The organism is Rhodopseudomonas sp. (assembly GCF_013377015.1).
Taxonomy (GTDB): domain Bacteria; phylum Pseudomonadota; class Alphaproteobacteria; order Rhizobiales; family Xanthobacteraceae; genus JARJEH01.
This window is the reverse complement of sequence record NZ_JACABA010000002.1, coordinates 765112-822782: the sequence shown is the minus strand read 5'-3', so window position 1 is coordinate 822782 and position 57671 is coordinate 765112. Positions and strand designations below refer to the sequence as shown.

The 57671-nt window shown below is 65.1% G+C and carries 46 protein-coding genes; 26 read left to right on the top strand and 20 right to left on the bottom strand.

Features of this window, described 5'->3' with window-relative positions; genetic code table 11:
• Positions 1-11 precede the first annotated feature (11 nt).
• The 7 genes from HXX15_RS12320 to HXX15_RS12290 all read right to left on the bottom strand — a co-directional run bounded on the left by HXX15_RS12320 (position 12) and on the right by HXX15_RS12290 (position 9163).
• Entirely contained in the window at positions 12-806 is a 795-nt protein-coding gene (locus HXX15_RS12320) for an SDR family oxidoreductase (protein ID WP_296516342.1), read from the bottom strand.
• Between the two features lie 25 nt (positions 807-831).
• Positions 832-2829, bottom strand: a complete 1998-nt coding sequence (locus tag HXX15_RS12315) for a biotin carboxylase N-terminal domain-containing protein (RefSeq protein ID WP_296516341.1) — start codon at positions 2827-2829, stop codon at positions 832-834.
• A gap of 19 nt (positions 2830-2848) precedes the next feature.
• Positions 2849-4456: a carboxyl transferase domain-containing protein gene (locus tag HXX15_RS12310; RefSeq protein ID WP_296516340.1), complete on the bottom strand. Its 1608-nt coding sequence runs from the start codon at positions 4454-4456 to the stop codon at positions 2849-2851.
• Between the two features lie 8 nt (positions 4457-4464).
• On the bottom strand, positions 4465-5628 hold the full coding sequence (locus tag HXX15_RS12305) for an acyl-CoA dehydrogenase family protein (protein ID WP_296516339.1): 1164 nt from the start codon (positions 5626-5628) through the stop codon (positions 4465-4467).
• A 399-nt stretch (positions 5629-6027) separates the two neighbouring features.
• The gene (locus HXX15_RS12300) at positions 6028-6447 is read right to left on the bottom strand and encodes an OB-fold domain-containing protein (RefSeq protein WP_296516338.1); all 420 of its coding nucleotides are present in this window, start codon (positions 6445-6447) and stop codon (positions 6028-6030) included.
• Entirely contained in the window at positions 6444-7625 is a 1182-nt protein-coding gene (locus HXX15_RS12295; RefSeq protein WP_296516337.1) for a thiolase, read from the bottom strand. The genes HXX15_RS12300 and HXX15_RS12295 overlap by 4 nt, the downstream gene beginning before the upstream one ends.
• On the bottom strand, positions 7622-9163 hold the full coding sequence (locus tag HXX15_RS12290; protein WP_296516336.1) for an AMP-binding protein: 1542 nt from the start codon (positions 9161-9163) through the stop codon (positions 7622-7624). Before HXX15_RS12290 ends, HXX15_RS12295 begins: the two co-directional genes overlap by 4 nt.
• A 224-nt stretch (positions 9164-9387) precedes the next feature.
• Here HXX15_RS12290 and HXX15_RS12285 point away from each other — a divergent pair, with 224 nt between their 5' ends.
• A complete protein-coding gene (locus tag HXX15_RS12285) occupies positions 9388-10197 on the top strand; it encodes an enoyl-CoA hydratase/isomerase family protein (RefSeq protein ID WP_296516335.1) in 810 nt (269 codons plus the stop codon).
• Between the two features lie 192 nt (positions 10198-10389).
• On the opposite strand, the gene HXX15_RS12280 is transcribed toward HXX15_RS12285, so the two are convergent.
• Entirely contained in the window at positions 10390-12342 is a 1953-nt protein-coding gene (locus HXX15_RS12280) for an AMP-binding protein (RefSeq protein WP_296516334.1), read from the bottom strand.
• Positions 12343-12465: 123 nt separating this feature from the next.
• Here HXX15_RS12280 and HXX15_RS12275 point away from each other — a divergent pair, with 123 nt between their 5' ends.
• Positions 12466-13152, top strand: a complete 687-nt coding sequence (locus HXX15_RS12275; RefSeq protein ID WP_296516333.1) for a transglutaminase family protein — start codon at positions 12466-12468, stop codon at positions 13150-13152.
• 9 nt (positions 13153-13161) lie between these two features.
• On the opposite strand, the gene HXX15_RS12270 is transcribed toward HXX15_RS12275, so the two are convergent.
• A complete protein-coding gene (locus HXX15_RS12270) occupies positions 13162-14328 on the bottom strand; it encodes an acyl-CoA dehydrogenase family protein (protein WP_296516331.1) in 1167 nt (388 codons plus the stop codon).
• An 83-nt stretch (positions 14329-14411) separates the two neighbouring features.
• Here HXX15_RS12270 and HXX15_RS12265 point away from each other — a divergent pair, with 83 nt between their 5' ends.
• Complete coding sequence (locus tag HXX15_RS12265; RefSeq protein ID WP_296516330.1) at positions 14412-16472, top strand: NADPH-dependent 2,4-dienoyl-CoA reductase; 2061 nt, start codon at positions 14412-14414, stop codon at positions 16470-16472.
• Positions 16473-16517: 45 nt separating this feature from the next.
• On the opposite strand, the gene HXX15_RS12260 is transcribed toward HXX15_RS12265, so the two are convergent.
• Entirely contained in the window at positions 16518-17366 is an 849-nt protein-coding gene (locus HXX15_RS12260; protein WP_296516329.1) for an SDR family oxidoreductase, read from the bottom strand.
• Between the two features lie 85 nt (positions 17367-17451).
• Between HXX15_RS12260 and HXX15_RS12255 the strand changes: the two genes are divergently transcribed.
• Positions 17452-18237, top strand: a complete 786-nt coding sequence (locus tag HXX15_RS12255) for an enoyl-CoA hydratase/isomerase family protein (RefSeq protein ID WP_296516328.1) — start codon at positions 17452-17454, stop codon at positions 18235-18237.
• Positions 18238-18272: 35 nt separating this feature from the next.
• Here the strand turns inward: HXX15_RS12255 and HXX15_RS12250 are convergent, their stop codons facing one another.
• Positions 18273-19028, bottom strand: coding sequence for a TetR/AcrR family transcriptional regulator (locus tag HXX15_RS12250; protein ID WP_296516327.1), 756 nt, complete (start codon positions 19026-19028; stop codon positions 18273-18275).
• Between the two features lie 89 nt (positions 19029-19117).
• On the opposite strand from HXX15_RS12250, the gene HXX15_RS12245 reads away from it, so the two are divergent.
• Positions 19118-19915, top strand: coding sequence for an enoyl-CoA hydratase-related protein (locus HXX15_RS12245; protein WP_296516326.1), 798 nt, complete (start codon positions 19118-19120; stop codon positions 19913-19915).
• Between the two features lie 23 nt (positions 19916-19938).
• On the opposite strand, the gene HXX15_RS12240 is transcribed toward HXX15_RS12245, so the two are convergent.
• The 5 genes from HXX15_RS12240 to HXX15_RS12220 form a co-directional block, all read right to left on the bottom strand.
• Complete coding sequence (locus HXX15_RS12240; protein WP_296516325.1) at positions 19939-20730, bottom strand: IclR family transcriptional regulator; 792 nt, start codon at positions 20728-20730, stop codon at positions 19939-19941.
• Between the two features lie 27 nt (positions 20731-20757).
• On the bottom strand, positions 20758-21525 hold the full coding sequence (locus tag HXX15_RS12235) for a glucose 1-dehydrogenase (protein ID WP_296516324.1): 768 nt from the start codon (positions 21523-21525) through the stop codon (positions 20758-20760).
• Complete coding sequence (locus HXX15_RS12230) at positions 21522-23258, bottom strand: FAD-dependent oxidoreductase (RefSeq protein WP_296516323.1); 1737 nt, start codon at positions 23256-23258, stop codon at positions 21522-21524. The genes HXX15_RS12235 and HXX15_RS12230 overlap by 4 nt, the downstream gene beginning before the upstream one ends.
• Before the next feature lie 10 nt (positions 23259-23268).
• Positions 23269-24471, bottom strand: a complete 1203-nt coding sequence (locus HXX15_RS12225; RefSeq protein WP_296516322.1) for an ABC transporter substrate-binding protein — start codon at positions 24469-24471, stop codon at positions 23269-23271.
• A gap of 279 nt (positions 24472-24750) precedes the next feature.
• Positions 24751-26868: a hybrid sensor histidine kinase/response regulator gene (locus HXX15_RS12220; RefSeq protein ID WP_296516321.1), complete on the bottom strand. Its 2118-nt coding sequence runs from the start codon at positions 26866-26868 to the stop codon at positions 24751-24753.
• A gap of 215 nt (positions 26869-27083) precedes the next feature.
• Between HXX15_RS12220 and HXX15_RS12215 the strand changes: the two genes are divergently transcribed.
• The 11 genes from HXX15_RS12215 (at position 27084) to HXX15_RS12165 (ending at position 40547) form a co-directional block, all read left to right on the top strand.
• Positions 27084-27398, top strand: coding sequence for a c-type cytochrome (locus HXX15_RS12215; RefSeq protein WP_296516320.1), 315 nt, complete (start codon positions 27084-27086; stop codon positions 27396-27398).
• 91 nt (positions 27399-27489) lie between these two features.
• Positions 27490-28629 carry an acyl-CoA dehydrogenase family protein gene (locus tag HXX15_RS12210; protein WP_296516319.1) on the top strand — a complete coding sequence of 380 codons (1140 nt, stop codon included), beginning with the start codon at positions 27490-27492 and terminating at the stop codon, positions 28627-28629.
• Positions 28630-28780: 151 nt separating this feature from the next.
• A complete protein-coding gene (locus HXX15_RS12205; protein WP_296516318.1) occupies positions 28781-29941 on the top strand; it encodes an acyl-CoA dehydrogenase family protein in 1161 nt (386 codons plus the stop codon).
• 95 nt (positions 29942-30036) lie between these two features.
• Positions 30037-30687, top strand: coding sequence for a glutathione S-transferase family protein (locus tag HXX15_RS12200; protein ID WP_296516317.1), 651 nt, complete (start codon positions 30037-30039; stop codon positions 30685-30687).
• Between the two features lie 99 nt (positions 30688-30786).
• Complete coding sequence (locus HXX15_RS12195; RefSeq protein ID WP_296516316.1) at positions 30787-31611, top strand: AraC family transcriptional regulator; 825 nt, start codon at positions 30787-30789, stop codon at positions 31609-31611.
• Between the two features lie 117 nt (positions 31612-31728).
• On the top strand, positions 31729-32595 hold the full coding sequence (locus tag HXX15_RS12190; RefSeq protein WP_296516315.1) for a 3-keto-5-aminohexanoate cleavage protein: 867 nt from the start codon (positions 31729-31731) through the stop codon (positions 32593-32595).
• Positions 32596-32791: 196 nt separating this feature from the next.
• A complete protein-coding gene (locus HXX15_RS12185) occupies positions 32792-34402 on the top strand; it encodes an AMP-binding protein (RefSeq protein ID WP_296516314.1) in 1611 nt (536 codons plus the stop codon).
• Between the two features lie 154 nt (positions 34403-34556).
• Positions 34557-36179 (top strand): carboxyl transferase domain-containing protein, encoded by a 1623-nt coding sequence (locus tag HXX15_RS12180; RefSeq protein ID WP_296516313.1) that lies wholly within the window; start codon positions 34557-34559, stop codon positions 36177-36179.
• The gene (locus HXX15_RS12175) at positions 36176-38167 is read left to right on the top strand and encodes an acetyl-CoA carboxylase biotin carboxylase subunit (protein ID WP_296516312.1); all 1992 of its coding nucleotides are present in this window, start codon (positions 36176-36178) and stop codon (positions 38165-38167) included. The genes HXX15_RS12180 and HXX15_RS12175 overlap by 4 nt, the downstream gene beginning before the upstream one ends.
• 11 nt (positions 38168-38178) lie before the next feature.
• The gene (locus HXX15_RS12170) at positions 38179-38958 is read left to right on the top strand and encodes an enoyl-CoA hydratase/isomerase family protein (protein ID WP_296516311.1); all 780 of its coding nucleotides are present in this window, start codon (positions 38179-38181) and stop codon (positions 38956-38958) included.
• Positions 38959-39005: 47 nt separating this feature from the next.
• Positions 39006-40547 (top strand): AMP-binding protein, encoded by a 1542-nt coding sequence (locus tag HXX15_RS12165; RefSeq protein ID WP_296516310.1) that lies wholly within the window; start codon positions 39006-39008, stop codon positions 40545-40547.
• A 3-nt stretch (positions 40548-40550) separates the two neighbouring features.
• On the opposite strand, the gene HXX15_RS12160 is transcribed toward HXX15_RS12165, so the two are convergent.
• Positions 40551-41804, bottom strand: a complete 1254-nt coding sequence (locus HXX15_RS12160) for a serine hydrolase domain-containing protein (RefSeq protein WP_296516309.1) — start codon at positions 41802-41804, stop codon at positions 40551-40553.
• A 221-nt stretch (positions 41805-42025) separates the two neighbouring features.
• Between HXX15_RS12160 and HXX15_RS12155 the strand changes: the two genes are divergently transcribed.
• From HXX15_RS12155 to HXX15_RS12140, 4 genes are all read left to right on the top strand, one after another.
• Entirely contained in the window at positions 42026-42937 is a 912-nt protein-coding gene (locus HXX15_RS12155; protein WP_296516308.1) for an intradiol ring-cleavage dioxygenase, read from the top strand.
• A gap of 165 nt (positions 42938-43102) precedes the next feature.
• Positions 43103-44056 (top strand): DMT family transporter, encoded by a 954-nt coding sequence (locus HXX15_RS12150; RefSeq protein ID WP_296516307.1) that lies wholly within the window; start codon positions 43103-43105, stop codon positions 44054-44056.
• 391 nt (positions 44057-44447) lie between these two features.
• Entirely contained in the window at positions 44448-46337 is a 1890-nt protein-coding gene (locus HXX15_RS12145; protein ID WP_296516306.1) for a bifunctional diguanylate cyclase/phosphodiesterase, read from the top strand.
• 229 nt (positions 46338-46566) lie between these two features.
• A complete protein-coding gene (locus tag HXX15_RS12140) occupies positions 46567-47997 on the top strand; it encodes an aldehyde dehydrogenase family protein (RefSeq protein ID WP_296516305.1) in 1431 nt (476 codons plus the stop codon).
• Positions 47998-48372: 375 nt separating this feature from the next.
• Here HXX15_RS12140 and HXX15_RS12135 read toward each other — a convergent pair whose 3' ends face one another.
• Positions 48373-49335: an SMP-30/gluconolactonase/LRE family protein gene (locus HXX15_RS12135; RefSeq protein ID WP_296516304.1), complete on the bottom strand. Its 963-nt coding sequence runs from the start codon at positions 49333-49335 to the stop codon at positions 48373-48375.
• 91 nt (positions 49336-49426) lie between these two features.
• On the opposite strand from HXX15_RS12135, the gene HXX15_RS12130 reads away from it, so the two are divergent.
• From HXX15_RS12130 to HXX15_RS12120, 3 genes are all read left to right on the top strand, one after another.
• Positions 49427-50242, top strand: coding sequence for an NAD(P)-dependent oxidoreductase (locus HXX15_RS12130; protein ID WP_296516303.1), 816 nt, complete (start codon positions 49427-49429; stop codon positions 50240-50242).
• A 64-nt stretch (positions 50243-50306) separates the two neighbouring features.
• Positions 50307-52013 (top strand): IlvD/Edd family dehydratase, encoded by a 1707-nt coding sequence (locus HXX15_RS12125; RefSeq protein WP_296516302.1) that lies wholly within the window; start codon positions 50307-50309, stop codon positions 52011-52013.
• 303 nt (positions 52014-52316) lie between these two features.
• Entirely contained in the window at positions 52317-53435 is a 1119-nt protein-coding gene (locus HXX15_RS12120) for a DUF2778 domain-containing protein (RefSeq protein WP_296516301.1), read from the top strand.
• Here HXX15_RS12120 and HXX15_RS12115 read toward each other — a convergent pair whose 3' ends face one another.
• Positions 53436-54221: an SDR family oxidoreductase gene (locus tag HXX15_RS12115; protein ID WP_296516300.1), complete on the bottom strand. Its 786-nt coding sequence runs from the start codon at positions 54219-54221 to the stop codon at positions 53436-53438.
• Between the two features lie 164 nt (positions 54222-54385).
• Between HXX15_RS12115 and HXX15_RS12110 the strand changes: the two genes are divergently transcribed.
• Together HXX15_RS12110 and HXX15_RS12105 are read left to right on the top strand one after the other, a co-directional pair.
• Entirely contained in the window at positions 54386-55141 is a 756-nt protein-coding gene (locus tag HXX15_RS12110; RefSeq protein ID WP_296516299.1) for a histidine phosphatase family protein, read from the top strand.
• 50 nt (positions 55142-55191) lie between these two features.
• Complete coding sequence (locus HXX15_RS12105) at positions 55192-55959, top strand: SDR family NAD(P)-dependent oxidoreductase (protein ID WP_296516298.1); 768 nt, start codon at positions 55192-55194, stop codon at positions 55957-55959.
• 201 nt (positions 55960-56160) lie between these two features.
• Here HXX15_RS12105 and HXX15_RS12100 read toward each other — a convergent pair whose 3' ends face one another.
• Positions 56161-57384: a serine hydrolase domain-containing protein gene (locus HXX15_RS12100; RefSeq protein ID WP_296516297.1), complete on the bottom strand. Its 1224-nt coding sequence runs from the start codon at positions 57382-57384 to the stop codon at positions 56161-56163.
• 163 nt (positions 57385-57547) lie between these two features.
• On the opposite strand from HXX15_RS12100, the gene HXX15_RS12095 reads away from it, so the two are divergent.
• Positions 57548-57671 (top strand): GTP-binding protein (locus HXX15_RS12095; RefSeq protein ID WP_296516918.1); only part of this gene is annotated, 124 nt, incomplete at its 3' end.

The window sequence follows — 57671 nt, the reverse complement described above, 5'->3', positions numbered from 1 at the left end:
TGGTTGCCGCGTCAGCCGATCATGGTGTAGCCGCCGGAGACCGACAGCACCTGACCGGTGATGTGGCCGGCCGCGGACGACGCCAGGAACACCACCGCATTGGCGGTGTCCTCCGGGCGGCCGAGTTTGCGCAGCGGCAACGACTTGGCGATCTTTTCGAACTGCTCGGCGGAAAAGAAGCTGTCAGCCTTGGCCCACATGCTGGTGGAACCGACCTCGTCGGTGCTGGTCGGCACGGTGACGCCGGGGCAGACCACGTTGCAGCGGATGCCGTAGCGGCCGTTCTCTTTGGCGATGGTCTTCATGAAGGAATTGACCGCGGCCTTGACGCCGCCATAGACCGCCTCGCGCGGCTCGCCCGAACGGCTGGCGTCCGAACTGATCGCGACGATCGCGCCCTTGTTGTTCGGCACCATGATGTCGAGCGCGCATTTGGTGCAATTGAGCAGGCCGACATAGTTGATCTGAATGATCTTCTGCCACAGCTCGGGCGTCGTCTGGGTGAAGAACAGGAACTGGTCCCAGCCGACATTGTTGACCAGCACGTCGACGGTGCCGTGCTTGTCGGTCGCCGCCTTGAACATCGCCTTGACCTGCTCAAGATCGGTGACGTCGGTCTTGATCACCTGCACGCTGGCCGCGCCGCCGGCGCGGGCGAGCTCGGAGACCCTTTCAGCCTGGACCTCGTCGAGGTCGCCGACGGTGATGTGCGCGCCCTCGGTGGCGAAAGCCAGCACGATGCCGCGGCCGATGTTGGAGCCGCCGCCGGTGATGACGACCGACTTGCCCTTCAAACCAAGATCCATGCTCTCTCTCCGTCCTTATGAATTGCTATGTGAGCGATGCGGGTTCGACCACCACCACGATGGCGTTACGCTCGACGGTTTCGCCGGCCCGGCAATTCACCGCGGTGACGATGCCATCGGCTTCGCAGCTGATGCGCAACTCCATTTTCATCGATTCCAGAATGGCGGCAACGTCGCCGGCCCTGATGCGGTCGCCGACCGCGACGTTGACCTTCAGGATCATGCCCATCATCGGCGCCCGCAGCTCCCCGCTGGTCTCGGCGACTGCACTGATGAAAGCGAGATAGGGAATCGCGGTCAGCGCGTGGATGCCGCGCAGATCATGCACGAAGATGGTCTGGTCGTCCTGAGTGATCCGCACGGTCTCACTGCGCGTGCCGACAATCGCGGTGAATCTATCGTTGTGCAGCGGCACCAGCCGGACCCGAAGTTGCGCGTCATTGACGCCGACCAGCATCGAGCCGTCGGGCTGCAACGGTGCGAAGCGGATTTCGGCGCTGGCGCCGACACTCGCCAGATGCAGGATCGGGATCGGCGACAGGCCCTGGTCGCCGGTCGACATCTGCCATCCGGTCAGTGCGCGCGACTGCCAAGGATTCACGGCGGCAGGCGGGCGTTGCTGTAGCATCCAGAACGCGCCGCCGAGCGCCAGCGCCTCGGTGTCGAGCCCCGGTGTCTTGTCGACCAGCCGATCGATCTGCTCGTCGATGAGTCTGGTGTGGAACGTGGCGTTGCGGGTTTCCGGCAGCGCGGTCAGGCGCTTCAGGAACGCCTCATTGGTGGTGATGCCGAAGATCGAGGTTTCATCGAGCGCCCGACCGAGCCGGTCGAGCGCCTCGTCGCGGGTGGCCGCATGCACGATCAGCTTCGCCAGCATCGGGTCGTAGTACGGCGTGACACGCGAGCCGCTGTCGATGCCGGTTTCGACCCGCACCCCATCGGCCGGGAACTGCACATAGGAGATCTCGCCGGTGCAGGGCAGGAAGCCATTGGCCGGGTCTTCGGCGCAGATCCGCGCCTCGATGGCGTGGCCGCCGCAACTCACTTCGGTCTGCGCGCAGGGCAGGCCGTCGCTCGCGGCGATCCGTAGCATCAGCTCGACGATGTCGATGCCGGTCACCATCTCGGTCACCGGATGCTCGACCTGCAGCCGCGGATTGACCTCGAGAAAATAGCAGGCGTCGTCGCTGACGATGAATTCCACGGTGCCGACGCCGCGATAGTTCAGCCGCTGGCCGAGCCGCACCGCGTCGGCGAGCATTTTGTCGCGCAATGCAGTGCTGAGATTGGCGGCGGGGGCCTCCTCGATCAGCTTCTGATGCCGCCGCTGCAACGTGCATTCGCGCTCGAACAGGTGGATGACGTTGCCGGCTCCGTCGCCGGCGATCTGCACCTCGATGTGGCGGCCGCGCGCGATCAGGCGTTCGACGATCAGTCCGGCATGGCCGAACGAGTTTTTGGCTTCGCGCATCGCCGATTCGATTTCGTCGCCGATGCCGTCGAAGCTGTTGACGATCCGCATGCCTTTGCCGCCGCCGCCGGCCGCGGCCTTTAGCATCACCGGCAGGCCGATCTCGCGCACCAGCGCTTCGATCGCGGCCTTGTCCTCGCTGGGCGTCTTGCTGCCCGGCACGGTGGCGACACCGGCCGCCTCGGCCTCGTGCTTGGCGGAGGCCTTGTCGCCGAGCCGTTCGATCACCTCGGGGGTGGGTCCGATGAACACCAGGCCGGCGGCCTCGACAGCGCGGGCGAAGCCGGCGTTCTCGGCGAGGAAGCCAAAACCCGGATGAATCGCTTCGGCGCCGGTGGCTTTCGCCGCCGCGATCACTGCGTCGATCTTGAGGTAACTGTCGGACGCCGCGGGCCCGCCGATCTCGATCGACTCGCCGATGATGCGGACATGCAGCGCGTCGGCGTCGGCTGACGAATGCACGCCGGCGACCGCGATCCCCATCCGCTGACAAGTGCGGGCGATCCGGCAGGCGATTTCACCGCGATTGGCGATCAGGATTTTCTTGAACAACGCAGGCGTTCCTTTGCCATCACATCCGGAGCACGCCGACATCGGTGCGCTGCCGCGGCAAGCGGCCGGCGAGATCGAGCAGCATCGCCATCACCTGGCGGGTTTCCAACGGATCGATCACCATGTCGCACCAGGTGTTGCGGGCGAAATTGTAGGCGTTGGCGAAATCCTCGAATTCCTTGCGCACCGGCGCGCGGTAGGCCTCGCGCTCCTCGTCGTTCCAGCTGGTGCCCTCGCGCTTGTGGATTTCATCCCTGACCATCGCCAGCGTGTTGGCGGCCTGGTCCGGTCCCATGATCGCGGAGCGGCCGTTCGGCCACATCATCATCGCGTTCGGCTTGAAGGCGCGGCCGCACATCGACATGTAGCCGGCGCCGTAGGAATTGCCGATGATCAGCGTGTATTTCGGTACGTTGGCGCTGGCCATCGCGGTGATCATCTTGGCGCCGTGCTTGGAGATGCCGCCTTCTTCGGCCTGCCGCCCGACCATAAAGCCGGTGACGTCGGCCATGAACAAGAGCGGAATGTTGCGCTTGCAGCACAGGTCGATGAAGTGCGTCGCCTTCAACGCCGATTCCGAAAACAGCACGCCGTTGTTGCACAGGATGCCGATCTCGAATCCCATGATGCGGCCGAAGCCGGTGATCAGGGTCTCGCCGTACAGCGGCTTGAATTCGTGGAACTCGCTGTTGTCCACGATCCGCGCCACGATCTCGTGGTTGTTGGTAGGTACCCGCGGGTCGGCGCTGATCAGCCCGTAGATATCGTTGGGATCGAACCGCGGCTCGCGCGGTGGCGCGACGTCCCAAAGCTGCGGCGCGATGCCGCCAAGATTGGCGACGATGTCGCGGGTGATGGCGATGGCGTGGCCGTCGCTTTCGGCCAGATGGTCGGTGACGCCGCTGATCCGGCTATGCATCTCGCCGCCGCCGAGCGCCTCGATGCCGACCTCTTCCTTGGTCGCGGCATAGACCAGCTGCGGTCCGCCTAAGAACATCGCACCTTGATTCCGCACGATCACGGTCTCGTCGCACAAGGCCGGCATGTAGGCGCCACCGGCGGTGGAGGGGCCGTGCACAATCGCGATCTGGGCGATGCCTTCGCCGGACATCCGGATCTGGTTGTAGAAGATCGAGCCGAACTGGCCTTCGTCGGGAAAGATGTTGGGCTGATCCGGCAGGTTGGCGCCGCCGGACTGCACCATCGTAATGCAGGGCAGGCGGTGCTGCCAGGCGAAACGCTGGGCACGGACGTGCTTCTTGCAAGTGATGCCGTAATAGGTGCCGCCCTTCACGGTGGCGTCGTTGGCGATGACCATGCAGGGGCGACCGGCGACGATGCCGACGCCGGTGATGATGCTGCCGCCGGGCGGCACGCCCTCATACATGCCTTCGCCGGCGAGCTGGCAGAATTCGAGAAACGGCGAGCCGGGATCGAGCAGGGCGGCGATCCGCTCGCGCGGCAGCAATTGGTTGCGTTCCTTGTGCAACTGCCGCGCCCGCGCGGGTCCGCCCAACGCCGCGGCTTTACGGCGGCGGTGCAAATCGGCGATCCGCTCGGCATAGACCTCGCGGTTGCGGCGATACTCCTCGCTGGCCGGAAAGACCTCCGACTTCATCAACGCCATCGCGGTTCCTAATAGCTGCGCGGCAAGCCCATGACGTGCTCGCCGATGTAGTTGAGGATCATCTCACGATTGAGCGGCGCGGTCTTCAACAGCCGCACCAAAGGATAGATGTCGAAGATGCCGTATTCCTTGGTGAAGCCGTTGCCGCCGAAGCATTGCAGCGCGGTGTCGACCGCCTTGATGCCGGCATCGGCGGCGGCGAGCTTGGCCATGTTGGCGAATTCGCCGGCCTCGCGACCCTGATCGAAGATCCAGGCCGCCTTCAGCGTCATCAGCGAGGCCAGCTCGATGTCGGTGCGGGCGCTGGCCAAAGGATGCTGCAGCCCCTGATAGGCGCCGATCGGCACGTTGTTGAAGACCTTGCGTTCCTTGACGTAGTCGATGGCGCGGTTGAGCGCGTAGCGGCCGAGTCCGCAGCAGATCGATCCGACCAGAATCCGCTCCGGGTTCAGGCTCTTGAACAGGATGCCGAACCCCTTGTCGACCTCGCCGACGACGTCCTCGGGGCCGAGATCGACGTCGTCGAAGAATAGCTGCCACTGAGTTTCCGGCGCCGGGATCGACACCGGAATGAACTGCTTGGAAACGCCCTTGGCCTTGAGGTCGACCACGAACAGCGTGAAGCCGTCAGACTTCTTCTTCACCTCGGTGTGCGGCGTGGTCCGCGTCACCACCAGCGCGTAGTCTGCGCCGTCGGCATCGGTGATGAAGGTCTTCTGGCCGTTGAGGGCGAAGCGGTTGCCGCGTTTGGCCGCCGTCGTCTTGGTGAGAATGGTGTTGGTGCCGGCGTCGGGTTCGGTGATCGCAAAGCAGAACCGGGTCTTGCCGCTACAGGCCTCGGGCAGATAGCGCGCCTTCTGCTGCTCGGAGCCGTATTTGGCGATGAAGCCGAGGCTCATCGCCGCGCCGACCACGAGGTTCAGCAGCGGAATCCCGTTGTTCGACAGGCCCTCGAGGAACAGGTGCATCTCGACCATGCCCTGGCCGGCGCCGCCATATTGCTCGGGCACCATGGTGCCGACGAAGCCGTCCTCGGCGACGCGCTGATACAGCGCGTCGGGGAACACGTGGCGGTCGGCGCAGTCCATCCAGTATTTGCGGTCGAAGGTCTTGGCGACGTGGTCGCCATATTCCAGGATCTGGCGCTGCTCGTGGCTGAGATCAAATTGCATCGCCCGCCTCCGTCGTTGCGCGCGCGGCGCCGTCGACGCCGCCCATCCCAGCGCGCAACGTGCCGCGGCACGGCTGGGCGGTTGGAAGCTCGCGACGGGGCGGCGCGCTCATTGCGTTTCCTGTTGTTCCGACGCGTCGTCCCGGGTCTTCGCCCGGCGCGGCCGTGATGTTGTGCCGTCATCTTTAGGCAGAAGTTTCGGCGATTTCAATCGAGCAAACGACAAAATCGAACAATTGTTAGAAAATGTTTGCGCATCGCAGCGTCGAGACCGAGCGTGTCTCGGCGTCATTGCGAGGAGCGCAGCGACGAAGCAATCCAGCGCTGAGTCTGCAGCGCCGGATTGCTTCGCCGTCGCCCGGCGCGTTGCGCCGGCCTCGGCTCGCAATGACGATGACGCTCACGCCTTGCGGAAGCGGGGCAGCGCGATGTCGTCGCTGATCGGCTCGCAGACCAGCATCACGGCCATGTCGAACGTCACCTCGTCGGGCGGGCCGCCGACATAGCTGCTGATCATGCGCGGGCCTTCGTCGAGTTCGACCAGCAACACCGCGTAGGGCAGGTCGGCCTTGAAGGCGGGGCCGGGGGCGCGATGCACCACGCTGAAGGAGTGCACCTTGCCGCGGCCGCTGGCGGCGCGGTGGGCGATGTTGTCGCCGCCGCAGCGGCGGCAGGTGGCCTGCTGATAATACTGCACGTCGCCGCAGGCGCCGCAGTGCTGCAGCAGCAATTCGCCGTCGCGCAAGCCGCGCCACAACGCGGCGGAATCTGCGTCGGGCGTCGGCACCGGCTTCTTCAGGGCGTCTTGCGGCGAGATCACAGTGTGCTCTCCGTTCCCAGGATGGTGGTGGCGTTGGTGGCGAAGCCGGCGCCGAGCGAATGCACCAGGCCGAGTTCGGCGCCTTCGACCTGACGAACGCCGCATTGGCCGCGCAACTGCGCGATCACTTCGTAGAAGTGGAACAGCGAGCCGGGAATCCCGGAATGCGCGAACGACAGCAGCCCGCCGTGGGTGTTGGACGGGATCTTGCCGCCATAGCTCATGCCGCCATCGGCGACGAAGCGGCCGCCTTCGCCCTTCGGGCAGAAGCCGAGATCTTCCAGCATCATGATCACGGTGCCGGTGAAGCAGTCATAAACCCCGGCGACGTCGATATCGTCGGGCCCGAACCCGGCCATCGCATAGGCGCGACGGCTGGATTGCACCGCGCCGGTGGTGGTCAGCGACGGCATCAGGAAGATGTGCTCGTGGGTGTAGCATTCGCCGCCGCCGAGAATGTAGATCGGCTTTTCGATGCCGAGCGCCTTGGCATGCTCGGCCGAGGTCAGAATGAACGCCGCGCCGCCGTCGGAGATCAGCGAGCAATCGAGCTTGTGATAGGGCGTCGTTACCATCGCGGAGTTAAGCACGTCGTCGACGGTGATCGGCGCGGTCTGCTGGGCGCCGGGGGTGCGGCTGGCGTGGCGCCGCTGCACCACCGCGACTTCGGCGAACTGCTCGGCGGTGGTGCCGAATTCCTTCATGTGGCGATGCGCGGTCATCGCGAAGGTGTTGGCGACCGGAATCCCGAACGGCATTTCGTATTGCTGGTCGCGGCTCTCGGTCAGCGCGCGCAGCGCCAGGTCCGGGGTCAGGCCGCTCAGCATGCTGTCGCCGGCCACCACCATCACCACCTCGGCGAGGCCGCCATGGATCGCCGCGGCGCCGATGTTGAACATCGTCGCGGCGGTGGCGCCCGACACCTGCAGCGTGTTGGAAAACGTCGGCTGAATCCCGAAATATTCGCTGAACGCCACGCTGAAGCGATGGAACGACGAAGCCATTGCTGGGCTCGACAGTACGCCGTCGACCGCGCTCTTCGGCAGGCCGCAATCGGCCAGCGCCTTGGCGGCGGCGTCGGCGGCGAGCCACAACGGGCTGCGACCCGGCACCTTGCCGGTCGGGGATTGTCCAATGCCGATCACCGCGACCTTGCCGCGCAACGTGTCGCGGCTCATCGGCAGGCCGCCGTCAGCCGGGCTTCCAATTCGTGGCGCTGCACCTTGCCGCTGGTGGAGCGCGGAAACTCGCCGAAGTCGATGAACTGCACCCGGCGCGGGCATTTGTAGGTGGCGAGATCGCGCCGGCACAGACCGATCAAATCGGCTTCGGTGACCGCTTTGTCGGTGCTGGAGACGAATGCCACCGGCACTTCGCCCCAGCGTGGATCGGCGACCCGCACCACCGCGGCCTCGGTGATTCGCGCGTCGCTCATCAGCACGCGCTCGATCTCGGCCGGATAGATGTTCTCGCCGCCGGACTTGATCATGTATTTGACGCGATCGACGAAATCGAGCGTGCCGTCGGCGTTGCGGCGGAACATGTCGCCCATGTGGAACCAGCCGCCGCGGAAATCGCGCGCATTGGTCTCCTCCGCCTGCCAATAGCCGGAAAACAGCGTGGCGCTGCGCAGCGCCAACTCACCCGGCATGCCGTCCGCGACTTCCTGATCGTCGGCGTCGACCAGTTTGATTTCGCAGAAGCCGCTTTGCTGTTTCGATAGTCGGGTCGGGACTTCGCCGATCCCGATCAATGACCGGGTCGCCGGCGGCAATCCGGTTTCGGTCGAGCCGAAACTGTTGACATAGGGTGCGCGCAACAAGGCGGTGACCTCGGCCAGCGTGTGCGGCGGCACCAGGTCTGCCATCGCGCCGCACAGGCCGACACCCTTCACCTGCGCATTCTGCGCCTTGAAGCCATCGATGAACGCATCGATCATGCCGGGGATCAGCACCAACCAGCCGATCCGGTGCTTGGCGATGGCGGCGAGCAGCGGCTCGATCTGGAATCCGTCGATCACCACAACGGTGCCGCCGCGCAGCAGCGTCGACAGGCCGTGGTCGGTCGACACCATGTGGAACATCGGCGCCCAGGCGACGAAGGCGTCGCGATAGGAGATGTTGAGTTCGGAGCTGAACATCAGCGAGCGGGTCACCATGGCTCGGTGCGAGATCACCGCGCCTTTCGGCAGACCGGTGGTGCCGCTGGTGTAGAGGATGACGAGGCCATCTTCCGGCTCGGCGACGATCGGCGCGTCGCGGTCGCTGTGCTGCTGCAGCAGCCGCTCATAGGGCTCGCCGAGCTCGATGGTCGATCGGCCGTCGACCGCGGGCAGGGAGCCTGCCAGGTCCGGTTCGACGATCAACAGTTTCGGCGACACCAGCTCGACGCAATAGGCCAGTTCGCGCGGCGACAATCGCCAGTTCACGCAAGCGGTGATGACGCCGAGATTGCCGGCGGCGAGTTCGACCTCGAAATATTCCGGCCGGTTGCGCGACAGCAGCGCCAGCCGATCGCCGCGCTGCAGGCCGAGGCTCGCCAGCGCTGCGGTCAGCCGCCGCACCCGCTCGAGCAGCTTCGCATAGCTGAGCTGCCGGCCGTCATACTCAATGGCGATCGCCGAACCCTGGATCAGAGCGCGGGCGCGAAACAATTCGCCGACGGTGGAGACCGCGCCGGCCGTCCTGATCGCGGCCATGGTGGGTTGGCCTGACATCGTCTCACTCCCGAGGCTTCTTGTGTTTAGTCGCTGGCGGGTTTCGTTCCCGAAACTCTGCGCTTGCGGCTCTCGCCAATCGGACATAATTCTAACATCCGTTCGAATAAATTCATAGCAGGTTGCACACGCCAACGCGGCCGGAAAATGCAGCCGGCCCGAAAATGCAGCGACAATCGCTCTGGCCGATCAAACGCGCCAGCAGACCAGCCAGGGGAAACACCATGTCCGATCGCTACAAGGCCTACACCAAGCTGAAGCTCGACTATCCGGCGCCGCGGATCCTGCGGCTGACCTTCGACCGGCCCGAGACCTACAATTCGGTCGATGCCGAGACCCACACCCAGCTCACTCATATCTGGCGCGACATCAACGACGACCCGGATATCAACGCCGTGATCGTCACCGGCGCTGGCAAGGCGTTTTCCGCCGGCGGCGATTTCGAACTGATCAAGAGCATCCTGGACAATCCGGTGGCGCGGATGTCGACCTGGAAGGAAGCCAAGGATCTGGTCTACAACGTCATCAACTGCAACAAGCCGATCATTTCGGCGATCAACGGCGTCGCGGTTGGCGCCGGCCTGGTGGTCGGTATTTTGGCAGATATTTCGATCTGCGGAAAATCGGCGCGCATCGTCGACGGCCACACCAGGCTCGGTGTCGCCGCCGGCGACGTGGCCTGCATCATCTGGCCGCTGCTGTGCGGGCTGGCGAAGGCGAAGTACTATCTGCTGACCTGCAAGCCGCTGTCCGGCGATGAGGCCGAGCGGATCGGTCTGGTGTCGCTGTGCGTCGAGGATGCTGACCTGCAACGGATCGCGCTGGAGACCGCGCAGGACCTGTCGAACGGCGCGCAAAGCGCGATCCGCTGGACCAAATATTCCCTGAACAACTGGCTGCGGGTCAACGGCCCGATCTTCGACACCTCGACCGCGCTGGAAATTCTCGGCTTTACCGGCGCGGAAGCCCGCGAGGGCCTGGCCTCGCATGTCGAAAAGCGCAAGCCGGTGTTCCCGCAGGATTGCCCGATCTGAGCGGCAACGATCGCTGCGGCGACAACAACAGCCGTCATTCCGGGGCGCGAGCCGCAGGCGAGCGAACACGGAATCTCGCGGCGATGTCGAGCGTGAAGCGAGATTCCGGGTTCGCGTGCGGCTTGCGCCGCCCGCGCCCCGGAATGACGGCGATGGTGGCGGATGCGCTGTGACTGCATCATCCGCTGAAGTTTAATCTCCAAGCTTCGCGCGAATCCGTTCCACGGTCTCTGGATTGGCCAGCGCCGACAGGTCGCCGGGGTCCTTGTGCTCGAACACCGCGCGCAGCACCCGGCGCATGATCTTCAAATTGCGAGTGCGGGGCAGATCGTCGACGAAGACGATTCGCTCCGGCCGATACGACGCGCCCATGCCGTCGACCAGCGCAGCCGACAATGCGTCGGCCATGGTGTTGTCGGCGGCGACGCCGGGCATTGGCACGCAGGCGCAGACGATCGCCGAGCCCTTGACCGGATGCGGAATCCCGAACACCGCGGCCTCCGAAATCTTTCCGGTCGCAACCAGGATGCCTTCGAGTTCGGCCGGGCCGGTGCGCTTGCCTGAAATCTTGATGGTGTCGTCGGAACGGCCGAGGATGTAATACAGGCCATCGTGGTCGCGCATTGCGAAATCGCCATGCACCCAAAGCCCCGGTAGCGTGCTCCAGTAGCTTTCGATGTAGCGCTGGTCGGCCTTCCACAGGCTCTTGGTCATGCCGATCGAGGCGTGGCGCAGCACCAGCTCGCCGACTTCGCCGGCCGCCGCCTTCTTGCCGGTGACGTCGACGATGTCCGCGCCGACACCGAGCGCCGGGCGCGCGAACGAGCACGGGTTCATCGGGTGGATCGGCGTCCCGGTGAAGATGCATCCGCCGACCTCGGTGCCGCCGGAAATATTGATGATCGGCAGCCTCGACTTGCAGACGTGCTCGAAGAACCAGCGCCACGGCGCTTCGGTCCAGGCCTCGCCGCCCGACGCGGTGATGCGCAGGCTGGAAAGGTCGTATCTCTCGACCTCGTCGGTGCCGTAGCGCATCAGGCTGCGCACGATGGTCGGCGAGACGCCGAGATAGCTGACGCGATGATCCTGGATCAGCCGCCAGAACCGTCCGGTGTCGGGAAAATCCGGGGTGCCTTCGGCGATCAGCAGGCTGCCGCCGGCGAAGCTCGGAATGCAGGCGCACATCGCGCCCACCATCCAGCCCATGTCGCTGAAGAAGAAGAACCGATCCGACGGTTTGAAGTCGCCGCAGATGATGATGTCGCGCGTCACCATCGAGCCGATGAAGCCGATCTGGGTCCAGACGCAACCCTTGGGCTCGCCGGTGGTGCCGGAGGTGTAAAGCAGGATCGCCGGATCTTCCGCCTGCATCTCGACGGTGGCGATTGCGCCGTCCTGTCCGGCGACGACGTCGCTCCACCAATGATCGCGGCCGGCCTGCATCGGGGTGTCGATGTCGAGTCCGTCACGCTTGACGACGATAACGTGTTGCACGCTCGGCGCGTGCTCCAGGGCTGTGTCGAGTACCGACTTCAGCGCCGCCGGCTGGCCGCGGCGCCAGGTGCCGCTGGCGGTGATCACCGCCTTGGCCTCGCCGTGGTTGAGCCGCGACTGGATCGGGCTCGGGCCGAAGCCGGAGAACAGCGGCATCACGATGGCGCCGAGCTTCAGGATCGCGAAGAACGCCGCGAAGGTTTCCGGCAGATTCGGCATGTAGATCGCCACCACGTCGCCGCGTCCGATGCCGAGCGCGCGCAAGCCCTGCGCCAGGCGGCAGACTTCATGGTCGAATTCGGCGTAGCTGACGCTGCGCTGCTCGCGTTTGTCCTCGCCCTCCCAGACCAGGAAAGTCTGGTCCCACACCGGCGTGCCGCGATGCTTGTCGAGGCAGTTCAGTACGATGTTGGTGGTGCCGCCGACGCACCAGCGCGCCCAAGGCTCGCCGCGCGAGAGGTCGAGCATCCGGTCATACGGCCGATAGAACCGTACGTCGCAGAAGGCGAACACCTGCTGCATCAGCCAGGCCGGATCGGCGTCGGCGCGGGCGGCGAGGGCGTCGTAGTCCGGGCAGCCGGTGGCGCGCAGGAAGTCGGCGAGATTGCTCGCTGCGATCAGCTCCGGCGACGGCTCCCAGGCATATGGCATGTGGTGCTTCCTCGCCGATTTCCGGCCCGCGTAGCGTTGTTGGCGCGAACGTTGCCTCGCGCGCCGCCGATTGACAATCGGAAAATTCTAACGTTTGTTCGAATAAATCGCCTGGAGCCCAAGATGAGCACGACTGCCTGTCGACCGGAATACCTGCAGCCGTCGGCCTATGTCGACAGCGACTCCGCCGAGGTGCGTGAATTCGTGGCGCGGGTGCTGGCCGGCGCCGAGGATCGCAGCCCGACCGAGAAGGCGATCCTGCTGTTCAACGCGGTGCGCGACGACATCCGCTACGATCCGTTTCATATCGGCGTCACTGCGGACGAATATCGCGCCAGCCGGATTGCCGGACAGCCCTCGGGCTTCTGCATCCCCAAGGCGATCCTGCTCACCGCGGCGCTGCGCGCCGCCGGGATTCCCGCCGCGGTCGGCTTCGCCGATGTGCGCAACCATTTGAATTCGCCAAAGCTGTCGGAATTGATGGAGACCGATCTGTTCCTGTATCACGGCTATGTGGCGCTGTGGCTCGACGGCAAGATGTTCAAGGTCACGCCGGCGTTCAACACCGAATTGTGCCAGCGCTTCGGCGTCAAGGAATTGATCTTCGACGGCCACAGCGACGCGCTGTTCCACGAATTCGACGCCAAGGATCGGCGCCACATGGAATACGTCAACGATCGCGGCTGGTCGGCCGACCCGCCGATCGGGGCACTGCTGGAGGATTTCCGCCGCGCCTATCCCAAGCTATGGCAACTGAATGAAGAGCGGGTCCGAATCAGCGATCCCGCCTTCGAAGGGCCGGCAAAATAGCCAACCGCCTCAGCTCTGCTTGGCGTATTGCACCGCGACGCGGCCGACCTTCTCGCGGGCGATCACCAGTTTCTGGATCTGCGCGGTGCCGTCGCCGATCTGCAGGCCCATCACGTCGAGATAGCGCTGATGGAACGGCAGGTCCGTGGTGTAGCCGTAATGGCCATGGGTCAGCAGGCACTGGTGGATGATCTCGCAAGTGACCTTGGGCACGTACCATTTGCACATCGCCGCCTCGGCGGTGTGCGGCAGGCCGCGATCGCGTAGCGACAGCGTGTAATAGCAGAGCTGCCGCATCATCGTGAGCTGGGTCTCGGCCTCGGCGAGCGGAAAGCTGACGCCCTGGAACTGCGCGATCGGCCGCTCGAACGCGATCCGGCCCTTGCTGTATTCCCAGGCCTCGTCGACCGAGGCCTGCGCCGGGCCGATGCATTCCAGTCCGATCAGCGCGCGGCTGTAGTCGAAGCCGGCCATGATCTGGGAAAATCCCCGGTTCTCGTCGCCGAGCATGCATTCGGCGGGGACGAAGACGTCGTCGAAGAACACCGAGCCGCGGCCGACCGGCTTGGTGCCGATGTCGTCGAAATGGGTGCGGGTGATGCCGCTCTGGTTGAGGTCGACAAAGAACGCGCTGACGCCGCGGGCGCCGTCCTCGACTTTTCCAGTGCGGGCGAACACCACGGCGGCGTCGCACTGGTCGGAGAAGCTCATCGAGGTCTTTTCGCCGTTGAGGCGATAACCATTGCCGGAGCGCTCGGCGCGCAGCACCAGATTGGCCGCATCGGAGCCGCCGCGCGGCTCGGTGAGGCCGAGCCCGAGAATGGCGTCGCCGCTGGTGACGCGCGGCAGCCATTGCGCGGCGATCTCCGGCGAGGCGTGCTTGGCGATCATGCTGCCCATCAGCGACGCCAGCAATTGCACATAGGAGACGTTGAAATCCGCAGTGGCGATCTGCTCGATGATCACCCCGGCGGTGGCGCAGCTTTCGCCCAGGCCGCCATATTGCTCGGGCAGGTCAGCGCCGATCAGGCCGAGGCTGCCCATTTCCTTCACCAGCGCCCGGTCGATGCCGTTCTGCTTCGCCCGCGTCAGGTAATGCGGCGCCAGCTTTTGCTTGGCGAACCGCTGTGCGGCCTCCTGGAACGCCTGCTGCTGCTCGCTCAGCGTGTAGTCCATGGTGCTTCTCCCGGAAGGCATTTGATTTGCATTCAGTCTAACAACTGTTAGAAAATATGCAAAAGCGTCAAGGGAGCAAACGAATGTCGGGCGGTTCGGGATCATCGCGCTATCCACATCTGCTGTCGCCGCTGAAGGTCGGGCAGGTCACGCTGCGCAACCGCATCATCATGGGTTCGATGCACACCCGCCTCGACATGGAGGAGAACGGGCTGCACAAGATGGCGGTGTTTCTCGGCGAACGCGCCAAAGGCGAGGTCGGGCTGATCATCACCGGCGGCTATGCGCCGAACACCGCGGGCCTGCTTGAGCCGGGCGGACCGATCTTGACCGAACCGGCGCAAGCGCGCGAATTGCGCCAGATCACCGACGCCGTGCACGCGCATGACGGCAGGATCTGCCTGCAGATCCTGCATTCCGGTCGCTATGCCAAGCAGGAGGAATGCCTCGGGCCGTCGGAGATTCGCTCGCGGATCAACCGCTTTCCGCCGCGGGCGATGACCGGCGAACAGATCGAGCAGACCATCGCCGATTATGTGCGCTGCGCGCTGCTGGCCAAGGACGCCGGCTTCGACGGCGTCGAGATCATGGGATCGGAAGGCTATCTGATCAATGAATTCACCGTGCTGCGCACCAATGATCGCAGCGACGAATGGGGCGGCTCGGAAGAGAACCGGCATCGACTGCCGGTCGAACTGGTGAAGCGGGTGCGCGCCGCGGCGGGCGCCGGTTTCATCATCATCTATCGAATTTCCGCGATCGATCTGGTCGAGGGCGGCGCCACCGGCGAGGAGATCGATCGGCTGGCGCAGCGGGTCGAGGCCGCCGGCGCCGACATTCTCAACACCGGGATCGGCTGGCACGAGGCGCGGGTGCCGACCATCGCCTATCCGATTCCGCGCGGCGCCTGGCGCTTCGCCGCGGCCAGACTGAAGCGCGTGGTCGGGATTCCGGTGGTGGCGTCGAACCGGATCAACACGCCGGAACTGGCCGAGGAGGTGCTGGCCAGCGGCGACAGCGACCTGGTGTCGATGGCGCGGCCGATGCTGGCCGATCCGCATTTCGTGAAGAAGGTGAGGGAAGGCCACGCCGACAAGATCAATATCTGCATCGCCTGCAACCAGGCCTGTCTCGATTTGATCTTCTCCGACCGCAGCGCCTCCTGCCTGGTCAATCCGCGGGCCTGCCGCGAAACCGAGTTCGACGAAGCTCCGGCTGCGTCGCCGCGCAAGATCGCGGTGATCGGCGCCGGGGCGGGCGGCCTCGCCGCCGCCGCCGAGGCCGGCCGCCGCGGTCACCACGTCACGTTGTTCGAGGCGTCGGACCGGATCGGCGGCCAGATCAATCTGGCGCGGGCGGTGCCCGGCAAGGCGGAATTCGACGAGATGCTGCGCTACTATGACGGCGCGGTCATTGACGGCGGCGTCGAGCTGCGGCTGTCGCAGTCGCCGTCGATCGCGGACCTCAAGGACGGCGGCTACCAGGCGGTGGTGGTCGCGTGCGGCGTGCACCCGCGGATTCCGGAAATTCCCGGCATCAATCATCCCAAGGTGGTGTTCTACAACGACCTGCTGAGCGGCAGGCGCCACGCCGGCCGCAGGGTCGCGATCATCGGCGCCGGCGGCATCGGCTTTGACGTCGCCGAATATCTCTGCCACTCGCAGCCCGATGAAGGCCCGCATGCGCGCGGGCTCGACCTCGCCGGGTTCCAGGCCGAATGGGCGATCGACGCCAGCCTCACCAAGCCCGGTGGCTTGAGCGGCGATCCGCTGGCGCCGCGGCCCAGCCCGCGCGAGATCACCATGCTGCAACGCAAGACCTCGCGGCCGGGCGCCGAGCTCGGCGTCTCAACCGGCTGGATCCTGCGCAGCAGCCTCGCCAAGCGCGACGTCAAGATCTTGGCCGGCGTGAACTATCAACGGATCGACGACGACGGGCTGCATATCGTGGTCGACGGCGCGCCGCGGCTGATCGCGGTCGACACCGTCGTGATCTGCGCCGGCCAGGAATCCAATCGCGGCATGCTCGATGAATTGCGCGCGGCGGGGATCGAGGCCCACGTGATCGGCGGCGCCAAGGAAGCCGCCGAGCTCGACGCGATGCGCGCGGTCTATGAGGGCGTCAAGGTCGCGCAGGCGCTGTAAAGGCCGGCGCGATCGTTGTGGCCGCCGGCTCGCAATGACGTCACCCTATTTCGCTTTGCCGTCGCCGCGCTCGCGGTTGGCGAACTTCATCATGTCGATCATCTGCCGGGCGTCGTGGGCGAGATGCAGGGTTTCGCCGCCGTCGATGTACCATTCCTCGCCGGTGACGAATTTCCCCAGCGGCGACGACAGGAAGATGATCGCCGCGGCGATGTCCTCGACGTCGCCCATGTGGCCCATGATGTTGCGATTGAGCTTGAGCCATTGCTCGGGATCGATCGGGTAGTGTCCCATGCCCTCGGTTTTGATCGTGCCCGGGGCGACGCAGTTCAGCCGGATGCCGAATTCGGCCCATTCGAATGCCAGAGTCTTCATCATCGCCAGCACGCCGCCGCGCGCCGCGGCGGTGTGGACGAAGCCGGCGAGGCCGGAGCGCACGCAGGCGGTGACGAACACGATCGAGCCGCCGTGCTCGAGCATGAAATGATCGGCCGCCGCCTTGGTCATCTGCCACGACCCGACCAGGTTGTTGCGGATCACGGTCTCGAAACCCTTGTTGCTGAGCTCGCGCGCCGGCGCGACGAACTGGCCGCCAGCGTTGTTGACCAGGATGTCGAGCCGGCCGAATTCGTCCTTGATGCGCCGCATCACGCCGTCGATCGCGTCGGCATCGCGAATGTCACCGGACAGCGCCAGCGCCGTGCCGCCGGCCGCTTTGATCTCGCTGGCGCAGTCCTCGATCGGCTCGACGCGGCGGCCGAGCACGATCAGTTTCGCGCCGCAGCGCGCCATTTCCAGCGCGGTGGCGCGGCCCATCCCGGTGCCGCCGCCGGTGACGAGGGCGATCTTGTCCTGCAGGAGATCCGGTGCGAAGCGCATCTTGAGCTGTTGCATGGTGATTTTCGATTCCGAATTGAGGTTGTGTTCGATGCGCCGGGGCGTATTCTAACAGATGTTAGAATTTGGGAAAGGGGCCGCGATGCCGGAGAACGAGCCGATCCGCTACGAGGTCGTGGACGGCATCGCCACGATCACGATCGATCGCCCGGAGCGCAAGAACGCGCTGTCGGTGGCGGCGATGAACGGGTTGACCGATGCGTGGCAGCGCGCCGGAGGCGATGCCGCGGTGCGGGCGATCATCCTGACCTCGGCGGATTGCGGGGTATTCTCGGCCGGGCTCGACCTCAAGCAGGCGGCGGAGATCCGGCAGCGCGACGGCGTCGATATTCTGAGCCTGATGCGCGACCCGATGCAGACCGCGATGCGCGGCGTGCCGCAGCCGATCATCGCGGCGATGACCGGCTCGCTGATGGCGGGCGGCATGCTGCTGGCGCTGAATAGCGATCTGCGGGTCGGGTTGCGCGGCACAAGGGCGGGGATCACCGAGGTGAAGATGGGACGCGGCTCGCCCTGGGCGGTGCCGCTGTTGTGGATGCTGCCGCAGCCGCTGGTGATGGAACTGGTGCTGACCGGCGAGACCGTGCCGATCGAGCAACTCGCCGGCCTTGGCTTCGTCAACCATCTGGAAGACACGCCCGACGCGGTGCGGGCGCGGGCGCTGGCTTTGGCGCGCAAGATCGTCGAGGGCGCGCCGCTGTCGGTGAAGGCGGCGAAGGCCAGCGTGCGGGCGGCGATGGATCTCGGCTGCGCGCAGGGGCTGGTCGAGGCGAACCGGCTGCATGTCGCGGCCTATGCCAGTCAGGATGCAATCGAAGGCCCGCGCGCCTTCGCCGAAAAGCGCAAGCCAGTGTGGCAGGGCCGCTAGCCATGCGCGGATCGGGCGCCGAGGGAGTCCCGCGGCTATTTCTTCTTGACGCCGTCGAAGATCAGCAATTCGGTGCGCCGCGCCAGTTTCAACACCTCGGCCTTGTTGGTGAAGTTGAACCATTCGACGGTCCAGTTCAGCGCGCCGAGTACGAAGATCCGCAACGGCACGATTTCGATGTCGGCGCGGATTTCGCCGGCGCGGCGGGCATCGAGAAACAGCTGATCCCAGTACTTGGCGTAAGCGCGGCGGATCGGGCGATGCCGCTTCTTCAGCCGCTCCGGCAACTGGCCGTAGATGCGGATGTTGGCCGAGGTGAAATCGCTGGCTTCGAGCAACGCCACCAGATGCGCCTCGATCGCGATCCCGATCCGGCGGCGGTGCGAGACCTTGCCGACGTCCTTCAGCGCCAACTGGACGGCGTTGAAGATGCGATGCAGCCCCTGATGCAGCACTTCGTCGAGGATCGCCTCCTTGGAGTCGAAATAGTAGTAGATGCTACCGGCCTTGATCTCGGCCAGGGCCGCGATCTGGCGCAGCGTGGTCGCCGAATACCCCTGACGGCGAAACAGCTTCGCGGCGGCCTCGAGAATCGTGTCGCGGGATTTTTCCGATTTCGACGCCGGGGCTACCTCGTCGGAGGCGGTCTGCGCCGCCGCGCCACGCCGCGCTTTCGGTTTGAACGCTGCGCGAGACGACGCGGATTTGCCGGGCTTTGCCTTGGCGCGCTGCGCCGGCCTCGTCACCAACGGCGACCGCCGTGCCGGCTTGACGTTCGAAATGTCTTCCATCGCAAATTATTGCAGGAGCCAAAACACTTCGTCAACGGCCCTGTGGTTCGCCAAGAACACTCATCAAACGACCAATCGGGAGCGCGACAATGGGTCTGGAAGCAACGACGACGTTCGAATGCGAGATCGGTGATGGCCTCGCGTATCTGGTGCTGAACCGGCCCGGCACCGGAAATCCGATCGACGGCGCGTTCTGTCGCGAGTTCAGCCTGGCGATGGGCGAGCTGAGCGAGCGCGACGACGTCCGCGCGGTGCTGATTTCCGCGCGTGGCAGGCTGTTCAGCGTCGGCGGTGATCTGACCAAGATGGTTGAGCAGGGCAAGACGTTGCCGAAAACCATCAAAGCCTGGACCGCCGATCTGCACTCCGCGATCGTGCGCATGGTGCGGATGCGCGCCCCAGTGGTGGTGGCGGTGCAGGGCAATGTCGCCGGCGGCAGCGTGTCGCTGATGGCGGCGGCCGATCTGGTGGTGATTGGCCGATCGGCGAAGGTTTCGGCGGCGTTCGCCAAGATCGGCTTCACGCCGGACAGCGGTTCGACCACGACCGTAACGAGGCGGATGGGTGTGGCGCGGGCGCGGCGGTTCTTTCTGTTGTCGGAAACGCTGGACGCCGAGGCCGCGCTGGCGGCCGGTCTGGTCGACATCGTGGTCGCCGACGACGCGGTGGTTGCCGAAGCGGAGCGGATCGCGCGCGAGCTTGCCGCCGGACCCACCGAAGCCTATGGCGGCATCAAGCGGCTATTTCTGGCGACGCCGAGCCGGACCCTGGAAACCCAGATGGAGGATGAAGCCCAAACCCTGGCTGCGATTTCACGCACCGTCGACGCGCAGGAGGGAATCACGGCGTTCAAGCAGAAACGCAAACCGCTGTTTGTCGGGAAGTAACGAAGTTGATTCGCGGGTGCTCGTTACGGCTGGTCCGGCGCCTGGAATCCGAGTCGCCGCGACACCGCGCCGGTGCATGCGAGCAGCGCCTTCGCGATCGGGCTATCCCAGCCGATGTCGAATGTGCCGACCGGTCCCATCACCGTCACCACCAGCACGATGCTGCCGGCGTGATCGAACACCGGGGCTGCGAACGCATTGATTCCCGGAAGCGGATCGCCGATGGCGCGTGCCAGGCCGCGTCGGCGCACATCGGCCAGCATCCTGGCGACCTTGGCCGTGCGGATCGACAGCTTGCGATCATAGCCGACGCCGTGCCGATCGAGGCCGGCGTCGAGTGCGGCGATCGTCACCTTCTGCGGAAGAAAAGCCGAAAAGACACGGCCGGTCGCGGTTCCCAGCATCGCCACCACCGAGCCGACCCGCATTACGATATGCACCTGGTGGCTCGGCTCCTCGAGCCTGACGATGGTCGGACCGTGGGTGCCCCAGATCGCGAGCGAGACCGCAAGATCGATCTCGCCCGCGAGCGCTGCGATCTGCGGCGTGGCCACACGCACCGCCGACAGACGGCGCAGGCTGACGACACCGAGCTCGAGCGCTAACGGACCGAATTCGTAGCGGCCGGTGGCCTTGTCCTGTTCGATCAGCCCGAGCCGCGAAAAGCTGACGAGATAGGGATGCGCCTTGGCCGGCGCCATGCCGGATTCCCGCGCGAGATCGCGCAGCATCATCGGTTCGCCGGCCCGCGCCAACGCGCGCAGCAACTGGCCGCCCACTTCGATCGACTGGATGCCGCGGCTTTGCTTGATCATCACTGATTCCCTGCGCCGGCGCCGCTGTCACACGGCGAGAAAGCCACCGTCGACGGGCAGGGTAACGCCATTGACGTAAGACGCCATATCGGATGCGAGAAAGACGACCGGCCCGACCAATTCGTCCGGCTGCCCGACCCGGCCGAGCGGCGTTCGTCCGATGAATCCGGCGAGCCGCGCCGGATCGTTGCGGGTCGATTCCGTCATCGCGGTTTCAATCACGCCGGGGGCGATGGCGTTGACCCGGATGCCGTCGCGCGCCAGATCGCGGGCCAGCGCCTGGGTCAGCAGCTTGACGCCGCCCTTGGAGGGCGCATAGCCGAGCGTATCGCCGACGCCGACGAACGACGCGATCGAGCCGACGTTGATGATGGTGCCGCGAGTTTGCCGCAGGGCCGGCAGCAATGCATGCGTTACATTGAACACGCCGTTGAGATTGACGTCGAGCACGTGGCGCCAGTTGGCGTGGGCGTTTGGCGAATCGATAGTCTCGCGGATGATGATGCCGGCATTGTTGACCAGAATGCCGACCGCGCCGACGTCGCGCAGCAGCGTCTGCGCCAGCGCCGCGCAGGCGGCGGCATCGGTGACGTCGAGCTGAAAATGCCAGCCGTTGCGGCCGGCGGCGCGCACCTGCTGCGCAGTGCAGTCGGCGGCCTCAGGATCGATATCGGTGACGACGACATCGGCGCCATGCTCGGCCAGGCCGATCGCGATGGCGCAGCCGTTGCCTTGGCCGGCGCCGGTGACCAGCGCTAGCCTGCCGGCCAGCAGATCGCGCTGCGGCGCGGTCATCGGTCGGTCGGCGCGGGCGCGCGGCCCGAAATGTGCCGGCCCGCGATATAGCCGAAGGTCAGCGCCGGTCCCAGCGTGATCCCGGCGCCGGGATAGTTGCCGCCCATGATGCTGGTCATATCGTTGCCGGCGGCGTACAGCCCTTCGATGACTTGGCCCTTGGTGTCGAGCGCGCGGGCTTGTTCATCGGTTGCGATCCCCGCATAGGTGCCGAGATCGCCGATCACCATCTTGATCGCGTAGAACGGCCCCTGTTCGATCGGGCCGACGCACGGGTTCGGCGCGTGTAGCGCGTCGCCCTGATATCTATTGTAGGCGCACGAACCCTTGCCGAATGCCGGGTCGCGGCCGTCGACCGCCAGCGCGTTGAATTGCGCGACCGTGGTCTCCAGCCCCTTGGCATCGATGCCGGCTTGCGCCGCGAGTGCCGCGAGGGTTTCGCCGCGCATCAGGTAACCGGAACTCAGATCGTAGCCGATCGGCATCGGATAGGGCGGCACGCAGCCGAGCCCGTATTTGCGCAAGGTCCGGTGGTCGCAAAGCAGAAAGGAGGCGATCTCCTGGTTCGGTTTCGCCGCCTTCACCATCTGCTGGACGAAGTCGTGATAGGAGTTGCCCTCATTGGCGAAGCGGGCACCGTCGCGCATCACCGCGATCACGCCGGGCTTGGCGCGGTCGATGAAGTGCGGCATCACGCCGCTGCTACCATCCTTGCGGCGGGTCACCGACACCGGGACCCAGGCCGCGGCGTTCGGCAACGTATCGTCGACGTAACCGCCGACGGATTCGGCCAGGCGCAGGCCGTCGCCGGTATTGCCGGTCGGTCCCGGTGAGGTGTGCTCGGTGCCGGTCGGCGCATGCGGGAACATCGCCTTGCGCCGCGCCACGTCATGCGGGAAGCCGCCGCAGGCCAGAACGACGCCGCGTCGCGCATGGACGCGCATCGCGCGGCCGTCGTGTTCGACGATGGCGCCGCGCACCGCGCCGTCTTCGACGATCAGTTCGCGCACCGGGGATGACAGCCACAGCGGGATGTCGAGGTCGAAGGCCGATTTCGCCAGCCGGCCGGCGAGCGCATTGCCATTGGTCAGGTTCATGCCGCGGCCATGGCGCAGCACGTCCATCAGATGCCGCGACAGCCGCTTGGCCACATAGATCGCCGACGTCAGCGATCGGGTCGCGCGCATGAAATGGATGATCTCCTTGCCGGATCCGAGCATCATTCCGAACAGGGTCAATTCCGGCAGCGGCGCGCCGAGATCCCGGATATGCGCGCCGAGCTCGCGTCCGTCGAAAGGCCGCGCGACCATCGAACGGCCGCCCTGGGTGCCGCCGGGCGCTTCCGCATGGTAATCGGGAAATACCAGCGGCATATCGAACCGCACCGCCGTCTTCGTGGTGAAGAAATCCACCGCCTCGGGGCCGGCAGTGAGAAACGCGTCGACGCGCGCGGCATCGAAGCTGTTGCCGGCCTCGTGCCGCAGATAGGTCCGGGCCAGGTCCGGCGTTTCGACAATTCCCCAGGCCCGCGCCAGCGAGGTGCCCGGAATCCAGAGCCAGCCGCCGGATCGCGCGGTGGTGCCGCCAAAGCGCGGTTCCTTCTCGACGATCAGCACCTTGAGGCCGGCGTGGCCCGCGGTGACCGCGGCCGACATGCCGGCCGCGCCGGAGCCGACGACGAGCACGTCGCAATCATAACCGACGTTCTTGTCATCGTTCACCGCCGCGGCCATCAGCTGGTTCTCACTTCTTCAACAGCGGGCATTTGGATTCCGAGACCGGCCGGAAGGCGTCTTCACCCTTCACGGTCTTGACGATCTCCAGATAGTCCCAGGGCTCCTTGGACTCCGAGGGCTTCTTCACCCGGGCGAGATACATGTCGCGGATCACACGGCCGTCCTCGCGCAGCTTGCCGCCATGCACGAAGGTGTCCTCGATCGGCAGTTCGCGCATTTTCGCCATCACCTTCGCCGGATCGTCGGTGCCGGCGGCCTTGATTGCCTTGAGATAGTGCAGCACAGACCCATAGACGCCGGTCTGGATCATGGTGGGCATCACGTTTTGGCTGGCGAAGAACTTCCGCGACCAGGCGCGCGTCTTGTCGTCCATGTTCCAGTACGAGGCCGTGGTCAGATAGGTGCCTTGCGCGCCCTGCAACCCGATCGCGTGAACGTCGGTGTCGAACATCAAGAGGCCAACAAGCTTCTGTCCGCCCTTGACCAGGCCGAATTCGCCGGATTGCTTGATCGCGTTGTCGGTGTCCTGTCCGGCATTGGCGAAGGCAACGACATCGGCCTTGGAGTTCTGCGCCTGCAGCGCGAAGGAGGAAAAGTCGGGGGTATTGGTCGGGTGGCGCACGCCGCCCAGCACCGTCCCACCCATCTCCTTGATGAAGCGGGTGGCATCCTGTTCGAGCTGATGGCCGAAGGCATAATCCGCGGTGATGAAGTACCAGGACTTGCCGCCGCCCTGGATCACCGCGGAGGCCGTCACCTTGGACAGCGCGTAGGTGTCGTAGGTGAAGTGCACCGTGTTTGGGCTGCACAGGTCATCGGTCAGCGAACTGGCTCCCGGGCCGGACAACAGCGCGATCTTGTTGCGGTCGCGGGCCAGATTATGAACCGCAATGGCGATTCCGGAATTCGGAATATCGACCACGGCATCGACCTTGCCATTGTCGAACCAGCCGCGCGCGAGCTGGGTGCCGACATCGACCTTCATCTGATGGTCGGCGCTGATGATCTCGATCGGCTTGCCAAGCACGGTGGGTCCGAATTCCTCGACCGCCATCTTCGCCGCCTCGACCGAGCCGGGACCGCTGTTGTCGCGTCCCCAGCTCGACAGGTCGGTCAGCACGCCAATGCGCACGACGTCGTCTGAAATCTGTGCGGATGCGGCCGATGTCATCGCGGCAAGGACGACGCAGGCCAAAAGCTGCCTTTTCATGCGGTTCTCTCCCTGATTGGTTCCGTCGTTGGTGCCGGAATCCGTTAATGTGGTCGTTATCGACCAGTTAGTTAATTGCGAAATTGCATGTCAATGTCAAATCGGCGCGACGCGGCGGTTCCGCCGCCTGGTTCCGACCAGTCGCGGCGCGACGCGATTTCGCGCCAGGCGACGCCGCCGAATCGCGTTCAGCCGGCCTGGCGTTGCCAAAATCCACGATTGTCTGGAGAGACTTAGCAAGCAGCGGAGGCGCGCCGCGTTCGGGACGGTCGCGACGCCTCAGTGCTGCTTCACCTGATTGGCGCGGATCGCCTGCAACAGCGATGCGCGTAGCGCTTCCAGGGTGTAGGGCTTTTGCAGCAGCGGGAAGCCCTCGCGTAACGCGGTGGCGGTGCGGTCGCTGTAGCCCGACGCCAGCACCACCGGCATGTCGGGATAATGTTGGCGGATCAGCCGGCCCAGTTCGAGCCCGCTCATCCCCGGCATTACGATGTCGGAAAACACCAGGCCGATATCGCGCCGCTGCTTCAGCAGCTCGATCGCGGCCTCGGCGGAGTTGGCATGCAGCACGTCGTAGCCGCATTGTTCGGCATAGTCGGCGGCGACCGCGGAGACGTCCGGATGATCCTCCACCAGCAGCAGGGTCGTGGGCTTGGTCACCTGCGGCGGCGGCGTCTCGATTTCCTCGGCATCGGGCAGCGGCTGTTCCGCCGATCGCGGCAGAAACAGCTCGAAGGTGGTGCCGCGCCCGACCTTGCTGTCGACCGTGATGGTGCCGTGCGACTGCTGAACAAACCCATAGATCTGGCTGAGACCGAGACCGGTACCGCGGTCGACCGTCTTGGTGGTGAAGAACGGCTCGAAGATCCGCTCGCGGATGTCATCGGGAATTCCGGTCCCGGTGTCGGCGAAGGTGAGGACGGCGTATTCGCCGGTCAGCCGGCTCGGTCCATGGTTCTTGAGCGCTTCGGTCCGAACCGAAATGTCGATCCGGCCGCCGTCCGGCATCGCGTCGCGCGCATTCAGGGTGAGATTGAGCAGCGCGATCTCGAACTCGTTCGGATCGATCCGGACCGCGACCAGCCGCGCCGGCTGGTCGATCACAATGGCGATATTGCTGCGCACCGACTGCCGCATCACGTCACTGAATTTGGCGACGCTGGCGCCGAGATCGACGACCTTGGCCGAGACGCTGTGGCGTCGGGAGAACGACAGCAGTTGGCGGGTCAGGCCGGTGCCTTTGGCGACGGCAGAATCGATCATGTCGAGGCAGCGCTGATCCTGCGGATCGTTGTGCCGCCGCCGCAGTTTTTGCGCCGAGCCGCCGACCACCATCAGCAGGTTGTTGAAATCATGGGCCACGCCACCGGTGAGGCGGCCGAGCGCTTCGAGCCGTTGTGACTGCCGCAGCGCGTCCTCCGCGACCTGCCTGCGGCCGGCTTCCTCGTAGAGCTTGCGGGTTCTCGCCAGCGCCAGCACCACGATCGAGATCAGCGCTGCGGTCGCTGGCAGGCCAAAGATCAGGTAGCTGCCGACCTGTTTCAGCCATCGCGCCCGAATCACGCGCGTCTCCAGACCGGACATCACGTAGACTGGAAGCCCTGGCAGCTTGCGATAGGCGACTTTCCGATCGACGCCATCGAGCCGCGAACCGGTGGTGGTGGTGCCTTCCTGCGGTTGCGCCTGGAACAGTTTGAACAGACTGCCATCGGGGTCGATCGCGACGTTATCTCCGAGCGCCGGGACCCGCGCCAGGATGGCGCCGTCGTCGCGGAATAGCGCGGCGTAGCCGCCTGCCTCGCCGCTAATCTTGCTGTAGAAGCCGACGAAATAGTCCGGCAGCAGCGAGGCCTGGATCACCCCGACGAAGCTGCCATCCGGCGACGTGCGCCGCCGGCTGACCCCGAAGAATGCTGCCCCACCGAACGGAGCCCGCGGTCGCAAAATCTCGCCGATATAGGTGCCGATGTCGCCGGCGACATGGGCCTTGAAGTAATCGCGGTCGGAGAAATCGATATTGGGCGAGGGGAAACTCAGGCTGTTGACCAGCGCCTTGCCGTGCCTGTCGAACACCCACAGCGATTTGATCTGATCGGCCCCCCGCGCGAGCCGCTTGAAGCGCTCGTGCAGCGCCGCCTCTTGACCCGCGATCTCGGCGTCGGACAGGTCGAGGACGACCTCGTTGATCTCCGCCATGCTGCGCTCGACCGATTCGAACACCTTGAGCGCGTGTTCGGTGATGATGTCGCGGGTCTGGTCGATCTGCCGATCGGCATTGGCCTGGCCGTTGTGGTAGGCCAGCCAGGAGGTGAAGCAAAACAGTGCGATCGGCAACACCACCGCTGCCACCAGGATGGCGCGCAGTAACCGGATCGAATCGCGCTGCGCGGTCAGCATCGTTGCGGTCGGGCCGGATCTCTGTCCATGGATTGGCTATAGAGTATTTTTCGCCGAAGGGGAATCGACGGGGGCCGTGGAACCGCGGTACCTGGCCCGGCAAATGGGGCACAATACCGACTATCGCGTGCCGGGCGGTTGCAGTAAACCAACATCGACCAACCCGCACGCGCGGCCGCTACGCCGCCATGCGCCCGCCACGATAAGGATCCCCCATGCGTGTTCTGACATTCGGCCTGTCACTGCTGCTGCTTGCCGGCGCAAGCCAAACAGTGCTGGCGGCCGATCCGGACAACGGTGAAACGCTGGCGAAGCGCTGGTGCACCGGCTGCCACGTTGTTTCGGGCGATCAGAGCAAGGGAACCGACATCGCGCCGTCATTCTCGTCGATCGCCACCAGGCCAAATTTCGACGAGGACAAGCTCGCCACCTTCCTGCTCGAGCCGCATCCGAAAATGTCCAACATGGCGCTGAGCCGCGAAGAAACCAAGAATCTCGCCTCCTTCATCGCGCTGCAGAAACGGCCGTAGCGCTAACGCCAAGGTCGAATCAGCCACTTAACGCAAGTTGGACTCTGGCTTTCCCGGCATCCTGCGGCCACAGCAGCTGGCAGGTGCAACATTGACCAAGAGCCCGTTCTACACGGCCGAGCATGACGCCTTTCGCGACATGGTGCGCCGCTTCGTCGACAGGGAAATCGCGCCGTTCGCGCATCAATGGGACGAGGCCGGCGAGTTTCCGCGCGAGCTCTACGAGAAGGCGGCGGCGATCGGCCTGCTCGGCCTCGGCTTCCCCGAGGAGTATGGCGGCACCGAAGTCGACCGCTTCATGTGGATCATCGCGGTGCAGGAGCTGGCGCGGGCGGGCGCCGGCGGCGTCAGCGCCAGTCTGAAAAGCAATTCGATCGGCGCGCCGCCGATCGCGCGGGCCGGGACGCCCGCGTTCAAGGCCCGGGTGCTGCCGCAAATCCTGTCCGGCAAGAAGATTTCCGCGTTGGCGATCACCGAACCCTCCGGCGGCTCCGACGTCGCCAATCTGCGCACCACGGCTCGGCGCGACGGCGACCACTACGTCGTCAACGGCGAGAAAACTTTCATCACCTCGGGGATGCGCGCCGACTATATCACCACCGCGGTGCGCACCGGCGGGCCGGGGCCGGGCGGGGTCAGCCTGCTGGTGATCGAGGGCGATACGCCGGGTCTCACGCGCACCGCGCTGAAGAAGATGGGCTGGTGGTCGTCCGACACCGCGACGCTGCATTTCGACGAGTGCCGCGTGCCGGTCGGCAATCTGCTCGGCGAAGAGGGCGCCGGCTTCAAGATCATCATGCACAATTTCAACCACGAGCGTTTGACCATGGCGGCCGGCTGCACCGCTGCGGCGCAGGTCTGTGTCGAGGACGCGATGGACTACGCCAAGCAGCGCCAGACCTTCGGCAAGCCGCTGTCGCAGCACCAGGTGATCCGGCACAAGCTGGTCGACATGGCGCAGAAGGTCGCGGCGTCGCAGGCGATGCTGGAAATGCTGGCATGGCGGCTGGACCAGGGCGAAAATCCGGTCGCCGAAATCTGCATGCTGAAGAACCAGGCCACCCAGACCATGGCGTTCTGCGCCTCCGAGGCGGTGCAGATCTTCGGCGGCGCCGGCTACATGCGTGGCATCAAGGTCGAGCGGATCTACCGCGAGGTCAAGGTCAATGCGATTGGCGGCGGCAGCGAGGAAATCATGAAGGATCTCGCCAGCCGGCAGATGGGATTGTGAGTTCGAGCGCCCACCACAAGTCATTCCGGGGCGCGAGGCCGCAGGCCGCGCGAACCCGGAATCTTGCGGTACGCGCTGAGTATTGTTGCAAGATTCCGGGTTCGCTCGCAGCTAGCGCTGCTCGCGCCCCGGAATGACAGAGGATTGATGAATGCTGTTCACCACTGATCACGACGAGCCGCGCCGCATCCTGCAGAAATTCATCGCCGCGGAGATCAACCCGCATGTCGACGAGTGGGAGAAGGCGGGAATCTTTCCGGCACATGAGCTGTTCAAGAAGCTTGGCGAGCTCGGCTTTCTCGGCCTCAACAAGCCGGTCGAATATGGCGGGCAGGGGCTCGACTACTCTTACGCGCTGATGATGGCCGAGGAACTCGGCGCGATCAATTGCGGCGCGGTGCCGATGGCGATCGGGGTGCAGACCGACATGGCGACGCCGGCATTGGCGCGGTTCGGCTCCGAAGAATTGCGCAAGGAATTCCTCGCGCCTGCGATCGCCGGCGATGCGGTGGCCTGCATCGGCGTCTCAGAGCCCAGCGCCGGCTCCGATGTCGCCTCGATCAAGACCAACGCCCGCGGCGACGGCGATGATTACGTCATCAACGGCGGCAAGATGTGGATCACCAACGGCGCGCAGGCCGACTGGATCTGCCTGCTCGCCAACACCGGCGACGGCCCCAAGCATCGCAACAAGTCGCTGATCATGGTGCCGATGAAGACCAAGGGCGTCACGGTCGCCCGCACCCTCGACAAGATGGGAATGCGTAGCTCCGATACCGCGCAGATCTTCTTCGACGATGTCCGGGTGCCGAAGCGCAACCGGATCGGCGAGGAGGGCCACGGCTTCACCTACCAGATGCTGCAATTCCAGGAGGAGCGGCTGTGGGCGGCGGCGGCCTGCCTCAAGGCGCATGAGGGCACCATCAACGAGACCATCGAATACACCCGTAACCGCAAGGCATTCGGCGCCAGCATCCTGGACAATCAGGTGGTGCATTTCCGGCTCGCTGAATTGCAGACCGAGGTCGAATTGCTGCGCGCGCTGACCTACCGCGCAGCCGAGGCGCTGCTCGCCGGCGAGGACGTCACCAAACTCGCCACCATGGCCAAGCTGAAGGCCGGCCGATTGGGGCGCGAACTCACCGACGCCTGCCTGCAATATTGGGGTGGCATGGGCTTTATGAACGAAACCCCGGTGAGCCGCGCCTATCGCGACAGCCGGCTGGCCTCGATCGGCGGCGGCGCAGACGAGGTGATGCTGGGCGTGCTGTGCAAGATGATGGGCACGCTGCCGGGCATGGCGCAGAAGTAGCGAGACTGCTCGGCGCGCGATCTGGCGACCCGCTTCCCCAGGCGGGGAGAGGGAGCGCGGTGGCCGACAACAACAACCAAGGGAGCGGAAACCACATGATCACGCTGTATCACTGCCACGCCGCGCGCTCGTTCCGGCCGCTGTGGATGCTGGAGGAGCAGGGTCTTCCTTACGATCTGAAGATGCTGCCGTTTCCGCCGCGGGTGCTGGCCAAGGAATATCTTGCGATCAATCCGCTCGGCACCATCCCGTTCATGATCGACGGCGACACCCGGATGACCGAGTCCTCAGGCATCTGCCATTATCTCGGTACCAGGCACGGGCCGACGCCGCTGGTGGTGGGCGTCGAGGAGGCCGCCTATGGCGCCTATCTGAACTGGATGTTCTTCAGCGATGCAACCCTGACCTTTCCGCAGACGCTGGTATTGCGTTACAGCCAACTCGAGCCCGAAGAGCGACGCAATCCGCAGGTCGCCGGCGATTACGCCAAGTGGTTCCTGGGCCGGCTGCGCGCGGTGGAGGCCGCCACTGCCAACGCCGAATGGCTCTGCGCCGGGCGCTTCACCGCCGCCGACGTGGTCATCGGCTACGCACTGCGGCTCGCGGAAAACATTGGGCTGGCCAAGGATTTCGGCCCGAACGTTCAAGCCTACTGGCAGCGTCTGCAGCAGCGCGACGGCTATCGCCGCGCGGTGGCGGCGGAAACCCTCGCCGGCGAGCAGCAGAACGTCCCGAAGCGCGCATGACCCGGTGACATCGTCCGGCTTTGCTGTATTCTCGCGCTGCCCCGCAGAGGGCTCCGCAGCGATGCGGCAACGGGCGAAACACCGCCTCCGGGAGGCCTTATGAGCGACGATGAGTGTCCGGATTCCGGGCATGTGATGCTGATCAGCCCTGAGCGGGTGTTCTATGGCGGCCTACTGGGCCGGCCGCGGCAGCGCAACTTCGGCGGCTTCGCGGTTTACGCCTCGCTGCAGGGCAAGCTGCGCATCAGCATCGATGGCGAAGCGCAGCGGGCCTGCGCGATGGCATTCGTGCCGCCCTATCAAACCCACAGCGTGGAATCCGACTGCCGCTCGGTCGCCTGCCTGGTGATCGAACCGGAGACCGTTGATCCGGCGGCGATGGCGGCGCTCGGCGCCCGAATCGGCGGCGCCGGCGAGGGGGTGATCGCCGGACGGATCCGCCGGGCCTACATGACGCTGCTCGACAGCGGCCGCCGTGACGGCTTCACTACCTCCGAATTCGACACCATCTTCTTCGGCGAGGCGCTGCCGGCGCGATCGATTGACCGACGGATCGCCCGCACCATCGTCCGGTTGAACGATTTCTCTGGCAGCGCGGCCACCGCCGACGACTGCGCCAGCGCGGCCAACCTGTCGCAGTCGCGATTCCTGCACCTGTTCAAGGACGAGACCGGGGTGTCGTTTCGAGCCTTGCGCGCCTGGAAGCGGGCGCGGCATCTGCTGCACTTCGTCAACGAGGACATCAACCTCGCGCATCTGGCGCAGGATATCGGCTATCCGGACTCGACCCATTTCAGCCATTCGATCCGGCGGTTCTACGGCCTGCAGCCGCGCGCGATCTTTTCCGGCTCGCGGGATCTGGCGATCTATCGCAGCGATCCGTCGGCAACTGAACGCGCCGATCTCCGTCAGGGTCGGCAATAGCCCCCTGCCGAAACGGTCGGCAGCGCGTGGACGCAAGAAGCAGGACTCGCGCCCACGCATCATGCTGGCGCCGCGACCTGCGTCGCGCATCCATTCGACACGGAAAGTTGACAAAGCATGGGCGACAAGGCCGTCATTACCTGCTCGCTGAACGGCGTGCTGACCGATCCGAAACAGCACCACGTCCCGGTGACGCCGGAGGAAATGGCGCGCGAGGCCAAGGCGGCGTTCGACGCCGGCGCCAGCGTGATGCACATCCATTTGCGCCAGCAGGCGCCGGGCAAGGGCCATCTGCCATCCTGGGATGTTGGCGTCTCCAGCGAAATCCAGCAGGCGATCCGGCAGGCCTGTCCCGGGGTCATCATCAACCACACCACCGGTGTCTCGGGACCGAACTATAGCGGCGCGCTCGATTGCGTGCGCGAGACCAAGCCGGAAATGGCCGCCTGCAACGCCGGCTCGCTGAACTATCTCAAGGTCAAGGCCGACAACAGCTGGGCCTGGCCGCCGATGATGTTCGACAATTCCGTGGAGAAGATTCAGGACTATCTTAACGTCATGAAAGAGGCCGGCACGATTCCGGAATTCGAATGTTTTGACGTCGGCATCGTGCGCTGCATCGCGATGTATCGCCAGACTGGTATGTATGCCGGGCCGCTGGAATACAATTTCGTGATGGGCGTCGCGTCGGGGATGCCGGCCGATCCGGAATTGCTGCCGATCCTGCTGAAGCTAAAGGCGCCGGACGCGCATTGGCAGGTCACCGCGATCGGGCGCGCCGAAATCTGGCCGCTGCACCAGCGCTGCGCCGACCTCGGTGGGCATCTGCGCACAGGTCTGGAAGACACCTTCTATCTCGCCAGCGGCGAGAAGGTGACGTCGAATGGGCAGCTGATCGAGGAGATCGCCGGCTGCGCCAGGCGGGCCGGGCGTGACATCGCGTCACCCGCGGAAGCGCGGCAGATTTTTGGATTGCTGCACTGAGTCCTATGCCGTGGGAAGACGAGAGTTCGTCATTGCGAGCGAAGCGAAGCAATCCAGAGCCACAAGAGAAGGTCTGGATTGCTTCGTCGCAAGAGCTCCTCGCAATGACGAATTTGGGCGCATCCAGGCGTGGCAAGATTGAAGGTAGCGAATTAAGCAGCCGCAGAGCTGCCGAACATTTGAGGGAGGACCAAACATGACCAATCTTGAAGCGACCGGCGGGGTGCCGGGACCGGGCCGGATCGGCCGGGTCGCGATCGGCGATATCCTGCGGAAATCGGCGTTGCGCTTCCCGACCCGGATCGCGCTGACCGACGGCGCGCGCCAGGTCACCTATACCGAGCTCGAGCGCGATGCCAACCGCTTCGCCAACGCGCTGGTGGCGCGCGGCCTGAAGCCGGGCGAGAAGATCTCGACGATCTGCAACAACTCGGTCGAGTTCGTCAAAGCGCTGTTCGGCATTCACCGCGCCGGCCTCGTCTGGGTCCCGATCAACACCATGCTCGGCCCCGACGACATGAGCTACATCCTCGACCACGCCGGGGTGAAGTTCGCGGTGATCGACGACAATCTGCACGCCCAACCCGAGCGCCGCACCGCGCTCGAAGCGCGCGGCGTCGAGTTGCTCGCGATCGACCTCACCGGCAAGGCCGCGGAGACCGGGCTGAAGAGCTTCGGCGAACTGATCGAGGGCCAGTCCGAAATCGAGCCGGAGATCGCGTTCGACGACCGTGACCTGGCGATGATCATCTACACCTCCGGCACCACCTCGCGGCCGAAGGGCGCGATGCACTGCCACCTCGCGGTGACGATGGCGGTGATGAGCAACGCGATCGAGCTGCATATCACGCGGCAAGACGGCATCACCGGGCAGTTCCCGCTGTTCCACTGCGCGGCGCACGTACTGCTGCTGAGCTATCTCGTGGTCGGCGGCAAGATGGCGATCATGCGCGGCTTCGATCCGGTCGCCTGCATGGAGGCGGTCCAGCGCGACAAGCTCACAGTCTTCATCGGCCTGCCGCTGATGTATCAGGTGATCCTCGACCATCCGCGTCGCAAGGAGTTCGATCTTTCCAGCCTGCGGTGCTGCATCTACACCATGGCGCCGATGCCGCGGCCGCTGCTGGAGCGCGCGATCGCCGAGCTGTGCCCGACCTTCGTGCAGCCCTCCGGCCAGACCGAGATGTATCCGGCGACCACGATGTCGCAGCCGGACCGGCAGCTCGCGCGGTTCGGCAATTACTGGGGCGAATCCAACCTGGTCAACGAGACCGCAATCATGGACGACGCCGGCAACCTGCTGCCGCCCGGCCAGGTCGGGGAGATCGTGCATCGCGGGCCCAACGTCATGCTCGGCTATTACAAGGATCCTGAGGCCACCGAGGCCGCGCGTAAATACGGCTGGCACCATACCGGCGACCTGGCGCTGATCGACGAACACGGCGAGGTGCTGTTCCTCGACCGCAAGAAGGACATGATCAAGTCCGGCGGCGAGAACGTCGCCTCGGTGAAGATCGAGGAGACGCTGCTGGCGCATCCGGCGGTGATGAACGCCGCGGTGGTCGGCCTGCCGCATCCGCAATGGGGCGAGGCGGTCTCCGCCTTCGTCAAGCTGAAGCCGGGCGCCGATGCGACCGAGGCCGGGATTCTCGAACACTGCAAGAAACATCTCGGCGGCTTCCAGGTGCCGAAGCTGATCCGGATCGTCGAGGAGATGCCGATGACCGCGACCGGCAAGCTGCGCAAGGTCGAACTGCGCAACCAGTTCTCGCACTATTTCGAAACCGAGCAGGCGAGGTCGGCGTGAGGATTTAAATGCAAATATGGTTGTCATTCCGGGGCGCGAGCGCTTGCGAGCGAACCCGGAATCTTGCGGTTGTTTGCTGCGCCTCGTGCGTGGCGAGATTCCGGGTTCGCTCGCAGCTGTCGCTGCGCGCGCCCCGGAATGACGAAGGAAACTCATGGCACTGATTGAATCCACCGTCGCGCCGGGCAGCGAGAGCTACAAGGCGAGCCGCGTCGGCATGCTGGCGCTAATCACGCGGATGCGGGCGCTCGAACAGCGCTCGCGCGCTGCCTCGGCGAAGTCGGGCGAGCGTTTTCACAAGCGCGGGCAGTTGCTGCCGCGCGAGAGGGTGGCGCTGGTGCTCGATCCCGGCGCGCCGTTCATCGAGCTGTCGACGCTGGCCGGCTACATGCTTGACACGCCGGAGGAAGCCAAGAGCGCGCCGGGCGGCGGCGTGATCGGCGGCATCGGATTCGTCTCCGGCGTGCGCTGCATGATCAGCGCCAATGATTCCGGCATCGACGCCGGCGCATTGCAGCCGGGCGGGCTCGACAAGACGCTGCGGATCCAGGAAATGGCGCTGGAAAACAAGCTGCCGTTCGTGCAGCTGGTGGAAAGCGCCGGCGCCAATCTGTTGCGCTACCGGGTCGAGGACTTCGTTCGCGGCGGCAACATCTTCCGAAATCTGGCGCGGCTGTCGGCGGCGGGCCTGCCGGTGGTGACGGTGACCCACGGCTCCTCCACCGCGGGCGGCGCCTACCAGACCGGATTGTCGGATTACATCGTGATGGTGCGCGGCCGCACCCGGGCGTTTCTCGCCGGTCCGCCGCTGTTGAAGGCCGCCACCGGTGAAATCGCCACCGAGGAAGAACTCGGCGGCGCGGAGATGCACACCAGCATTTCCGGGCTCGGCGACTACATGGCCGAGGACGACCGCGACGCGATCCGAATCGCGCGCGATATCATGGCGGGACTGCAATGGGACCGGCCGGGCGAAGTGCCGGACCCGGCGTCGTATCATCCGCCGCGGCACGATCCGGAAGAGCTGCTCGGCATCATGCCGATGGACCACAAGCGGCCGGTCGACATGCGCCAGGTGATCGCGCGCATCATCGACGATTCCGACTTCACCGAGATGGCGCCGAATTATGGCCCGGCGACGGTGTGCGGCCATGCAAGGATCGCCGGTCAGGCGATCGGCATCATCACCAATAACGGCCCGCTCGATCCGGCCGGCGCCAACAAGGCGACGCATTTCATCCAGGCCTGCTGCCAGTCGCGCACGCCGATCCTGTATCTCAACAACACCACCGGCTACATGGTCGGCCGCGCCTATGAGGAGGCCGGCATGATCAAGCACGGCTCGAAGATGATCCAGGCGGTGACCTCGGCCACGGTGCCGCAGATCACGATCTATTGCGGCGCCTCATTCGGCGCCGGCAATTACGGCATGTGCGGGCGTGGCTTTCATCCGCGGTTCTGCTTCTCCTGGCCAAATGCCAAGACCGCGGTGATGGGCGGCGAGCAGGCCGCCGAGACCATGGCGATCGTCACCGAGGCGGCCGCGATCCGTCGCGGCGCGCCGGTCGAACAGGACAAGCTCGACAAGTTGAAAGCCGGCATCACCGCGGTGTTCAACGGCCAGATGGACGTGTTCGCCACCTCGGCGCGGATGCTCGACGACGGCGTGATCGATCCGCGCGACACCCGCGCGCTGCTGGCCGAGGTGCTGGCGATCTGCCGCGAGTCGGAGGCGCGCACGCCGCAGCGCATGCAGTTTTCGGTGGCCCGGCCATGATCGCCGCTTCAGGTTTGAAATTGACGCCGTTCTCGAAAATCCTGATCGCCAATCGCGGCGAGATCGCGTTGCGGATCATGCGCAGCGCGCGCCGGCTCGGCTATGGCGTGGTAGCGGTGTATTCCACCGCCGACGCCGATGCGCTGCATGTGCGCGAGGCCGACGAGGCGGTGTGCATCGGCGAGGCGCAGCCGTCGCAATCCTATTTGCGAATCGAGTCGATCATCGCCGCGGCGAAGACCAGCGGCGCCGACGCGGTGCATCCGGGTTACGGCTTTCTTGCCGAGAACGAGGAGTTCGCCGCCGCCTGCCGCGATGCCGGACTGGTATTCATCGGTCCGCGAGCGGAATCGATCTTGGCGATGGGCAACAAGGCCGGCGCCAAGGAGATCATGCTGAAGGCCGGCGTGCCTTGCGTGCCCGGCTATCAGGGCGCCGACCAGAGCGATGCGATCATGCAGGCCGAAGCCGACAAGATCGGCTTTCCGGTGATGATCAAGGCGGTGGCCGGCGGCGGCGGCCGCGGCATGCGGCTGGTTCAGGACGCCGCATCGTTCTCCGAGGCGCTGCGCGGCGCACGCTCGGAGGCGCAGGGCGCGTTCGGCGATCCGACCGTGATTCTGGAACGTGCGATCCTCAATCCGCGCCACATCGAGATCCAGGTGTTCGGCGATCGCTACGGCCACGGCATCCATCTCGGCGAGCGCGATTGTTCGGTTCAGCGCCGGCACCAGAAACTGATCGAGGAGGCGCCGTCGCCGGCGGTGTCGGAAGCCTTGCGCGAAGCGATGGGCACGGTCGCGGTGGCGGCGGTGAAGGCAATCGGCTACGAGGGCGCCGGCACGCTGGAATTCCTGCTCGACGCGCAGGGTCATTTCTATTTCATGGAGATGAACACAAGGCTGCAGGTCGAGCATCCGGTCACCGAGGCGATCACCGGGCTCGACCTGGTCGAGCTGCAATTGCGGATCGCGGCCGGCGAGCCGCTCAAGCTGCAACAGGACGACGTCGAGTTTCGCGGCCATGCGATCGAGGTTCGGTTGTGCTCGGAAGATGCCGGTCTAGATTTCATGCCGCAGTCCGGCACCATGGCGCTGTGGCGGATGCCTCGTGAATTGCGGGTCGAACACGCGCTGCAATCCGGCTCGGAGATTTCGCCGTTCTACGATTCGATGATCGCCAAGATCGTCGCTTACGGCCCCACGCGCGACGAGGCGCGGCGGCGGCTGATCCACGGCCTGGAGCAGACCGTGGCGTTCGGCGTCACCACCAACCGCGGCTTTCTTGCCGCTTGCCTGCAGCATCCGACCTTCGCGGCGGGGCATGCGACCACCGCCTTCATCGCGACGCATCGCGATGAACTGGCCGCGGTCCCACCCGAGGATCCCGTGCCGGCGGCATCTGTCGCGGCCTTGCTGCTCTATGTGACCGACCCCCACGCGCCGTCGTGGCGCAAGGGCCGATCGCTGGCGGTGACGTTTCCGACCCCGATGCGGATCGAGATCGATGGCCGCGCGCATGTTTGCGAAGTGTTTCGCGAGCGCGACGGCAGCTATCTAGTCCGCAGCGACGGCCATGATCTCGGCTTCGAGCTGGATGACCTCAGCCCGGACAGCATGCGCTTCCGCGCCAATGGCCTGGCGGAATCCGCGATCTTCCACCGCGACGGCGATCAGCTCCACGTGCTGCGTCAGGGCATCGAGAATTCGGTACGCAATCTGACCCGTGCGGCGCCGGCCCGCGCCGCCGCGGCCGGCGGCGACGGCAAGCTGCGCGCGGCGATGAACGGCCGCGTCGTCGCGGTGCTGGTGAAGTCCGGCGACACCGTCACGGCCGGCCAGCCGGTGCTGACGCTGGAGGCGATGAAGATGGAACACGTGCACGTCGCGCCGATCTCGGGCATCATCACGATCGATGTCGAGGAGGGCGAGCAGGTCACCACCGGCCGGATCGTCGCCGAGATCGAGGCCGTTCCACAACCAGCGTGAGTGAGTAATCCATGACAGACGACAGCGTCGTGATCGAGAAGCGCGAGCATGCGCTTTGGATCACCATCAACCGCCCCGACAAACGCAACGCCATCAATGCCGGCGTGGTCGCCGGGATCACACGGGGCTATCGCGAGGCCCATGACGATCCCAACATCCGCGTCATCGTACTGACCGGGGCGGGCGACAAGGCGTTCTGCGCCGGCGCCGATCTGCAATCCACCGGCGCCGCCTTCGCGTTCGATTTCGCAAAACCCAATGTCGACTATGCCGATCTGTTGCGGTTGGCGCAGAGCGCAACGAAACCGTCGATCGCGCGGGTCAACGGCGTCTGCATGGCCGGCGGCATGGGCCTGTTGTGCATGACCGACATGGCGGTGGCGGCCGACAATGTGTTGTTCGGGCTACCCGAGGTCAAGGTCGGGGTGTTTCCGATGCAGGTCATGAGCCTGTTGCAGGAGATCGCGCCGCGGCGGCTGATCAATGAATGGGCGCTGACTGGCGAGCCGTTCGACGCCCAAGCCGCGCTGGCGGCCGGATTGCTGAACCATGTGGTGCCAGCGGCCGAACTCGATACAAAACTCGACTGGTTGATCAAGCGCCTGATCGACAAATCGCCGACCGCGATCCGCCGCGGCAAATATGCGATGCGCGCGATCGCCTCGATGTCGTTCGATGAAAGCATCGCCTACACCGAGAGCCAAATCGCGCTGCTGGCGATGACCGAGGACGCCAAGGAAGGCCTCAAGGCGTTCGCGGAAAAGCGCAAGCCGGTGTGGCCCGGGAAGTGAATTCCTAAGACCAATTCAAGCAAGAACGAACAAACGAGGAAACGGCGATGTTGGCAACGGAAATGATCCGGCGCGGCGCGATTTATCACGGGCCGAAAACCGCGGTGATGTTCGGCAACCAGAAGCTGACGTTCACGGAAATCGATCTGCTGTCGAACCGGATCGCCAATGTGTTCATCGACAAGCTCGGTCTCGAGGTCGGCAGCCGGGTCGGGATGTTGCTGAACAATTCGATCTACACCATCCCGATCGATTTCGGCTTCGTCAAATCGCGGCTGTCGCGGGTGCCGATGAATTCGCGGCTGTCGGCTTTGGAGCAACAGCAGATGCTGGAAGGCGCCGGCGTCAGTCTGCTGATCCACGGCACCGACCTCGCCGAGCGCGCCCGCGAACTGGCGACGTCGATGCAGGGGCTGAAGTTGATCTGCGTCGGCAACGCGTCCAATCCCGACGACCTGCTGCATCTGGCGCAAGGCGTGCCGGACACGCATCCCGCGCGGGTCGCCGAGCCCGACGACGTGGTCGTCACCATCTTCACCTCGGGCACCACCGGCAGGCTGAAAGCGGTCGAGCACACCCAGGCGAGCTGGGCCGCGATGGCGACCAACGTTCTGATCAACATGGAGGTCGGCGAAGGCGACATGATGCTGCACGCCGCCTCGATGATCCACGCCTCGGGCTGCTTCATCGTGCCGTACTGGCTGCGCGGCGGCATCGCGGCAGTGCTGCCCGGGTTCACGCCCGCGAGCTATATCGATGCGATCGAGCGCTGGCGACCCTCCGCGCTCAATCTGGTGCCGACCATGATCGGCATGCTGCTCGACCATCCCGGCATCGAACAGGTCGACATGCGATCGGTGAACACCATCATCTATGGCGCCTCGCCGATGCCGCGGCCGACCATTCAGCGCGCGCTCGAACTGTGGGGCCCGCGGTTCGCGCAGTATTACGGCCAGTCGGAAGCGCCGATCTTCATCACGCATCTGACGAAACAGGATCATGTCGGCCCGGATGCCGAGAAGCGGCTGGCGTCGTGCGGCCGGCCCTCGATCGATTGCGAGGTGCGGCTGGTGAACGAAGAGGGCGCGGAGGTCGCGCCGGGCGAGCCCGGCGAAATCGTGCTGCGCACCCCGTTCGGCATGAAGGGCTACTACAACGCCGACGAGCTGAATGCGCAGACCTTCCTGCCGGGGCGCTGGATCCGGACCCGCGACGTCGGCCGTTTCGACGAGGACGGCTACCTCTATCTGGTCGACCGCACCTCCGACATGATCGTGACCGGCGGGTACAACGTCTATCCGCGGGAGGTCGAGGATACGATGAACGCGCATCCGGCGGTGCGCGAGGTGGTGGTGGTCGGGCTGCCCGACGACAAATGGGGCGAGGCGGTCGCGGCGTTCGTCGCGCTGCGGGCCGACGCTGTCGCCGAGGAAGCCGAACTGATCGCCTTCGCTCGCGAGCGGCTGGCCGGCTACAAGGTGCCGAAATCGATTCACTTCATCGCCGAAGTACCGAAGAGCCCGGTAGGCAAACTGCTACGCCGCGCGGTCCGCGATCCGTTCTGGGCCGGTCGCGACCGCAAGATTTGACCGCTACAGATTGCTGTCGTCGATCGCCCCGTAAATGAGAGTCCGGAGCTCGCGCCGGACAGGGTAGCTGCTCGACGGGATCAGCTGCGTCATGAAGATCGCGATCAGATCCTCGGCGGGATCGATCCAGAATGCGGTCGAGGCGGCGCCGCCCCAGTAGAATTCGCCGGTGCTGCCGGGCAACAGCGCCAGCGCCGGGTTCATCGTCACCGCGAAACCGAGGCCGAAGCCGATCCCGGCATTGGTGGCTTCGCTGAACATCGACTTCGACAGCTCGGTGAGGTCGCGGCCGCCGGGAAGATGATTTGTCGTCATCAACGCCAGCGTTTTTGGCCCGATCAGCCGGACGCCGTCGAGTTCGCCGCGATTCAGCAGCGCACGGCAGAAGGTCAAATAGTCCTTGGCGGTCGAAAGCAGCCCGCCGCCGCCGGAGATGAAGGACGGCGGTGCGAGATACGAGCTGGTGGCGGGATCGTCATACAGCGTGAAGCCGCCCTTGCCGTCGGCGGCGTAGCAGGCCGCCAGCCGATGCGCCTTGTCTTTCGGCACGAAGAAATCGGTGTCGGTCATGCCGAGCGGATCGAGGATGCGCTGGTGCACGAACTGTTCGAACGAAATGCCGCTGATCTTGCCGATCAGATAGCCGAGCACGTCGGTGGCGACGGAGTAATTCCAGGCCTCGCCGGGCGAGAATTCCAGCGGAATCTTGGCGAGATCGGAGATCATGGTGTCCAGCGTACCCGCGAGTTCGAACTCACCGATCTTCTTGTCGCGATAGGCGAGGTCGACATTGGTGCGGTTCTGGAAACCGTAGGTCAGGCCGGAAGTGTGCCGCAGCAGATCAACGATCTGCATCGGCCGCGCCGGCGGCCTGGTGAGGAAATTCGGCGCGATGCCGGCCTGGAACACGCCGAGATTGGCCCATTCCGGAATGTATTTCGCCACCGGCTCGTCGAGCGCCACGCGGCCCTCTTCGAACAGCATCATGAACGCCACCGAGGTGATCGGCTTGGTCATCGAATAGATTCGGAAGACGGTGTCGTCCTTCACCGGAACCTTGCGCTCGACGTCGGCGAAGCCCTGCACCGCGCTGTGGACGATCTGGCCGCGGCGCCAGACCAGGGTCTGGGTGCCGGCGTAGCGGCCGGAATCGAGATAGACGCGCTTCAGATGATCATCGATCCGGCGCAACGCGGTCTCGGACATGCCGGCGGTCGCCGCGGGCGCGGAGGTGGGGAGCAGAGCGGGGGCCGGCATTCGAGACACTCCATGACTTCGCAATGATCGTCGATTCCGGCGAGACCGCTGCAAGAACAGCGTCGCCGATCCGGAATTCTGATAGCGGAAAATCTTGCGCCGTTCTATCGGGTTGAGGAACCGAATGTTGATCGCCCGCGGGGGCCGCCTCGCGGCGCCGGCGCTTATCATCCAGCAAGGCTTGGTGTAGCCTCCGCCGCCAACCTGAACAGGACCAGCCGATGCCCCAATTCGACGAAACCGAGCTCACCGCCGCAGTCATCAAGAGCTTTGAGGAAACGCCGAATCCGCGGCTGAAATTCCTGATGAGCGAGTTGGTGCGGTCGCTACACGATTTCGTGCGGCGGACCGATTTGACCTTTGGGGAGTGGGAGCAGGGAATCGATTTTCTGACCCGGACCGGGCAGAAATGCACCTCGAGCCGGCAGGAGTTCATCCTGCTGTCGGATGTGCTGGGGGTCTCAATGCTGGTCGACGCGGTCAACCATCGCGAGCGCGAGGGCGCCACCCAGACCACGGTGCTCGGGCCGTTCTATGTCGGCGAGCACAAGCCGATGCCGCACGGCACCGATATCTCGGCGAATATCGAAGGTGAACGGATGTTCGTGCAAAGCCGCGTCACCGATCTTGCCGGCAAGCCGCTGGCCGGCGTCCCGGTCGATATCTGGCACGCCGACGATGAGGGTTTCTATGATTCGCAGAAGCCGTCCTACGAGACCGCGGGCCCGTCGCTGCGGGCGCGCTTCATCACGGACGCCGACGGCCGGTTCTTCTTCCGCACCATTCTGCCGTGCAGCTACCCGATTCCGATCGACGGACCGGTCGGAGAATTGATCCTGGAAACCAGGCGGCACCCGATGCGGCCGGCCCATGTGCATTTCCTGGTCAACGCGCCGGGCTACGAGCCGCTGATCACCCATGTCTTCATCGAGGGCGACAAATATCTGGATTCCGACGTGGTGTTCGGGGTCAAGGACGAGCTGATTTCGAAAATCGAGGTCCGCAACGATGCAACCATGCCGGATGGCCAGCCAGCGTCCGGGCCGTGGCATCTGATGACCTATGAGTTCCGCCTGAAGCCGGGGAAGGGTACTGCGCCGAAGCCGATGCTGCCGGCCGCCGAGCACGCCTGAGGCGGGTTACGAACGCGTCACGCTGTCGCGGGCGGACGGCGCATATCCGAGTCCTGTTTTCCGGCCTTGCGAGTTTGCCGTGAACATCGTTTGGTCAGACGATATTTGAGCAGGCTTTGCCGTTGTCGGGGAGCCGATTCCCCACCTCCAAGCTCCGGCGGACCGTTGACCACCACTTCGCCATCCTCGACTGACGCCCGTCGCGGCCCGACCCACCGCCACACCGATCATCCGCTGCGCGGCATCGCGCTGATCATCGGCTCGACGGTGTTTCTGGCCTGCTCGGATGCGCTGGCGAAATACCTGTCGCTGACGCTGCCGGCGCTCGAGATCGCCTGGATCCGGTTTCTGGTGTTTCTGCTGATCCTCGTTCCGGTGGTGGCGACGTCGCGGCGGCCATCGACGGTGTTGCGCTCGACCCGGCCGGGGCTGCAAGCGCTGCGCGGGCTGGCGCTGGTGCTGGCTTCGATCTTCTTCATCTCCGGGCTGCGCTATCTGCCGATCGCGGCCGCCTCCGCGACCTCCTTCGTGGCGCCGTTGTTCGTCACCGCGCTATCGATTGTTCTGTTGAGAGAGAAGGTCGGTGTCCGGCGCTGGGTGGCGACGCTGGTCGGCCTGATCGGCGTCCTGATCGTGGTGCGGCCGGGCACCGCAGCGTTCAATCAGGCGGCGATTTTCCCGATCCTGTCGGCGCTGAGCTGGGCGTTCACGCTGATCATGACCCGGATGATCAGCGGTGCCGACCGCGCCATCACCACCATGGCGTTTTCGGCGCTGGTCGGTTTCCTGCTGCTGAGCGCGCTGGCGCCGCTGGTCTGGGTGGCGCCGACCTGGCGCGACGTCGTGATCGGCGTCGCCATTGGCGTCGCATCCACCACAGGCCAATGGCTGGTGGTGCTGGCGTTTCGCTATGCCGACGCCTCGGTGCTGGCGCCGTTCTCCTACAGCCAGCTGGTGTGGGCCTCGATTCTGGGATTCTTGGTGTTTACCGAGATCCCCGATCTGTGGACCTTCGTCGGCGCCGCGATCATCGTCGCCAGCGGCATCTATACGGCGCATCGCGAGCACAGCCGCCGCCAGCAGCCTCCGATCCCGGCCGAGCCCAATCCGGGCGCCTGAAAATCTGCGCTATCCTTCCCTGCGAGCCGATTTCGCCGCAGCGGAAGTCAATGATTGGCGTCGGGTCCCGGACCGATCGACGTGCGAGCGGCGCCCGGCGTCATCGAAGTACATTAATCGACAGTTACCAGCACCGACCGGCGCGGCGCGCGGCGATGCACCGCGATCGATGGGGTCTGCCCCGTCCGGGACGGCGCTGACGTTCACCGCTGCGGCGATTGATCAAACGCGGCGCCGCGCGCCGGCTGCCGGCAACGATCTGCAGGTCGCCCCGTAATACTACCTGGGTTAGTTTTTTGTCTATTTGTTGCTGAAAGCCCCACCCGGTCCTTAAGCATTGAGCAAAGCCGTACTGTTACAGCTACCAGTCGATCGAACTGCTGGAATTGCCATGACTGGAATTTTGAACGGTCCGGAGCCTGCCGACCTTTGGCTGCTGTCGCTTGCGGGCGCGGTGTGCCTGCTGGCCGGCTGGACGACGTACTGGCTGTTTCAGAAGGCGCGCGCGCAAATCGGCGCCGCGCGCGGAATCTGGTCGACGGCCGTGGCCGCGGTGGCGTGGCTCGGCAATGTTGCCGACAGCCGCAACCGCCGCAGTTTCGACGAGCGCGGCATGCAGCTGCAGGCGCTGATCAACGGCGACCCGCAGGGCATCTGCATGTTCGGGCCCGACGGCCGGCTGCAATTGTGGAACGAGCGGCTGCTCGACATCTACATGATTCCGCCCGGACAGGCCGTTGCCGGCTGCACATTCGAGGAGGCGCTGGAGATTGCGCGCTCGGCCGGCAACAGCATCACCGATGGCCGGCAACTGGCGGAGATGCAGAGCGCCATCGTGAGTGGCAGCCCGTCGAGTCTGATCATCGAATTGCAGGACGGACGGCACATCAACGTCACGCTGCGGCCGATGCCGAATGGCGGCTGGATCGGCAAGCATGAGGACGTGACCGACCAGAAACAGGCAGAGGCGCGGTTCGCCTATCTGGCCCTGCACGATCTCGCGACCGGCCTGCCCAATCGCGCGGCCTTCAATCACCGGATTGCCGAGTGCCTGGAGCTGGCCAAGCAGCAGGCCGCCAGCTTTGCGGTGATCCGTCTCGGCATCGACCGCTTCAAGGAGATCAACGACGTGTTCGGCCAGTCCGCCGGAGACACGGTACTGGCCGAAATGGCGCGGCGGCTCAGCGAGACCTGTCACTGGGGCTACCTGGCACGACCCGGCGGCGACGAGTTTTCGATCGTGACGACTCCCCAACGCGGCGACGACCCGGCGCAGGATATCTGCGACCAGCTGGCTGCGATCTGCGATACTGAATTCGATGTCGACGGTCAGGTGATCCGCGTCGGCTGTACGGCTGGCGTCAGCATTTTCCCGCGCGATGGCGACGAGATCGAAACGCTGATCGCCCATGCGGACATCGCCCTGTACCGCGCCAAACTCGAGAAGCGGGGCACCATCTGCCTATTCGAGGCGGCGATGGATTCGCAGATCCGGGAGCGGCGGGCCTTGCAACGCGAGCTCGCCGTCGCCCTCGTCAATGAAGAGTTCGAGATCTATTATCAGCCGCAGGCGACCGCGCAGGGCCGCATCGTCGGATTCGAAGCCTTGCTGCGTTGGCATCATCCGGTGCGCGGCATGGTGTCGCCGGCGATCTTCATTCCGCTGGCGGAAGAGACCGGACTGATCGGCGCGATCGACGAATGGGTATTGCGCAGCGTCTGCCGCGAGGCGGCGTCGTGGCCGAATCCGCTGGGAATCGCCATCAATTTCTCGCCGCTCGACTTCCGGCGCCTCGATGTGCCGGCGCTGATCCTGTCGGTGCTGCTCGAGACCGGTCTTGCGGCGTCCCGGCTGGAAGTCGAAATCACCGAAGGCGTGCTGATCGACGATTTCGCCGGGGCGGTGGCGATCCTGCGCCGGATCCAGAATCTCGGCGTCCGGGTGGCGATGGACGATTTCGGCGCCGGCTATTCGTCGCTGTCCTATCTGCAGTCGTTCCCGTTCGACAAGATCAAGATCGACCAGGCCTTCATTTCCAAGCTGGAGACCAATGCTGACTCCGCCGCCATTGTCGAGGCGGTGCTGGGCCTCAGCCGCACGCTCAATCTGCCGGTGATCGCCGAAGGCGTTGAAACGCGCGGTCAGCTCGGCTTTCTTGCCCGCGCCGGTTGCGACGAAGTGCAGGGCTATCTGATCGGACGGCCGCAGCCGATCGCGCATTATCGCGACGTCACGACCGGAATCGCCGAAGACGTCGTGCCGGTGGCGCAGGCCGGCTAGGCCAGTCCGGCGCCCGCGTGGTGCGGCGCAAAATGACGGCGGCGGTGATCGCGGTTTCGCATCACGCATGAGCCGTCCCCCACGCCGCGCCCGCCGCGGCCCCGCATCGTGCATCGTTCCAGAGCCTTTCGCGTCGGGGGCTTTCGTGCGACAGTGCCCGCCGGACGCTGCATCCGCCGACGTCTCCCATCTCAACAGATCAAACCACCCGCAATCAAAGAGGTTCACGATGGTCAACCGCATGCAATTCTACATCGACGGCGCCTGGGTCGATCCGGTCGTCAAGAAGTCGACGCCGGTCGTCAATCCCGCGACCGAAGAGGCGATGTATGAGGTTGCGCTGGGTTCCAAGGCCGACGTCGACAAGGCGGTCGCCGCCGCGCGTCGCGCCTTCGAGACGTTTTCGCAGACCACGCGCGAGGAGCGCGTCGCGCTGCTGGAGAAGATCATCGCGGTCTACAAGACCAGGATGAAGGAAATCGGCGCCGCGGTGTCGGACGAGATGGGCGCGCCGCTGCCGATGGCCGAGAAGATGCAGGCCGGAGCCGGCCTCGGCCACATCATGTCGACGCTCGAAGTGCTGAAGAATTATCACTTCGAGGAGCCGATGGGTTCCGCGATGGTGGTGCGCGAACCGGTCGGCGTGATCGGCATGATCACCCCGTGGAACTGGCCGCTGAACCAGATCGCCTGCAAGGTCGCGCCGGCGATCGCCGCCGGCTGCACCATGATCCTGAAGCCGAGCGAATTCACTCCGACCTCGGCGCTGATCTTCGCCGAGATCCTGCATGAGGCCGGCGTGCCGAAGGGCGTGTTCAACCTGATCAATGGTCTCGGCCCTGAGGTCGGCGCCGCGATGAGCGAGCATCCCGACATCGACATGATCTCGTTCACCGGCTCCACCCGCGCCGGCATCGACGTCGCCAAGCGCGCGGCGCCGACGGTGAAGCGCGTCAGTCAGGAACTCGGCGGCAAGTCGCCGAACGTGATCCTCGACGACGCCGATCTGCAGAAGGCGGTCGCCGGCGGCGTGATGCACATGTTCAACAATTCCGGACAGTCGTGCAACGCGCCGAGCCGGATGATCGTGCCGCTGGCGAAGATGAAGGAAGTCGCCGCCATCGCCAAGGGCGTCGCCGACAAGACCAAGGCGGGCGATCCGCGCGCCGAAGGCACCACGATCGGACCGGTGGTCAATCGCGGCCAGTGGGACAAGATCCAGGGCCTGATCCAGAAGGGCATCGAGGAAGGCGCCACGCTGGTGGCCGGCGGCCCCGGCCTGCCGGAGGGCGTCAACAAGGGCTTCTACGTCCGCCCGACCATCTTTGCCGACGTCACCGACAACATGACCATCGCGCGCGAGGAAATCTTCGGGCCGGTGCTGGTGATCATGGGCGCCAAGGACGAAGCCGAGGCGGTGAAGATCGCTAACGACACGCCTTATGGTCTGGCCGGTTACGTCTCGGCTGGCACCGTCGAGCGCGCCCGCAAGGTCGGCCGCCAGATCCGCGCCGGCAACATCAACCTGCAAGGCGCGCCGAACGAACGCACCGCGCCGTTCGGCGGCTACAAGCAATCCGGCAACGGCCGCGAATGGGGCAAATACGGCTTCGAGGAGTTTCTCGAGGTCAAGGCGATCGCTGGCTTCAACGCCGCGTAGCCGCGAAAGCTACGTTTCTTATCAACTTCAAACGCCGGGGTGGATGCCAATCCGCTTCGGCGTTTTGCGTTTTGTCGACGGCGTTTACGGACGTTGCAGGACCTAATGACGAGGAGATGCGCCCAAGCAGCTACGTTCCTGTGAGTTCCCGCCGGCACCGGTATTCGTCCCAGTATTCGTTCCGGAGGGTGTTGGCTAGAAGCGGTCTGGCTATCCCAGCGGGCATTTCGCAACCGCTAGCGGCGAGCATCTCAGGGGCATTCATGGACGCGCGCATATCCAACGCCAACGCCCAGCAGTTCTTGACCTTGGGCTTTGGTGCCATCGCCATTTTCTTTGCGCTCTGCGTCGCCGCGATGGTCGCGTAGCTTCGCGCTATCCGCCAAACGCGCCCTGGGTGTTGACATAGAGTGCGTAGATCGACTGGCTCGAGGCCATGAACAGCCGGTTGCGCTTCAGTCCACCGAAGCAGAGATTGGCGCAGCGTTCCGGCAGCGCGATCCGGCCGATCGGCGCGCAGTCCGGCGCGAACACCATCACGCCGTCGAGCGCGGCGTCGCCCATGCCCCAGCCGCACCAGAGATTGCCATCGATGTCGCAGCGCATGCCGTCCGGCGTGCCGGGGCCGGCGTCGATCAGCACGCGCTTGTTGAGGAGCGTCTGGCCGCCGGGAGCGACGTCATAGGCCAGAATTTTGCGGTTCGGCACGCCGCGCGATTCCACGATGTAGAGCATGCTCTCATCGGGTGAGAAGCACAGCCCGTTCGGGCCGAGCACGCCCGCGGCGACGATCGTGGCCGCGCCGGTTGCGCCGTCGATCCGGTAGACATTGGCGTCGATCTCGGACTCCGCCTTGGTGCCTTCGTAATTGCCGAGCAGGCCGAAGGTTGGATCGGTGAACCAGATCGAGCCGTCGGATTTCACCACCACGTCGTTTGGCGAATTCAGCCGCTTGCCGTCGAGCGAGTCGATCAGCACCGTGATCGAGCCGTCATATTCGGTGCGGGTGACGCGGCGGCCGCCATGTTCGCAGGTCACGAGCCGGCCGGCGCGGTCGCGGGTGTGACCGTTGGCGAAATTCGACGGCTTGCGGAACACGCTGACCGCGCCGGTTTCTTCTTCCCATTTCATGATCCGGTTGTTGGGAATGTCGCTCCACAGCAGATAGCGGCCGTCGCCGAACCAGACCGGACCCTCGGCCCAGCGTAAGCCGGTGGCGAGGCGCTCGATGGCCGACAGCTTCAGCCAGTATTTTTCAAACCGCGGATCGAGTGCTTCGATCGCTGGGTCGGGATAGCGCGTTGCGGGCTGCCAGCCGGATGCGAAGCGATCGGACATTGCTGTCTCTCTTTGTGTTGTGGTCCTCACCAGAATGTTTGCTATCATCGTCCGCGAGTGCCAGCAATCGGCGCAGCGGCGAGGGGATGAAATGCGCATCTTGATGACCGGCGCGGCCGGCGGAATCGGCACGCGGCTGCGGCGATTGCTGCCGCCGATCTATCCCGATCTGGTGCTGAGCGACCGCGATGCGCCCTCCGACCTGACCGCGAGCGAGGTCTTCAGGCCCGCCGATCTTGCCGATCCGGCGCAAGTCGAAGCGATCTGCAAGGGCGTTGACGGCATTCTGCATTTCGGTGGCTATTCGGTGGAGGGCCCGTGGGACGCCATCCTGCAATCCAACATCATCGGCTGCTACAATCTGTTCGAGGCGGCGCGTAAGCAGCGCGTCAAGCGCATCGTGTTCGCGTCGTCCAACCACGCCGTCGGGTTCTATCCCCGGCATCGCCGGATCGGACCGGACGTCACGGCGCGACCGGACAGTCGCTACGGCGTCAGCAAGGTGTTCGGCGAGGCGCTCGGCGCGCTCTATGCCGACAAGCACGGCATTGGCGTCACCTGCCTGCGGATCGGCAATGTCGGCGACGCGCCGCTCGATCAGCGCCGGCTGTCGATCTGGCTGAAGCCGGAGGACCTGGTGCAATTGTGTCGGATCGGGCTGGAGCATCGCGCGATTCATTTCGAGGTTCTTTATGGCGCGTCGTTCAACGAGCGCGCCTGGTGGGACAATTCCCGCGCCTATGAGCTCGGCTATAGCCCGGCCGGCCGCGCCGAAGATTTCCGCGAGCACGCGATGACGGAGCAGGCCAAGCTGGCGGCCGATCCGGTCGGCGATTTCTATCAGGGCGGTGCGTTCTGCAGCATCGAGTTCGACGGCGAAGTCAGCCGGGTGTGGGCGTCGAAATAGCGCCGCGATTGACAGCGCCAGTGCCGGCTCCATAACTGCGACGATCAAACAGCAGGAACACCGCATGGCCGATGGATTGCGCAAGGGACTGACCAGCTATGGCGACGCGGGCTTCTCGCTGTTCCTTCGGAAGGCCTTCATCAAGGCGATGGGCTATTCGGACGACGCACTGAACCGGCCGATCGTCGGCATCACCAACACCCACAGCGACTACAATCCCTGCCACGGCAACGTGCCGCAGATCATCGAGGCGGTGAAGCGCGGCGTGATGCTCAATGGCGCGATGCCGATGGTGTTTCCGACCATTTCGATCGCCGAGAGTTTCGCGCATCCGACCTCGATGTATCTGCGCAATCTGATGGCGATGGACACCGAGGAGATGATCCGGGCGCAGCCGATGGACTCCGTGGTGGTGATCGGCGGCTGCGACAAGACGCTGCCGGCGCAGATCATGGCGGCGGTGTCGGCCGATCTGCCCACCGTGGTGATCCCGGTCGGGCCGATGGTGGTCGGCCATCACAAGGGCGAGGTGCTGGGCGCCTGCACCGATTGCCGCAGGTTGTGGGGCAAGTTCCGCGCCGGCGAGATCGACGAGACCGAGATCGAGGCGGTCAACGGGCGGCTGGCGCCGTCGGTCGGCACCTGCATGGTGATGGGCACGGCTTCGACCATGGCCTGCATCACCGAGGCGCTCGGCCTGTCGCTGCCGATGAGTGCGACGATCCCGGCGCCGCACGCCGAACGCTTCCGCTCGGCGGAACAAAGCGGCCGCGTCGCCGCCGAGATGGCGAGGGCGAAAGGGCCGCGGCCGAGCGAGTTGTTGACGGAGGCTTCATTCCGCAACGCCCAGGTGGTGCTGCAGGCGATTGGCGGGTCGACCAACGGGCTGATCCATCTCACTGCGATCGCCAACCGCACCGAACACCGCATCGATCTCGACGCATTCGATCGATTGTCGCGCGAGGTGCCGGTGCTGATCGACCTCAAGCCGTCGGGCGCGCACTACATGGAACATTTCCATCACGCCGGCGGCGTGCCGAAGCTGATGGCGCAGCTCGGCGCATTGATCGATCTCGACGCCAGGACCATCACCGGCGCCAGTTTGCGCGAGGTTGTCGGGGCCGCCGAGCAGGTGCCGGGGCAGGACGTCATTCGCCCGTGTGGCGATCCGATCCGGCCGGAAGGCGCGATGGCGGTATTGACCGGCAATCTCGCGCCGCGCGGCGCAGTGATCAAACATTCGGCGGCGACGCCGAGCCTGTTGCAGCACACTGGCCGCGCCGTGGTGTTCGACTCGGTCGAGGACATGACGCAAAGGATCGACGATCCCGCGCTGGATGTCGATGCTTCCGACGTGCTGGTGCTGCGCAATGCCGGACCGAAGGGTGCGCCCGGGATGCCGGAGGCCGGCTATCTGCCGATTCCGCTGAAGCTGGCGCGCGCCGGGGTCAAGGACATGGTGCGGATTTCCGATGCGCGGATGAGCGGCACCGCGTTTGGCACCATCGTGCTACACATCACGCCGGAAAGCGCGGTCGGCGGCCCGCTGGCGCTGGTGCGGAACGGCGACCTGATCCGGCTCGACGTCGCATCACGCAGCATCGCACTGCTGGTCGACGATGCCGAACTCGAGCGCCGCCGCGCTGCGCTGCCGGCGACGAAAACGCCGGACAGGGCCAGGCGCGGCTATGCCCATCTGTTTCACGAAACGATCCTGCAGGCTGATGAGGGCTGCGATTTCGACTTTCTCACCCGCGCAGGGAAGACCTAGTGTTGGTGCCAGGCGGTCGGGCGGATCCGCGGCGAAGCATGATTGCCGATGTGAATCAGTCGCTTCGGGCCGGGTTTGGAATCCGTTAACCATGTCCAGATTCCGCCAGGACTTAATCCGCATTTAACTAAAACTCGCCTTAATGACGCTCCTCTGCCCTGCGATAGGCAACCCGGAATTCGTGTTCCGCGATGCACCGCAGGCGAGGGGACCAGTCTGGATGCGAGTCGTATGAGTATCAGTCACGGGGCGCGTAATCTGCCCCACCACCGCGGAACCCGCAGGGCGAGTTCCAGAAGTTTCATGGGCGGGGCGGCGGTGACGCTGCTCGTGCTGGGCTGCATCTGGACGGTGTACGCCAACGTGTTCGCGGCCAGCATCTATCCGTCGGTCGCGGCCGTCGAATCCGAGCCGGTCCGTCGGCCGGAACGGATCTCGTTCGCGGCACGCTTTGCGCCGCTGGCGGCCGCTGCGAAAATCGCCCCCACGGTGCTGGCCGCCAGGGCGCCGGTTGAGATCGCACCGGCCGCTCCGAAACAGCTTGCCAGCACGCCGGCTCAAGCCACGGTCAAGACCGCGGCGGTTGCGGTCGCCGCACCGTCCGCGCCGAGCAAGAATCAGTACTTCGCGCTGATGGATTCGAATTTCTCGTTGGGCATGGCACCGGACAGTTTCCGGCAGGCTGACGCGGCGGCCGATTCGCAGCCGGCCGGCGCCGCCGCCACGCCTGCGAAGGCCGCCGCCGCGAAGGTAGCCACGCCGAAGGCTGCGCCGGTCCAGCTGGCACTCAACATTCCGCCGCCGCGTCCGTCACTGGCGCGCGCGCCGCAACCCCAGCGTCCTGCCGGCCACGTCTCGCTGGTGGCCCGCGCCAAGGCGGCGATCATGGCTTCCGCGTCGGCCCGCAAATCAAGCCTGTTCGAAAAGCTGTTCGGCAAGCCGGAGGCCGAGACCCCGGTGCTGGCCTATGCGTCGGCCGATGGCGGCGTCGCCGGCGACGGCCGCGACACCACCTTCAGCGCCTCGGTCGATGATCGCTTCACTGCGGTGTACGACATCAAGGCCGCGACCGTGTACATGCCGGACGGCGACAAGCTGGAAGCGCATTCCGGCCTTGGCGACAAGCTCGACGATCCGCGCCACGTCAACGTCCGGATGCACGGTGCGACGCCGCCGCACATCTATCAACTGACGCCGCGCGAGTCGTTGTTCCACGGCGTGGCGGCGATCCGACTCAACCCGATCGGCGGCGAGGACGTAATCTTCGGCCGCACCGGCCTGCTCGCGCACACCTACATGCTGGGCCCGCGCGGCGATTCCAACGGCTGCGTCTCGTTCAAGGACTACAACAAGTTCCTGCAGGCGTTCCGCCGCGGCGAAGTCAAGAAGCTGGTCGTGGTCGCGAGCCTGAACGACGCGTAGCTAGATCGGCTTGCCCGCATAGGGCATCGACGCGGTCAGGCCGCCGTCGACCGGGATCGCCTGGCCGTTGACATAGGACGCGTCGTCGCTGGCAAGGAATAAGCCCATCGCCGCCAGCTCATGCGGCTGACCGGCGCGCTTCAGCGGGTTGAGCTGACCGATCTTGCCGTCAGTGCCGCGCTCGCGGGCGTTGTCGAAGATCGGCTTGGTCATGCCGGTCTCGATCAGGCCGGGACACACCGCGTTGATCCGCACCCCGGTGCCCGACAGCGAATAGGCGGTGGTCTGCACCAGGCTGATGACGCCGGCCTTTGACGCCGCGTAGGGATGGCCCGAGGCGCCGGACTTCAGGCCAGCGACCGAGGCGGTGCAGACGATCGCGCCGTATTTCTGCCGGATCATGTGCGGCATCGCATGCTTGATCGCCAGAAACGGGCCGATCAGATTGATCCGTAGAATTTCCTGCCAGTGTTCCACGGTCTGTTCGGCGAGCGGCACCAGCCCGCCGCTGATTCCGGCATTGGCCCAGATCGCATCGAGCCGGCCGAAGGTGGAGACCGCCCGGTCGATGACCGCCATGACATCGGTCTCGGAGCCTGCGTCCGCCATCATGGCTTCGGCGATGCCGCCGGCCTTGCGCACCAATTCAACGGTCTCATTGACGCTCTCGGAGCGATCGACCGCGATCAGTTTGGCGCCTTCCTGGGTGAACAGCAGCGAGGCGGCGCGACCGATGCCGCTGCCGGCGCCGGTGATGATGACGGATTTGCCTGCGAGGCGGCCCATGCGTTGCTCCCTGATTGATTGTTCCGCCGACGCGTTTGCCGCCTTGCGGAATTCCAGATGTGCTGGAAGATTGCAATGAAGATCAGCTTGTCAGCCACAAGTGACTTGAGGCCATCTGCGCTCTGACGTACAGCGACTTGAAACAGGATTGAAGGGTTTTCTGTATGTCCAATGCCGCGCCGCCCGCCCCCGAAAAGCCGTTCGTCGCGCAGCATTCGGTTCCCGCCGGCGTGGTCGCCACCCGCTGGTGGTGGGTACGGCACGCGCCGGTGCGCAACGATGGCGGCAACATCTACGGACAGAAGGACATGGACTGCGACACCAGCGACCGCGTGGTGTTCGATGCGGTCGGCAAGGTGCTGCCGCGCAACGCAGCGTGGTTTGCCAGCAATCTGAAACGCACGCATCAGACCGCCAGCGCGATCTGGGCGGCGGGGTTTCCGCAGCCGGAGGAGATGCGGCACGAGCCTGATCTCGCCGAGCAGCATCTCGGCGACTGGCAGGGCCTCAACCGCGCGGCGTTCTTCGCCAGCCGTCCGGTCGCGGTCGGCAGCTACTGGTTCGCGCCGATCGATGAACCGTCGCCGAACGGCGAGAGCTTCATGGATCTGTACAACCGCGTCCGCCGCGCCATCGACCGCATCAACGCCAGCCACGCCGGGCAGGACGTGATCGCGGTGGCGCATGGCGGTACCATCAAGGCGGCGATCGGGCTCGCGCTCGGCGATCAGCCGGAGCGGGGGCTGGCCTTCACGATCGACAATTGCTCGATCACCCGGCTCGATCATCTCGCCAGCGACGGCCAAGCCGGCTGGCGGATTCCGATGGTCAATCAGCAGCCCTGGATCGCCGACGCGGCGCACGCCGCGATGCACCAGCCGGCCGGACCGGAGCTGGCGACGCCGACCAAATTGGCCTGAACCAACAATCTGAACCGGCACATCGCCGCAAAAACCTTGGGGAGAGATTCATGACCTTGTTCGACATGACCGGAAAAGTCGCGGTGATCACCGGCTCCTCGCGCGGCATCGGCCGCGCCATCGCCGAGCGGATGGCCGAACACGGCGCCAAGGTGGTGATCTCGTCGCGCAAGCAGGACGCCTGCGACGTCGTCGCCAACGAGATCAACGCCAAATACGGGGCCGGCCGCGCGGTGGCGATCGCCGCCAACATCTCCAGCAAGGAGAATTTGCAGAACCTGATCGACGAGAGCAACCGCGCCTTCGGCAAGATCGACGTGCTGGTCTGCAACGCCGCGTCGAATCCCTATTACGGGCCGCTGGCGGGCATTTCCGACGATCAGTTCCGCAAGATTCTCGACAACAACATCGTCGCCAACAACTGGATCATCAGCATGGTGGCGCCGCAGATGATCGCCCGCAAGGACGGCTCGATCATCATCGTGTCGTCGATCGGCGGGCTGAAGGGCACGACGATTCTCGGCGCCTATGCGATCTCGAAAGCCGCCGACATGCAGCTGGCGCGCAACCTCGCCTGCGAATACGGCCCGCACAATGTCCGGGTCAACTGCATCGCGCCCGGCCTGATCAAGACCGATTTTGCGAAAGCGCTGTGGGACAATCCGGAAAACCTCAAGGCCTCGACCGCGCGCTCGCCGCTGCTGCGGATCGGCACTCCCGACGAGATTGCCGGCGCCGCCGTGTTCCTCGGCTCCGCCGCCGGTGACTTCATGACCGGCCAGACCATGGTGATCGACGGCGGCGCGACGATCAGCTGAGGTCGGATTCCGGCTTCGTCATTGCGAGCCGAGGGTGGCGCGAAGCGCCACCCGAACGCGAAGCAATCTAGGGGCTCCACATGCAGGCTTTGCGTGCAGCTCTGGATTGCTTCGTCGCAAGAGCTCCTCGCAATGACGGACTCGCCAGCTCAGAATTGCCGATTGGCTTCCGTCGCCCAGGATGAGTCCGTGCCCGTCCGCTCACTCCACCGCGGCGTAGACCAGCCCACGCACCAGCGTGCGGAAATATTCGCGCTGGCCCGGCCCTTGCGACATGAACACCGCGAACAGGTCCTCGGCCGGGTCGATCCAGAAGAACGTTCCGGCGATCCCGCTCCAGAAGAACTGGCCGACCGAGCCTGCGAACGGCGCGATGCCCGGTTCGGTGCGCACCGCGAAGCCGAGTCCGAAGCCGTGACCGGGTGGAAGGATGTAGCTGTCGGTGGGGACCTCGGCGCCGAGATGATTGGACGCCATCAGCTGTAGCGACTTGCGGCCGATGATGCGGGTGCCGTCCAGCGTGCCGCCGTTGAGCAGCATCTGGCAGAATCGTGCGTAGTCCATCGTGGTCGAGACCAGACCGCCGCCGCCGGATTCCATCACCGGCTGTTCCAGCATGTTGAACAGCTTGACCGGAGCGCCGGTCCACGGATCGGTCGGAAACGCCTCCGCGAGCCGGCCGGCGTTTGCTGCGCTGGTGTGGAACGCGGTCTCGGTCATCTGCAGCGGCGCCAGCACTCGCTCGGTAAGGAACGCGCCGAGCGTTTTGCCGGACGCTACTTCCAGCACGCGGCCGAGAATGTCGGTGGAGCGGCTGTAGTTGAACGCGCTGCCGGGCTGGCACAGCAGCGGCAGGCCGGCGACGATCCGGGCGTGGTCGGCGTTGCTGTACTTGCGGCTGGAGACCTTGGCGGCGAGATACATGTTCTGGATCGGGCCGGTGCCGACGTGCTCATAGCCGATGCCGGAGGTGTGCCGCAGCAAATCCTGCAGCGTGATCGGCCGCCACAACGGCTCCAACTCAAGCTTGCCGTCGCGCTCGATCCCGACCTTGGTGTCGGCGAATTCCGGAATGAATTTTTGCAGCGGGTCGTCGAGCAGCAGGTGGCCGTCCTCGACCAGCTGCATGATGCCGATCGAGACGATCGGCTTGGTCATCGAGAAGATCCGGAACAGGCTGTCCTGTGCCATCGGCGTCGCGGTCGCCGGATCCTGCTTGCCGAGCGCCTCGAACCAGCCGATCCGGCCGCGCCGCGCCACCAGCATGGTCACGCCGGGCGTGGTGCCCTTATCGATCTCGCGTTTGAACGCGTCCGACATCTTCTGCAACCGCGCGTGCGCCAGTCCCAGCGTTTCCGGCTTGGCGTACGGTAGCGCCGGTGTTTGCGGCGCGGAGGCGGATTTAGCGGCGGCTGGGGTGGTCATGGGTTCTCCCGATTGATCTTGTTGTTTGCGGCCAGGAAAGGGTGTCACCGGCCTGTTACATGCAGATTGGACCAGAACTTCCGGCTTGAACAGGGTGCTTTTCCGCAGTAACCAGCCGCGGGTTTGGCTGCGCAAAATGCGCTGCCGCGAAGGATGGAAATCGATGGCCAAAGCAAAGTTTGAACGAAACAAGCCGCATTGCAACATCGGGACGATCGGTCACGTCGACCACGGCAAGACGTCGCTGACGGCGGCGATCACCAAGGTGTTGGCGGAAACGGGCGGTG

Excerpts from the sequence above, each read along its gene's own strand:
- HXX15_RS12130 (WP_296516303.1), top strand. The coding sequence starts at position 49,427 with ATGCGCATCTTGATGACCGGCGCGGCCGGCGGAATCGGCACGCGGCTG.
- HXX15_RS12235 (WP_296516324.1), bottom strand. The coding sequence starts at position 21,525 with ATGACCGCGCCGCAGCGCGATCTGCTGGCCGGCAGGCTAGCGCTGGTC.
- HXX15_RS12110 (WP_296516299.1), top strand. The coding sequence starts at position 54,386 with ATGTCCAATGCCGCGCCGCCCGCCCCCGAAAAGCCGTTCGTCGCGCAG.
- HXX15_RS12245 (WP_296516326.1), top strand. The coding sequence starts at position 19,118 with ATGGGTCTGGAAGCAACGACGACGTTCGAATGCGAGATCGGTGATGGC.
- HXX15_RS12240 (WP_296516325.1), bottom strand. The coding sequence starts at position 20,730 with ATGATCAAGCAAAGCCGCGGCATCCAGTCGATCGAAGTGGGCGGCCAG.
- HXX15_RS12195 (WP_296516316.1), top strand. The coding sequence starts at position 30,787 with ATGAGCGACGATGAGTGTCCGGATTCCGGGCATGTGATGCTGATCAGC.
- HXX15_RS12125 (WP_296516302.1), top strand. The coding sequence starts at position 50,307 with ATGGCCGATGGATTGCGCAAGGGACTGACCAGCTATGGCGACGCGGGC.
- HXX15_RS12305 (WP_296516339.1), bottom strand. The coding sequence starts at position 5,628 with ATGCAATTTGATCTCAGCCACGAGCAGCGCCAGATCCTGGAATATGGC.
- HXX15_RS12290 (WP_296516336.1), bottom strand. The coding sequence starts at position 9,163 with ATGTCAGGCCAACCCACCATGGCCGCGATCAGGACGGCCGGCGCGGTC.
- HXX15_RS12250 (WP_296516327.1), bottom strand. The coding sequence starts at position 19,028 with ATGGAAGACATTTCGAACGTCAAGCCGGCACGGCGGTCGCCGTTGGTG.
- HXX15_RS12180 (WP_296516313.1), top strand. The coding sequence starts at position 34,557 with ATGGCACTGATTGAATCCACCGTCGCGCCGGGCAGCGAGAGCTACAAG.
- HXX15_RS12215 (WP_296516320.1), top strand. The coding sequence starts at position 27,084 with ATGCGTGTTCTGACATTCGGCCTGTCACTGCTGCTGCTTGCCGGCGCA.
- HXX15_RS12140 (WP_296516305.1), top strand. The coding sequence starts at position 46,567 with ATGGTCAACCGCATGCAATTCTACATCGACGGCGCCTGGGTCGATCCG.
- HXX15_RS12270 (WP_296516331.1), bottom strand. The coding sequence starts at position 14,328 with ATGGACTACACGCTGAGCGAGCAGCAGCAGGCGTTCCAGGAGGCCGCA.
- HXX15_RS12225 (WP_296516322.1), bottom strand. The coding sequence starts at position 24,471 with ATGAAAAGGCAGCTTTTGGCCTGCGTCGTCCTTGCCGCGATGACATCG.
- HXX15_RS12275 (WP_296516333.1), top strand. The coding sequence starts at position 12,466 with ATGAGCACGACTGCCTGTCGACCGGAATACCTGCAGCCGTCGGCCTAT.
- HXX15_RS12185 (WP_296516314.1), top strand. The coding sequence starts at position 32,792 with ATGACCAATCTTGAAGCGACCGGCGGGGTGCCGGGACCGGGCCGGATC.
- HXX15_RS12105 (WP_296516298.1), top strand. The coding sequence starts at position 55,192 with ATGACCTTGTTCGACATGACCGGAAAAGTCGCGGTGATCACCGGCTCC.
- HXX15_RS12115 (WP_296516300.1), bottom strand. The coding sequence starts at position 54,221 with ATGGGCCGCCTCGCAGGCAAATCCGTCATCATCACCGGCGCCGGCAGC.
- HXX15_RS12265 (WP_296516330.1), top strand. The coding sequence starts at position 14,412 with ATGTCGGGCGGTTCGGGATCATCGCGCTATCCACATCTGCTGTCGCCG.
- HXX15_RS12255 (WP_296516328.1), top strand. The coding sequence starts at position 17,452 with ATGCCGGAGAACGAGCCGATCCGCTACGAGGTCGTGGACGGCATCGCC.
- HXX15_RS12160 (WP_296516309.1), bottom strand. The coding sequence starts at position 41,804 with ATGCCGGCCCCCGCTCTGCTCCCCACCTCCGCGCCCGCGGCGACCGCC.
- HXX15_RS12135 (WP_296516304.1), bottom strand. The coding sequence starts at position 49,335 with ATGTCCGATCGCTTCGCATCCGGCTGGCAGCCCGCAACGCGCTATCCC.
- HXX15_RS12145 (WP_296516306.1), top strand. The coding sequence starts at position 44,448 with ATGACTGGAATTTTGAACGGTCCGGAGCCTGCCGACCTTTGGCTGCTG.
- HXX15_RS12205 (WP_296516318.1), top strand. The coding sequence starts at position 28,781 with ATGCTGTTCACCACTGATCACGACGAGCCGCGCCGCATCCTGCAGAAA.
- HXX15_RS12165 (WP_296516310.1), top strand. The coding sequence starts at position 39,006 with ATGTTGGCAACGGAAATGATCCGGCGCGGCGCGATTTATCACGGGCCG.
- HXX15_RS12200 (WP_296516317.1), top strand. The coding sequence starts at position 30,037 with ATGATCACGCTGTATCACTGCCACGCCGCGCGCTCGTTCCGGCCGCTG.
- HXX15_RS12100 (WP_296516297.1), bottom strand. The coding sequence starts at position 57,384 with ATGACCACCCCAGCCGCCGCTAAATCCGCCTCCGCGCCGCAAACACCG.
- HXX15_RS12155 (WP_296516308.1), top strand. The coding sequence starts at position 42,026 with ATGCCCCAATTCGACGAAACCGAGCTCACCGCCGCAGTCATCAAGAGC.
- HXX15_RS12260 (WP_296516329.1), bottom strand. The coding sequence starts at position 17,366 with ATGCAACAGCTCAAGATGCGCTTCGCACCGGATCTCCTGCAGGACAAG.
- HXX15_RS12120 (WP_296516301.1), top strand. The coding sequence starts at position 52,317 with ATGGGCGGGGCGGCGGTGACGCTGCTCGTGCTGGGCTGCATCTGGACG.
- HXX15_RS12280 (WP_296516334.1), bottom strand. The coding sequence starts at position 12,342 with ATGCCATATGCCTGGGAGCCGTCGCCGGAGCTGATCGCAGCGAGCAAT.
- HXX15_RS12230 (WP_296516323.1), bottom strand. The coding sequence starts at position 23,258 with ATGGCCGCGGCGGTGAACGATGACAAGAACGTCGGTTATGATTGCGAC.
- HXX15_RS12320 (WP_296516342.1), bottom strand. The coding sequence starts at position 806 with ATGGATCTTGGTTTGAAGGGCAAGTCGGTCGTCATCACCGGCGGCGGC.
- HXX15_RS12190 (WP_296516315.1), top strand. The coding sequence starts at position 31,729 with ATGGGCGACAAGGCCGTCATTACCTGCTCGCTGAACGGCGTGCTGACC.
- HXX15_RS12175 (WP_296516312.1), top strand. The coding sequence starts at position 36,176 with ATGATCGCCGCTTCAGGTTTGAAATTGACGCCGTTCTCGAAAATCCTG.
- HXX15_RS12285 (WP_296516335.1), top strand. The coding sequence starts at position 9,388 with ATGTCCGATCGCTACAAGGCCTACACCAAGCTGAAGCTCGACTATCCG.
- HXX15_RS12310 (WP_296516340.1), bottom strand. The coding sequence starts at position 4,456 with ATGGCGTTGATGAAGTCGGAGGTCTTTCCGGCCAGCGAGGAGTATCGC.
- HXX15_RS12220 (WP_296516321.1), bottom strand. The coding sequence starts at position 26,868 with ATGCTGACCGCGCAGCGCGATTCGATCCGGTTACTGCGCGCCATCCTG.
- HXX15_RS12170 (WP_296516311.1), top strand. The coding sequence starts at position 38,179 with ATGACAGACGACAGCGTCGTGATCGAGAAGCGCGAGCATGCGCTTTGG.
- HXX15_RS12295 (WP_296516337.1), bottom strand. The coding sequence starts at position 7,625 with ATGAGCCGCGACACGTTGCGCGGCAAGGTCGCGGTGATCGGCATTGGA.